This window comes from Paenibacillus paridis, from assembly GCF_006345825.1.
In the GTDB taxonomy this organism is placed as follows: Bacteria; Bacillota; Bacilli; order Paenibacillales; family Paenibacillaceae; genus Pristimantibacillus; species Pristimantibacillus paridis.
On sequence record NZ_VCIX01000083.1, the window covers coordinates 173,014 to 214,291 of the forward strand.

Here is a 41,278-nt window from a genome sequence, read left to right on the forward strand (position 1 = left end):
TGATTCTGCAGCAGCCCGGCGTTGTCGGTCTATCGATCGCAACACGTCCCGACTGCTTGCCCGATGACGTAGTTGATTATTTGGCAGAGCTGAACGAGCGCACCTATCTGTGGGTAGAGATGGGCTTGCAGACGGTGCACGAATCAACATCCGCGCTGATTAATCGAGCTCATGATACCGCCTGCTATGAGGATGCCGTTCGCCGCTTGCGCGCACGCGGCATTCGCGTCTGTGCGCATATTATTTACGGGCTGCCGCAGGAAACGCATGAAATGATGCTCGATACCGGCCGTGCCGTTGCCAAAATGGACGTCCAAGGAATCAAAATCCACCTGCTTCACTTGATGCGCAAAACGCCGATGGTTCGTCAATACGAAGCCGGGCTTCTGCAATTTCTGGAGAAGGATGAGTATGTCAGCTTAATCGTAGACACGCTCGAATTTTTGCCGCCGGAGATGATTGTTCACCGCCTGACCGGCGATGCGCCTCGCGACCTGCTGATCGGCCCCCTATGGAGCATGAGAAAATGGGAAGTGCTTAACGCCTTTGACGACGAGCTTAAGCGCCGCAATACATGGCAAGGCAAGCTCTGGAAGGCTGGGGCGTAATAAATGGGCATATGCGTAAAGACAGCCGTTTTCCAACAGCCCCCTTTGGCTTTAACCTATACTTGTTATCCGAATTGAGGTGAACTATGGGCTTCCTATCCATGCTCAGCATGGCCCACAAGTGGATTGCCGAGCGCACCGCGCCGGGCGATATCGTTATTGATGCGACCGCGGGCGGCGGCGTCGATACGCTGGCATTAGCAACGCTTGTCGGGCCTAAAGGCACCGTCTATGCCTTCGATATTCAACAGGAAGCGCTCGATCGGACGGAGGCACGCCTCTCTGCGCTTGAAGTGGACAAGCGACCCTCCGTCAAGCTGCTGCTCGAATCACATGCCAATATGGCTAAGGTTGTCGCTCCGGACGTTATCGGCAAAGCTTCGGCCGTCATGTTCAATCTCGGTTATTTGCCGGGCAGCAGCGATCTTACGATTATAACGGAGCCTGCCTCGACGATTGCCGCGCTGGATGCCGCCATGCTGCTGCTTAGGCCCGGCGGGATCGTCACCTGCGTATTATATCCGGGCCACAGCGGAGGCAGCGATGAAGCGGCCGCCGTAGAGAAATGGGCTGCCGGACTGCCGCAAGCCGCGGCGCAAACGGTGATCTATCGCCAATTGCAGCGGTCAGCCGCTCCCTACCTTGTGGCCATCGAGAAACGATAGGCTGCAGCCGAATGGGTTTTTGATCTAGTCGCGAATCCTCTATCCTTGTGAAGCCACAAAGGGTACAATCGTTTTAACTACATATTATAGACATGGGAGAGATATCAAATGACAGTAAAACCTTATCCATTACAATTTAAACCGGAAATGAAAGAACGCATATGGGGAGGACGTGCGCTGGAGGGCTTTGGACTTGAGCTGCCAGAAGGCTCCATTGGCGAGGGCTGGATGATCGGCGATCACCCGAATGGCACGACGAAGGTCATGAACGGCGAACTGGCTGGTACGGGACTTGACGAAATCCGCGAAACCTATGGCCGTATTTGGTTCGGCACGCAGGGCTTTTCCGAGAAAAACGGACGGTTTCCGCTTCTTATTAAATTGCTCGATTGCAATGACGATTTGTCCATTCAAGTCCATCCCACGGATGCTTATGAAGGCCTTCCCGAAGGAGAACTCGGCAAAACGGAAATGTGGTATATCTTGGACGCTAAGCCGGGAGCAAAAATCATCTATGGCCTAAAAGAAGGCGTTGACCGTGCGGCGATGGAAGCCGCAATTGCTGAGGGCCGCATTATGGATACACTTCAGGAAGTATCCGTAGCGGCTGGTGATGCGTTCTACATTCCGGCAGGAACGGTCCATGCGCTATGCTCCGGCGTTGTCGTTGCCGAGATTCAGCAAAACTCCGATACGACTTACCGTTTGCATGATTACGACCGTCCCGGCCTGGACGGACAGCTTCGCGAGCTTCACATTGAGGATTCACTGAATGTCATCGCCTATGAAGGCGCCGGCGCACAGCGAATGACAACGGATGGCGCCGTTGCAGGTGAGTGGCTGACGATCGCAACCTCCCCTTATTTCGTTGTTGAAAAAGGAATCGTAGCTGCGCCTTGGAAGCTCTCCACCTCGCTTGAAAGCTTTGTCATTCTCGTCGTTGCAGAAGGCGAAGGCCAGCTGAAATGGGCAGACGGCGAGCAGTCCATCAAAGCAGGCGAATGCTTCCTTCTACCCGCTAACCTTGGAGAATATGAGCTATCGGGCAGCTTCACGGTACTTCGCAGCGTAGTCCCTGCGTAAATCTGTAACGAGGTAAAGCTTACCTATCGAACAAGGTGAAACGGCTGTCGCCGTCCTATGGCGGCGATGCCCGATTCATCCCTATCTTTTAAATGAAGCAACAAAAGAACCTTCAGCACCGCGGTTACGCGGGATTGAAGGTTCTTTTTCATTCCAATATCACAACTTTGCCAGTTAATAATTGAACATGCCTTAGCCTTGAAGCACCTCGCGGCTAGCTTCTATCGTCAGCGTGAACGGACGAGGCTTCGGCTTTGTGCTGCCCGACTCCAGGGCATACAAGACAACGAGCAGCGTATGTTGCTCCCGCACAACCTCCCCGGTTGCAAGGAAGGTTGCGAGATCGAATGGAAGCTTCTCGATGACCGCGTGTTTCTGCAGCTCCTTCTCTCCAAAGCCAAGCGCGGCGAATGCTGGCGATACCTCTTCAGGACGCTCCGCCAAGCGGCGCATCCAGCCGCTCCAAATGGACTTGTCCATCGTAAATTCCCACCAGGTTTTACGCGGCTTGTAATTATGGTTAAGGAAATAATCATATTTCATAAGCCCCAGCACAATGTCTGAATCCAGGCGCGAGCCTGCAATGGCCAGCACTTCGTCAAACGTAAAGGAAACCTTCTCCGAATCCTCCTGCGGTGCAGGCAATGATCCGATTGCGTTCTTGCCCGAGCGCGGCAGCGATTCAAGAAATGCCCAGAGCCGCGAATAAAGATCCTCCAGTTGATGGCCGATCTTTTGCCAGCCGCTGCGCTCCCAGAAATCACCGAATGCCTGAAAGAAATCGAATGGCGACGGAAAGACGCGATCAACCAAATAAAGCAGGGTATGGTCCATCCGGTGCGCATTCCAATACTTCTCTAGTACATCCTCTACCCGTTTGATCCGAACGATATCGCCAAATGGCATCAAGTCGTTCCCTAGCATCTCGTACGGGGAGCGATCCATGTAAATATAGCCCCACTTATCCGCTTCTCGGCGAAGGCCCGTCCCTCTCAGCATTTTGAGAAATCCAAGCTGCAGCTCCTCTGGCCGAAGCTCAAAGACGTCATTGAACGTTCCACGGAACGTATCGTAGTTCTCCAGCGGAAGCCCGGCAATTAAATCGAGATGCTGGTCGATCTTTTGTGAATTTTTCACCTTCATGACCGTTCGCACTAGCTTCATCCAGTTTTGGCGCCGCTGAACCGCTTCATTCGTCGGATCATTTGTCGATTGTACGCCAATCTCGAAGCGGAAGATGCCGGCAGGCGCATTTTCTGCCAAATAGTCCAGCACCTCAGGCCTCATAATATCAGCCGTAATCTCAAATTGAAAAACACAGCCTTGATGATTTTTGATCAGAAACTCAAATATTTCAAGTGCATAATCCCGTTTGATGTTAAAGGTACGGTCAACGAATTTGATCAGCTTGGCACCTTTTTCAATCAGATACAAAATATCGGCCTTGGTCCGCTCCATATCATAGTAGCGCACGCCGACCTCAATACTGGATAGGCAAAACTGGCAGCTGAACGGACAGCCTCGGCTCGTTTCGAAATAGACCACCCGGCTCCCCAAATGAGGAATATCCTCCTCGAAGCGATGCGGTGAAGGCAGCTCGTTCAAATTCAGCTTCGGACGCGGCGGATTGATGAGCACCTCCACGCGGTCCTCGCGCTGCTTCCGGTAGGTCACTCCGAAGACCATGTGGTATTTGCCGTCACCCTCAATTTCTGTCAGCAAGTGATGAAAGGTCTCTTCGCCTTCGCCCACAACGATAAAATCAACCTCTTGGACGCGCTCCATCCAATAATCCATATCGTAGCTGACCTCGGGACCCCCAAGGATGATCTTAATTTCAGGCATAATTTTGCGCAGCATATTGATGACTGTAATGGTCTCCTCGATGTTCCAAATGTAACAGGAGAACCCTACAACATCAGGCTTTCGCGAGAAAATATCCGATACGATGTTCATAACCGGGTCTTTGATCGTATACTCTGCAATATCGATATCGAATCTGTCGCCGCTGAACGCCTTCAAGCAGCGCAGCGCAAGTGATGTGTGTATAAACTTGGCATTTAAGGTGGACAGTACCACTTTCATAGCATAACCTCTCTAACATAAGCATTTGCCTAGCCAGCAACGCAGCCATTTAGCCTCAGTCGCTTCTAGCAAGATGCCTTCTATTGTACAGAAAAAAAATGAAAAAAAGAAGAGGCATCCTTTGCCGGCGATCGCCGCTGCAGGATACCTCTTTGAATGACTAGCCTCTGAGCTTAATATACAGCTCGTTTTTCAGCTGCATATCGATGACCGGGTACCTTACCCGCCATTTATCGCTGCCAAGCGAGGTTACCTCGCCCGCAGCGAAGCCGCGTGGTTCAAAGCCATAATCGCGCTGGAACGAGATGACGACCTGGATTTTGTCATCAGGCAGCAGTTCGTGGAACTCATAGCCCAAATTAATCGTCCACATCCGCAGCTCTTGCGCTGTCGCCGGACCATAGTACATATAAAACAATGGATCGATATCAGCCGTTAGCACGAGCCAGCCGGCAGAGTCGCGTTTTGCCGACCAATTGGTCATTTTCGCTTCTCCCTCGGTCGTCGAAATTGCGGAATATTGATCCTTAAGCAGCTTCTCGATATCCGCCTCAGGCGCTCCAACCAACGTGTCCGGCAAGCTTGATGGCAAGAACTTGGCAGCGGCAATCGCTTCTTTCGTGACCTGGCTATTCAAGCTTGCTGCATGAATAACGGACACGGCAAAGTTGAGATCTGCATTCGTATTGGAATATCCAAGCGTAGTTATGCCTACCAGCTCTCCGTATTCATTAAACAATGCTCCTCCTGAACTTCCGTGATCGATGGGAGCGCTTGTTTGAATATAGCGAATGCTATTCTCATAGGCAATGTTGCTGACGAGACCATCCGAAACCGTATTTTGCAGTCCTAATGGGCTTCCGATTGCAACAACCTTACTGCCCTTATAAGAATTAAAGCCATAGCCCAGCTCTACGACAGGGAGATTAAGAGATGCTTCTGTTTTGACAATCGCCAGATCTGCATTTTCGTCGTAGCTGACCACACCCGTGATTTTCATCTCCTTGCCCCGCAGCGTAAGCGCGGTTGCAGAGGAAGCATCCGAGATGACATGGTAATTCGTAAGAATCAGATTATCGCCAATGACTACGCCGCTGCCTTGCGCACGATTAGTCATGATAAGCACGACGCTTGCATCAAACTTATCAACGATTTCTTTGCTTGTCATCGTAGGCAGATTTTTCTGCTGCTCTAGCCATTCCTGATATTCCGCTTCTTCTCCAGCCTCTACCGAAGTAATTCTGACTGCGTTAGCCTTGCTGTCCCACTTGACCGTGGCGTTCAAAGATTCGGAAATAAAACGAACCGGCACAAAGGTAACCCCTTTGCGAACGGCCGCAGCCGCGTCGAGCTTCACGGATTTGCCGTTGATGACCGCTTGCTTGCTTCCAACTTGAAGAGAAATCGTAATATTGCCTTTGCGGCCAATGATCGTTCCCGTCTTGCCCTCCCAAGTTACAGAAGCGCCCAATGCCGTGAAAATATCACGCATCGGAACAAAGGTAACGCCTTTCTCTGCATAAGCTGCCGCAGATAGAGACAGCTTCTTTCCATCAACGATAACCTGCAATTGCTGCGTTGCGGAGGCAACCGCCATATTCGTAGCACTCGCTGCCGCTACGGAACTGTCGCCAAACCCTTGTATGGGAGCAAACAGCAAGCCCGCTACAAGCAAGGGGCTAAGCAAAGACTTTACTAATTTTGTATTCACGCGATGGTTTCCTCCAGCCTCTTCCATTTTCACCAATTGGTTTTTCTACCAATTATCCTACCATTCCTCTTCATGCTTTGTCTATTAGAATGGATTTGATAGAGTACTGCAGCTCAGGCAAATTGAACATTAGAACTGATGGCTGCACTCGTGGTATAGTAGGAGCATTGAATCTAGGAGGTTTTTTAGCATGCACAGGGGGAAAAAGCGCGGCGCTCCTCAATCACAGGCGGATAAAAGCAAGTCTTATCCGGTTACCGAACCGATGGAGCTGCTCCCGTTTCTTATAAAAAACATATCAGGTGCTGGACGCAATGTCGTCAAGTCGATTCTGGCCCATGGCCAGGTGTCCGTGGGAGGAAAATCAACCACGGCCTACAATTACCCGCTCCAGCCCGGCCAAACCGTTACGGTTGGCAAAGACCGCCCGCAAGAGAAACTTCCGCTGGAAGGTCTATCGATCCTGTTCGAGGACGAGCATATTATCGTCATCAAGAAGGACTCGGGCCTGCTGTCGATCTCGTCAGACGCAGCGCCGGAGAATGAAATTACCGCATACCGCCAGCTGATGGCGCATGTGCGGCAAGAAAACGCGAAAAACCGGATTTTCGTAGTGCATAGACTAGACCGCGACACATCCGGTGTTATGATGTTTGCCAAGAGCGAAGCCGTTCAGCAGCAGCTCCAAAACAGCTGGCAGGATACGGTGCAGGAGCGAATCTATGTGGCTTTGGTAGAAGGTGCGGTTAAGAAGGAGAAAGGAACGATTAGCTCCTGGCTCAAGGAAAGCAAAACGCTCAAAATGTATTCCAGCTCCTACGCGAACGACGGATTGCATGCCGTGACGCATTATAAGGTGCTTCGCAGCAACAAAAACTTCTCCTTGCTCGAAATTAATCTCGAAACGGGACGAAAAAATCAGATCCGCGTTCATATGGAGGACATCGGACATCCGGTCGTCGGCGACAAAAAGTATGGCGCACGCACACGTATTATCGGCCGGCTTGGCCTGCATGCGCGCGTTCTCGCTTTTACTCATCCGATTACGGGCAAGCTGGTCCGGTTTGAAACCGACATTCCGAAGCTGTTCTTGAAGCCTTTCCATACTACCGAGTAAACAGGAGGTTGACGCGATGCCGCATCTATTATTTCGTGGTGTACCCGCAGATAAACTGCACGCCGTATCCTTACCGCTCGCTACCGAGCTTGCCGCCATCTGTGAGTGCGGTACCGATAATTTTACGATGGCCTGCCTTCACGCGACCAATGTCTTCGGCAGCGAAGCAGGAGACCCTGACTTCGCCTTCATTGAGGTAGGCTGGTTCGAGCGCGGACAGCAGGTGCGTAACCGCTTCGCTCAAGCAGTCACCGCGCATGTAGCCGAGCTAGGCATCCCTGAAATTGAAATCGTCTTCCATGCCTATCGCGAGGATAGTTACTATATTAACGGCGAGCCTGTGGCTGAATAATGGTTAAACAAGAAAGGCGCACCCGATGGGTGCGCCTTTCTTGTTTAATCTAACCGCTGTCTGTTTGACTTGTGCTTAGGATTTAGCTGGAATTTATCCTGCTAAACTGGCTTTATTCACTTCACAATTGAAATAGAGGGAATTTATCCCGTAAATTCAATCAATTCAAGCCAATTTCGGCTATTTTAATGGAATTAAAAGGAGAAATTCCAGCTAAATTCCTCAAAATCTTAAAACCGCTTAAAATTGCGAGATAAATTCCCGTTAAATCAAACGGTGCGAAATTTTCAGCAAATTTGGACAGCCAACAGTGAGAAGTCTAGCTAATGTAGAGCAACTACAACTGCTGCTACGACTTACAATAGCTATTGCTACTACCGCTACTTCAATTGTAACTAAACTGCTACTGCAGCCAACTTCATCTCCAATGTCATCCGTCTAGCAGTGGCGCGATAAAAAAACAATTGGAGAGTAAGCAGATCGGACCCTGACATACATAGAAGAAGCAATTACTAACATGTGAATTCGTTTAATTGTGCTGATTGCTCAAGCCTGCTGCCCCAATCCAATGTGATGATAGGTTTGGTCTGAACGATTAATGGTTTAAGCAGGTGCTCATGATCAAAAAACAAGACGAAGCCTTCCTTGTCATCCGCTTTCGTTAACCGGGCTTCGATAATATTTTCCAGCTCGAGATGAACCAGTATCGAGTTGTTCAAGTACAAACTAAGCTCGCTGCTGCCTATGGCCGGCTGCACGGTCAGCTCCAAACGGATTCCGTTTCGCTTTAATTCGAAGGAAGCTCCCGTATAGTACCAATTCAATTCATGATCCGCTCTCTCGGCTTCACACTCAAGTAAATACTCCCATTCGTAGAGCTCTGGACCTTGTCTTATCATTGTTTTTCCCACTCCACATCATCCGCGTTCAGCCACCCTGCTCCCCCAGTAAAATAAACGGATACCTCGTCCTGCATAGCTACTGTCACAGCAGGAAGCTGAGCATCCACGTATTCTTCTGCCATCGGTACCGCTTGCTCCACAGCTTGTACGCCGTTAACCGAAATTCCGATGCTGCCACCCTCGCCGCCTGCGCTAACCTTGGCTCTCAGGACGTATTGGCCGCTGTCCATGCTGATAAAGGTTTGAGCGGCGTTATGCTCCGCGCCTGGGTCCAAATAAAGCAGGTTCGAGCCGCTGAATGGCCGGTTGGTCCCTATGCCTGCACCACCTGAAAACACCCAATATCGCGAGCCCTCCTCCAATCCGCCGTTAAGGAAAGATTCGTGAGGCTGCTGCGTCGTTATCGTGCCATTGCTTTTGCCGCTAACTACCGTATAATGCTTAAAGCGCTTGATCGTATAGCCTGAGCTCTCGTCCGGAATGGCGTCGTTGTTTGAAAAAATATAAGCGGCATCCTCACTTGGCCTAAGCTGCGGAGTACCGAATTCATACCTCCCAAAGGAACGGACAAATTGGAACTGGCCGCCTGGATTGATATAATCAACCGTATCCAAAAAATGCTGAGGATTGATTTTCTCATAAAACAGGACATAGATATACGGCATCATGACTTGATCGGTCACGTATACCTTGCCTGCGGTCTCATCTGAAGCATACTGCACGGCCTCTCCAAAGGATTCGAAGAAAAGCGGGCTAATTTGCTTGGCATAAGCCGTAAAGTACTGGCTGCAAAAAAGGATAAAAAATACCGAAAATGCACTGATCACAACGACAAACGAATACTTGATCCGCTTATGCATCCACATGAGTCCCGCTGCCGCTGTAAATACGGTAGGATAAAAAATAATGTTGATCCGGTTAATATTAACGTCCGTGATCAGCGTCATCAGTACGGCCGTGCCAAACCAAATCGCAATGACAGCCGTTTCGACACGGAACGATTTGATTAATTGATATACGCCGTAAACCATGCCGATTGCAACAAGCGGAAGGCCGATGGGATACAAGAAGCCGTATCCCGGTATTGCATTCCACAGCAGACCGTCATTTTGCGTGAGGTACATTTTAGAAAAATGTTTAAAATTTTGCGCAAGCATCGATATGGCATCGCCTTCAAACGCAGTGGATACTTGCTCTACCCTAGGGACCGTAAGCTTCGGAATCGAAAACACGAAGGATAGGGTCGCCATGCCGAAACGGTTAATGACTAGAAATAAACCGATGGGCAGCGCAAGGATAAGGAAGGCCAAAGCGTTCCACAGCAGCACCCTTAGCGCGAACGTCTTCCTCACCACAAACAAGGTCAGCAGGGCTGCACCGAACACCGGCACAAAAAAGTAAGACGTGCCATAGGCGTAAAGCGAGATAGCGAGCGTTACCGTAAACGCGATCAGCCACTTGGGCTGACGGAACGCTTTCAACAAGAAAAAAACGGCGATCAGCACGAATGTGGGAAAAATATTAGATTCAAGCGCCCATCTCGACATCATGATATGCCAAGGGCAAATCACGATGAAAAAAGCTGCCGCAACCGCTGCTTGCTTTTTATTAAATAGCTGCAATGCAATTAAGTAAAATAACACCATGCCGATCAGACCTAGCAAAATACTGGCCATCCGTACCGATAGCGGAGTTAAACCAAATAAATAGATAAAAGGCATAGACAAATACGCATATAGTGCATTTTGGCCGCTTCCCCAAGCGATTAAGTGAATCGGCAGCTTAATGCCATTGCGATCCATACCAAAATGCAAAATCGAATAGGCTTCATAGCCGATAGATGCCTCATCCTGATTCAAGCCGCCCGGTATAGAGCCGGCGTACAAGACTCGCACCGCGGCTCCAATTAGAAACAGCAAAACAAGCATTCGATTTTGCTTTAACCATTCCAAACAACGAGTCATGCCTCCAGGTCACCGCTTCTTGTAGTAGATTTAGTTTGGCGTATCGGATACAGGTAAAAGAACACAAGGGCGATCAGCAAAGCGACAAATGGAATAAAGCTCAGCATGGAACGAATTCCCCATACCGCAGCCTCTGCCTGCACGGCATCCTTCTTGTAGCCTGTCGCCTCCAAAATCAAGCCAAGCACTACCGCCTGCAGCGATACGCCCCATTTGACAATAAAGCCGTTCATGCCAAAATACATGCCTTCCCTGCGCACCTTCGTCCGCTGCTCGTCCTCGTCGATAATTTCCGACAATAGCACGTCCAGAAGAACGAGAAGGCCCGCAAGGCCGATGCCGATAGCAGCGGCAGCCAAAGCCGCCGCCGCTACGCTTGACACGAATACAAACGGAACCATCGCCAAAGCGTAAATGCTGACCGCGATCAGCACCGTTTTGCGAGCGCCCCATTTTTGCACCAGCCGGCCCCATAAATAAACGCAAGGTATGGCAGCGATAAAGATCGCTCCGAGCAAAATCGTATTGCTTGCGTCCTCGGCACCAAGTACGTATTTGGTGAAGAACGGAATTGCCGCAGGCAGCATGGCAAACGTAAATTGCACGAAAAAACTGCCAATGACGAACAAAACAAACGCCTTATTTGAAAAGGTGAATTTTAACGACTCAACAAAGCCAATCTTCTCGCGATCTACGACGGTTTTCTCCTTGCTGGAAGATACCATGACGATAAAGAAGACCAATGCTATGCCTGCAAAAATCGCTCCCATGGGCCCCCAACCCAAGTTGCCGTATACAAGGGGCGGCAGCGCCACGCCAATAATCATGCCGACAATGCCGAACATTTGCCGCCAAGAGGATACGGTTGCCCGTTCCTTCATCGTGGTGAACATTTCCGGAAAGAGAGCCGAATAGTTCAGGACGACCATAACGAATAAAATATCATAAAGCAGCACAATCGTTAGAAAATACCAGAACACTTCCGTACCTGTGCCAAGCGGAAACCAAATGGCGGTAAACAAGGCTGCGAGCGGTACCATCCCGAACAACATATAGGGAATCCGCCTGCCAAAACGGGAGCTCGTACGATCCGAGATATGCCCGAACAACGGATTCAGCACCGCATTTACGATGCCGTGAATAACCATAGCTACGCTGATTAGGCCAGGCTCTACACCCAACACGTCAACATAATAAAAGACGATGTATGAGGCAAAAGCCTGCGCCATCAGGTTGACCGACAAATTTCCCGAGCTGTACGCTAATTTCGATTTGAAGCTTGCATTGGACATGGAATAACACGCTCCCGGTTACGATGAAAGTCTATAATCTAGCCATAACTCTCTCATCTTACCGTAGAAACCCTTTTTATTCCATAATTAACTTTTGAACCAATTACAGCGGCTTCACCATTCGGATATAGCGGCTGCCGCTGACCAAAATGGAACCATCCTCGATAAAGCCAAGCTTCCGGTACAGAGAGTGAGCTCTTGTGTTATAGGGCTCCACAATGAGTGACAATCTGCTGCAGCCCTCCTTCGCTCCTAATTTCTCAAACTCGCCGATTAATGCCTTAGCTACACCCTGCCCCTGATAACGCTCGGAAACGGAAATCGAGTCCAAGTAATAATCGCCCTCCTGGGCTTCAACGACGATACGCTCACCTGCACGTGCCCCTTTGTCCCTCCCCGGCCTTTCAAGGAAAGGGATGTCAAGCGCTTCTGCGCCTTCTCCTGGATAACTGACCAAAATGCCCGCAATGCCGTCCTCCCTCCGATCAACGATTACATGCTTATGGCTGATCCGGTTATCTTCCCGAGTATAAAAATCGGCTAAGATCTGTTCGGCTTCTGCGTCATCCTCCGTCCCGGCCAACGTATAGGCAATCGATCCGATTGCTGCTAGCAGCAGCGGAAGAAATTCCTGGACATCTTCTTTTCTAGCTGGTCCAATCATGATGGCTTCCCTCTTTCCGATAAGGTTCTGTTATAATCAATACATCTAATTCGTTGAAGGTGATAAAGTGAGCAATAACTATTATACATTTCCGATCGGCGTCCGGAACGGCGAGGTTCCGTTTGCCCCGCTTGCCGAGGCCAAAACAAGCATCCAGCTTGTCGGCAACAGCGAGAAGGACGCCGGATTTTTCCGCGGCTTGGAGCAGTATGGCATCTCGCTCAATCGACCGCAAATCGCTGCCGTCCGGCACAACGGCGGACCTGCGCTAACGTTAGCTGGGGCTGGATCGGGCAAAACCTCCGTTCTCGTATGCCGGACGGCTTACCTGCTTGCGATACACGGCGTGCAGCCCCAGCAGATTTTGCTGATGACCTTCTCCAAGAAAGCGGCAGACGAAATGCGCAGCCGCATCCGGTCTCTTCCTATGCTTAATCCGCAAGCGGCTAGCGGCGTAGAGGCTCGCACATTCCACTCGTTCTGCCTCCAACTGCTCCGAGGACGCGGCTACCGCCAGGGCATACTTGGCGAAACCGGACAAAAGCATATTTTTTTCAAACGGCTGATGCGCGAGCTGCTGCTTCAGAATGAATACGAGCCCGAAACGCTGCTGGCCCAGCTTTCTGCCATTAAGCTGCAGATGATCAATATTAGCGACCTTCCATCCTCCACAACGGAGGAGCGCGAGCTTAAGCTGCTCTTCACCCGTTACGAGAAATGGAAGCAGGACATGGACAAGCTGGACTACGATGACCTGCTTCTCGAGGCTTATAAGCTCTTAAAAGACGATAGCGAACTGCTGGCTTCGCTCCAACAGAGATTTCAATATGTGATGATCGACGAATTTCAAGACACGAACCAAGTTCAGTATGTGCTTGTGCAAATGCTTGCCGATAAACATCGCAATCTTATGGTTGTCGGCGATGATGACCAGACTATCTATTCCTTTAACGGGGCCAAAAATGATTATATCCTGAATTTCGAGCACCAATATCCGGGAGCAGCTACCTACGTTCTCGATATCAATTATCGCTCAACAAGCACCATTGTAGGACTTGGCAATGCCATCATTCAATATAATAAACTCCGCAAAGAGAAGACGCTGCTTGCAGTCAAGCCAAAAGGCTCAAATCCCTCTTATGCGCGTCTCAAAACGACGCAGGAGGAAGCCAAGCTTATTGCAGACACCATAACATTGCAAACCGAACAAGGCAAACGGTCTTACGGGGATTTTGCGGTACTTTTCCGCACAGCTAGCAGCAGCCGGGCGCTTGTCGAGCTGCTGCTAACCAGAGAACTGCCCTTCATCGACTTCGGAGATGGTCAGCTCTTCTATGACCAGTGGGCGATAAAACCGTTGCTCGCACATCTCAGGCTAGTGCAGGACCGGCGCAATTTCGACGCAATGGAGATTTTGCTGCCTTCGCTCTACGTCAACCGTGAGCAGGCCATGGCTTTTATCTGGAACCAGGATAAGCTACGCGCGAAGAAGTGGCCGCTCATCCATCTGCTTGAATTTCCACAGCTGAAAGAGTTTCAGAAGGACAAAATCAAAGAACGCATTAAGCTGATTAAAGCATTAGCTGATTTAAAGCCCGCTGCAGCTATTATGGAGCTTCGGCAAGCCTTTTATGACCAATACCTTGAAACCAGCAAGCGCCATGAAATGACGGAGCATAAAGAGGGCTTAAAGGAAGTGCTAGACGAATTCGAGGCTGCGGCTAGCGTTTACGATACGATTGAGGCTTTCCTCGCCTACATTGATGATATTACAGACAAGCATACAGCTGTTCAGCAGCTCCGCAAGCATGACCATCAACGGAGCTCCGTTTCGCTTATGTCGATCCACAAGTCCAAAGGGCTTGAGTTTCCGGTCGTATTCGTCATCGGCGCCTCGGAAGGCATATTGCCGCACAGCTCTGCGCTTGCAGCCGATAAACACAGCGACCGCAGCTCTATCCAGACCGGGGACGATGCCCTTGCGGAAGCGCTGGAGGAAGAGCGCAGACTCGCCTATGTTGCCGTAACGCGAGCACAGGAGGAGCTGTATGTCAGCTCCCCTGCGCTCTATCGCGGCAAGCCTGCCGAGCTGTCGCGATTTATTCGGTCCGCTTTTATGAACGGCCAAGAAGAGGATGCTCAATCCGAATCCGCTCTGGCCTGGCTGTGCACAAGCGACAGCTGCCAAGTATGGCAGCGTATCATTACGTATGAGGATTCGCAGGCAGAATCCCGATTATGCCCTTTATGCCAATCCAAAATGGAGCAGGGAACGAAGCTGCTTCCGAAAAAAAAGAGCTAAGGAGAGCAAAGTAACCTCATGAGTAACACATATGAACAGCTGTCTCCGTATCTTAAATTGGCAGATGCCGTCATCATCACCGATGAAGCGCATCATATCATAGCCGTAAATCCCGCTTACGAGAAAATTACAGGCTATGTTACAGAAGAAATCATCGGTAAAAGAGCTAGTATTTTAAGAACATCCTATACGCCGAAGGAGACGCACGACCAGATGAAGGCTGCTTTGAAACAGGGCTCCCCTTGGTCCGGCGTATTTACAAACCGTCGCAGGGACAGCAGCGTGTGGCATTCCTCGATTACAATCACGCCGCTGGAATCCACCGGAGCCGTTTACTATGTCGGCGTTTTCCGTGAGCTGGAGAAGCTGAAAAGCGGCTTTTATTTGCCGGAGGAACGAATCAGCTCCATTCAAAGCTCCATGCTGAAGGTGCTTGCGATCTCCTGTGAAATTCGCGACCCCGGCATCGAGCAACATCTCGTCCGTGTGCGGGATCTTACCGAGCGGCTCACGCATTTCCACAATGAACGGCTGCAGCTTGGCTGGCCGGAGGAGCTAGTAAACCGGATCGCGCATTCCAGCATCTTGCATGACATCGGCAAATCCGGCATTCCCGAAGGCATTTTATACAAGCCAGGGCCGCTCGCTTATTATGAGCGCAACATTGTCGAGATGCATACCCAAATCGGCGTAGACATTATTGACAAAATCTATGCCGAGCTTAATGATGATTTATTTAACCAAGAGCTGGAGCTAGGCAAAAATATTATTTTGTACCATCATGAAAAATGGGACGGCACCGGTTATCCTCACCAGCTCTCCGGAGACGGCATCCCCATCGAGGCTCGAATTGTTAGCGTCGTCGATGTATTTGATGCCTTAACCAGCACGCGTCCCTACAAAGAAAAATGGTCCGAAGAAAGAGCGCTTGCCTATCTATCCGAGCAGCGAGGGCAACACTTCGATCCTGAGCTTGTCGATTCGTTTCTTGCTCTTATCCAATAAAACCAAGAACCATTAGCAGCAATAGCGGCTAATGGTTCTTTTATTTGGATGCACGTTCTATGATGGCTTCGATGCGGGATATTCTCTCTGGGTCGCGTGGCATGCCGCTTCGAAGGTTAACCAGAAAAAAGCCCTCCACTTCCTTAAAACTCATATATTCCTCTGTTGGATGATCAGCCGCCAGATCCAAATATCCTCCCGAGAGCCCAATGCTTGCCATAGCTTTCATCGCGTCTTCCGGATAAGCAAAATCATGGACAAGCGCAATGGATAATTGCTTCGCTTTTCCTTTGGCAAACGTCACTGTTACAATTCCAGCCTTCGTGTCATAAGCTTGAGCCTCCGTTTGCTCGGTCATATCGACGTCACGTGAGCGTTCAACCGCCGGCTTATCAAACAGGCGGTCGAGAGTTTCCTCATCCTTATCCAAAAAGTCTCGGAATTGGATGAGCGGTGGAGGATCACTTGTCGGAGTGACGAATCCTTTACGCTCGGGAAGTTCTGTTGATGCCAAAGACAGCAGCGGAGCCTGCGGTTCATGATGCCCGTCCTTCGAGCAGGCGGATAATACGATCAAGATAGCCACAGCTACCCCTATTTTTTTCATGGTAATCTCCTATGACGGCAACCCAGAATAGATACAAAAAGAGACCTTCCCCTGAGTAGAAGTTTCTACCCGGTAGACGGCCTCTAATTGGCTTATTTCATAATAGTGAATGAGCCTTATAGTGCTGGAGCCGTAAACGAGCGACCAGCAAACTCGGCATCCAGCATATAGAAGGCATTGCTGTCTTTGTCGATCCGCTTTAACTTATGAATAATATTATCGAATAGCGCTTCTTCTTCTACCTGCTCATCAATGAACCATTTGAGGAAGTTGATTGTGGCATGCTCGCGATCGCTAATCGCCAAATCAGAAAGATTGTAGAAGCGTTTTGTATTTTGCTGTTCATGTCCATAGCCTTGCTCAAATGTATCCAAAATGGATGCATATTCGTTATTCGGCTCTCCAAGAGCGGATAGCGTGGCGCGACGGCCGCGGTCATTCAGGAATTTGTAAATTTTCATAGCATGGAAACGTTCTTCCTCCGCTTGCACGATGAAGAAATTAGCGAATCCGTCAAGACTTTCGCCGGAGCAATAAGCTGCCATGGCAAGATACACATGCGCTGAATAAAATTCAAAATTCATCTGTTCGTTTAATGCTTCTGCTAGTCCATCATTCATGCTCGTGCACCTCAGCTTTCCTAGATTGTACTTATTCTAACATAAAAATAAAGAACGGCAAATGCCGTTCTTGTAAATGTAACCATTTTATTTGATTATCCGATCATCTTCTTCAGTCGCTTATAAAGCTTCTCGGCCGACGGCGCGCTAACCGTCTTCGACTTAATGACGACAAAACACTCCAGCCTGCAGGTTTTGCAATCGCCAAGGCAATCGCTTTTCTTCTGCTTGATATCCGGATATCGATTTTTCATAGCCTTATAAATCGGTTCTGAGCCATTTTTCAAATTACGTTTGCAATACTTGATCTTCTTCATCCGATCCACCCCGCAGCGCAACGAAGGATTAACTACCTACTTGATGATAATGATTATCATCCCCGTTGTCAACTGCGATTTTTAAGAAGCTCCACGCCTTTGATCAATTGGCTGTCCTCACGTCCAAGCTTCTCGCGAAGCCGCTCCAGAAGCTGATAGCCCGTCTTGTCGTTAAAGCTGCCTGTCGCCTCCAGTTTTTCTGCCTTCTGGAACTCGCTTAGCGCCTCCGCCGTTTTTTCATCGAACATCCCCTCTTGGCCGTTTGGCGCGTAGCCAAGCTCCTTAAGCATTTGCTGAAGCGTCTTCACGTCCTCGCCGTAGCTTCCGACCTTCATATCTGTACCGATTGCAAGCGGCCTGAGCTGCGTAAAGGCAGGCAGGGCAACAGCAACGTCCGGCGATACCCCCTGCTTATTGATCCAGGTGCCATTAGGCGTCTTCCACTGCGCTTCCGTAAGGCTTAAAACAGAGCCATCCTTAAATTGATTAAAGGCCTGTACAACGCCTTTGCCATACGTTTTCTCGCCGACAACTACAGCTCCCGCAGACTCTTTCAGGGCAGCCGTCAGCACCTCGCTCGCGCTAGCCGATTGTCCATTCACGAGGACAACAATCGGGATCGTCCATTCCTTCTCTTGCTTAGACTTATACGTAATGGTCTGGCGTTCGTTTTTGTAAACAACGTTCAGAATAACTTTATTTTTCGGTATCAAAGTGCTTGCGATTTTGATTGTCGGCTGCAGCAAGCCTCCGGGATTGGAACGCATGTCCAGCAAAAGGCCTTTAAGCGGCTCTTTCTTCTGAAGCTCCTCAAGGGCAGCCGTAAATTCTTCAGCTGTCTTCTCCGCAAAACGGCTGATCGTCACATGGCCGATTCCGCCTTCAAGCAGCTCAGACGTAACCGTATGGATCGGTATCGCTTCGCGCTTTAGCGTCAAGGCAATCAGCTCGGTTTGACCTGGCCTTTGAATTTGAAGCGAGACTGAGGTTCCTTCTTCTCCTCTAATGAGTGCAATCAGCTCATCATACGATTTGCCGCTAAGCTTCTGACCATCTACCGAGATAATTGTATCGCCCATCAACAAGCCTCCACGCTCGGCTGGGGCGCCCTTCGTAATCGCGGAGATGACGAATTGCCCCTCCTCCTCGCGGGTTTCTACGCCGATACCGTAGATCTGACCTTCGTAAGATTGGGTGTAAGCATCCCCTTTCTTCTCCGTTAAATAACGGGAATAAGGGTCCTCCAATGATGCAACCATGCCCTCTGCCGCTCCGTTAATGAGCTTGCTAGCTTCGGCTCCGTTCAAATAATCCTTCATAATTTTGTTATAGGATACCGTAAATTGCTTAAATACCGGCTCTGTGAGCATCGGATAGCGATTTCCCATCCAAAAAACCCCAAGCGCGAAGCCAATCACGGTAAACAATACAGCACCCATCACGCAGAGAGTCACAAACCGTTGTTTTGCAGCCGCTGATGTAAAATCGTTCATCTGTTCATCTCCTACAAAGTTTTGTGAAGCAAAACTTACTTCGAAAGCATACGCTTAGTTTTACGAAGCAAAACTTACTTCGAAAGCATACGCTTAGTTTTACGAAGCAAAACTTACTTCGAAAGAACGCGCACGGTCTTGAATGTGCGGTTCTTTTTAGCTACAATCAACCTAATCTTAAATATAAAGAGCAAGAGAGGAGCTTCACCGCAAGCATGTACAAACTAATCGCTATTGATGTTGACGACACTTTATTAACCGATAACCTGACGGTAACCGAAGGTACGAAGCGCGCGATGGAGGCTGCGATCGCACAAGGCGTAACCGTTACGCTGGCAACTGGCCGCATGTTCGCTTCCGCCCAAAAAATCGCTAAACAAATTGAACTCAATGTTCCTATTATTACTTATCAAGGAGCCCTCGTCAAAACTCTGCTGGACGGACAAGTCCTGTATGAGAGAAACGTACCGGTCGATGCCGCCAAGGAGCTTCACGCCTACGTCGAAGCTAATGGCCTCCACCTGCAGCTGTATGTCAATGACGAGCTATACGGAACAGAAGACAACGACAAAATAAAAGCATACTCCAAGCTTTCCAATATTCCTTATAAAATAGAACCAGATTTTAATAAATTGCTCGATTTTCCAATGAATAAAATGCTCATTATCGATGACCCAGCAAAGCTGGATATCATTGCCGAGGAACTTAAGCTCCTGATTGGCGACCGGGTCCATATCACGAAATCAAAGGCGCATTATTTGGAATTCATGCATAAGGAAGGCACAAAAGGACATGCCCTCCGTTTTATGGCCGAGCATTTGGGCTGCAGCATGGATCAAACGATTGCGCTTGGCGATGCGTGGAATGACAATGAAATGATCCTTGCCGCAGGCCTTGGCGTTGCGATGGGCAACGCTATTCAGTCGCTCAAGGATATCGCCGATTATGTAACGCTGTCCAACAATGAAGAAGGCGTTCGACATGTCATCGAGAAGTTTGTGCTTGAAGCACCGACTGAATAGCCGAACCTCATCAATAACGAAACAAAACAGCCCCTTCGCCGGAAGCGAACGGGCTGTTGTTATAAACGAAGGAGCATACGCGAATGAATTGTCCATTATGCGGCGAGCCAAACCATTGCGGAATAAAAGCCGTCAAAGAAGATCAAGCGAATTGCTGGTGCTTTTACGAAAAATTCCCTCAAGAGCTTCTCCAGCAGCTTCCAGACGAGCAACGCAACAAGGCCTGCATCTGCAAGTCCTGTCTGGATGCCTTCCAAGCTTCACGTAAGTAGCCTTTGCAGTCAGATTCTGCTCATAAATGCATCTCATGAAATCAAAGAATCTGACTGCAAGCTAGCTAATGTTTGCACGCTCGGGAATGAAAAATGCCTTCTCAACATCAACAGCAGACAATGGTTTGCTGAAATAGTAACCTTGAATTTTTTGGCATGAGTTGTCCGTCAAAATATCCAGCTGGTCCTTCGTCTCAATGCCCTCCGCAATAACCTCCATATTCAAATGCTGAGCCATCGCAATGATGGTGGATACGATCGCTCGGTCATTGTTATTCTCGGTAATTTCCCGAATGAAAGAACGGTCGATCTTCACTTTGTGAATCGGGAACATCTTTAAATAGCTAAGCGAGCTGTATCCTGTACCAAAATCATCCAAGCTGATTCGTATGCCGTATTCATTCAACTGATTCAAAATGCTGCTCGACACCGTCGCGTCCATCATCATGCTCTCAGTGATCTCCAGCTCCAGATAAGCAGGCTCAAGTCCCGTCTCCTTCAAAATCGCCATAATATATTCTGCGAGCTTGGGCTGGTGGAATTGCTGTGAGGATAAGTTTACGGATATCGGGATTAACGGCCCGCCCTCGTCATGCCATTGCCGCATTTGCTGGCAAGCCTCCCGCAGCACCCAGGTACCCATCTCATAAATAATGCCGGTCTCCTCGGCGATCGGGATAAATAGCGCAGGCGACAACAGCCCTTTCGTCGGATGCTCCCATCGGACCAGTGCTTCGATGCCAACCATTGCCCGGTCCTCGGCCCGAATTTGCGGCTGATAGTGCAGCAGCAGCTCACCACGCTCAATGGCTTTCCTTAAATCGCTCTCCAGCTCAATCTTTTCCAGCAGCTTCTGATCCAGCTCCGTAGAGAAAAATTGATAGTCGTTTTTCCCTTTTTTCTTCACTTCGTACATGGCCGTGTCCGCATTTTTCAATAGCTGCACATCATCGAGCCCATGCACCGGATACAGCGCGATGCCAATGCTGGCCGATACATAGAAGTCGCTGTCTTTCAGACGGTAAGGGGCCTGAATGCAATGAATAATTTCGCTCGCAAGCCGCTCGACCGTTTCTTGGGAAAGGTAATTGCGGCATAACAGCGTAAATTCATCGCCACCCATTCGTGCAAGCATAACCTCATGCCCGTCTACTGCTTTCATGATGCGCCTGCTGACCTCTTGCAGAAACTGATCGCCGATCGTATGCCCAAGCGAGTCATTGATCATTTTGAAACGGTCGATGTCGAGTACCATAACCGCAAAAGGAGCCTCTTTGCTAAGATTCTCTTCGATGGCCTCGGCGATGCTCTGATTAAACAAGCGGCGATTCGGCAGGCCCGTCAGTTCATCGTGAAAGGCTAAATGATTTATTCTCAATTTCGCCTGTTTTTCTTCCGTAATGTCTTTGAAAATAATATAGCTTCCAACCACTTTCCCCTCGACGATTACAGGGACATTGGCTACGCTTAACTCAAGGCGCTCGCCGTCGTTTCGGATGATCGAGGTTTCGTGATTTATCGTTTCTCCTTGAAACGACCTCTGAAACATCTCCTTCACTCGGGCACGGTCCTCGCTGACAATGATCGCATCCAACTTGGAAACAGGTTGATTAATGACTTCCTTGCTGCTGTAGCCGGTAATTTGCAGTGCAATGGAATTATGGCTGATGACCCTATTTTGCAAATCCACGGACACGATGCCGTCTTGGCTATTTTCGTACAAGGATTTGTACCATTTCTCGTTTTGCTCAATCTCCGAGTCTTTCCGGGCAAGCCGTTTCGAAATATAAATGCCGAACAAGGACAAGCTTAACGTAAAAAAAATGCCGCCGGCAATAAAATAAGCCAACCATTGCTGATCCAAAATCACGCCGTAAAACAGAGCAGGCTTGCTGCTGTTATGGAAATTAGCCGCTGTCATACCCGTGTAATGCATCCCGGAAATTGCAGCGCCCATAATGGCTCCGCTTCCAATCTTTTTCCACACCTCTCCGCTCTGGTCGCCCTTGCGAAAATAAAAGGACAGCCACAAAGCCGCGATCGATGCGACAACCGCGATTAAAATCGAAAGCACAAAAACAAATGGGCTGTACGTAATATGAATGAGCATCGCTGCCATCCCGACGTAATGCATAACCGAAATGCCCGTCGCAAGAAGCAATCCGCCAACGAAGAGCTGCGCCTTCGTCAATTCGTAGCGGCCGACAACGTAAAGCGCTATGTAAGCTGCGCCGATAGCTGCAAAGACCGACAATAAAACGATGACTAAATCATATTTAATCGGTATCGGAAGCTTAAGAGCGAGCATGCCGACAAAATGCATCGACCATATTCCCATTCCCATGGACACTGCCCCAAAAAATAACCAGCCGATTCGTGTGCTTCCTCTGGAATTGCTTACTCTGCCGGCCAAATCCAGTGCTGTGTATGAGGCCATTACTGCAATGATATATGAGAAAAAAACTAATAAGCTGTCATAAGAACCGTGAACATGCTCCATTTCATCCCCTCTATTCTATGTAAAATGACTATCTGCCAGAGCACAACTTCATTATACATGAATGATCTAAAATTTTTTTGAAATTATAGAGAATATCACTATAAATAATATGAATTCTCGTCATAAATGCCTGCTTCGTAGGCGTTTCGGCATCATAGATATATAATTTAAGATAAATCTTATATTTTTTAATGCCTGTGGGATGAGATCACTGATGAATAAAAAAGAGCCACCCTTAAAGTCAATGACCTTGGGCGGCTCCTTGCTATTACACCTGCAAATCGATGATTACCGTTTTGTCTCATTTACTTCTTCACCAAAGCTTTTCGCAGCAGATATAGAAAAAAAGGCGCACCAAGCAGCGTAGTAACGCCACCCACCGGCAAGCTGGTCACGTGGTTCTCCATTCCTGGAAATGGCAGCCTGAGCGTCAGGCTTTGCCCGATCCAGTCCGAAGCGAGCAGAAGAAGTGCGGCAAGCAGCGCGCTTACCGGAAACAGATAGACCGGTCTCCTTCCGACAAGCAGCGATGCGATATGAGGGCCGATAAGCCCAATGAAGCCAATGGCACCAACTACCGATACGGATGCCGCTGTTAATGCGGTCGCTATAATGAGCAGAATAAAACGCGCGCGATTGACGGAGAGGCCTAGTCCCTGAGCTGTCGAATCCCCGAGCTGCAGCACTTCTGCCTCTCTGGTGTAGCGCATCGCAAGAAGCAGACCTACAGCAGCCCAAGGCCAAAGCATGGTCCAGCTGCTCCAGCCCCGGCCGTTAAGAGAGCCGAAGGTCCATAAGAAAATCGTCGACAGCCCTTGTTGGTTTTTGAGAAGGAGGAGCGAGGTAGCCGACTGCAAGATCGCAGTCAAAATGACACCAAGCAGAGCCAGCCGCGCGCCGTTGCCCTGCTGCCTAGCATTCATTGCATAAACAAGCATAACCGCGCTTAGGCCGCCAAGAAGAGCGATGAAAGGCAGCGGAATGAATTCAGTCCATGCATTCGGCGCATAGCTAATCCATAGCACTGCCATTAGTACTGCTCCCGAGGATGCCCCGATTAGTCCGGGCTCCACTAATGGATTACGCATGATGACTTGTAAAATGGCGCCCGCCGTTCCCAACATCATCCCGGCTGCAATTGCAACCAGCGCGCGTGGGAACCGCAAATTCCACACGATATGCCGGAATCCTTCATCAGCATCATGACGAAACAACGCACGAATGACTTCATCAGGTGTCAGCATGGTTTTGCCAAGTCCGATATGCAGCACGAACAAAATGGCAATGCCGACCAACGGCAAAAGAATGGAAAGCTGTCTTTTGCGAGCCCGCTTTTTTTGTATTTCCCCCTGGTTAAGCACGAGTGCCGCCTCCTTGCCCTTTGGCAAAAAAGGCTAAAAATAAACCGCCGCCAAGTATCGTCGTCCACACGCCCACTGGAATTTCCATCGGATAGAGAAGCAAGCGCGCAACCGTATCCGCCGCTGTGAGCAGCACTCCGCCGCATATGGCGGATAAAGGCAGCACCGAGCGCGCATCGAGCGAACGCAGCAAAGAGCGGGCCAGATGCGGTGCAATTAGGGCTATGTAGCCTATAGGACCGCACTGCGCTACCGTGATGGCGACCAGCGCCGTACACAACGCAAGCATCCACATTCGTGCGCGACGCACCTGAACGCCAAGTCCGGCTGCCGCTTCATCTCCAAGCTGCATAAGATTTAGCGTGCTAGTGAAGAAGAAGGCCAATGGCAATACGGTCACAAACCATGGCAGCAGCCGTAGTACGTGGTTCCAATTGCGGTTGGCCAATGAACCAAGCAAATACGTATAAAGAAGATTTACATCATTGCTCGTGCCCAGAGAGATCAAAATAATGAGCAGCCCGCTTAGAATGGCCGACACGGACATACCGATAAGCAGCAGGCCAACCGTCCCTCGGCTGCCTCTGGAGGCGATCAGCACGCTTAGGCCGCCTGCCAGACCTCCAATAAGAGCAACTGCGGGATGGAGCAGCACGGTAATCGGCAAATGCAGTACCGTAATAGCGGCCATTGCAAGCGACGCTCCTGATGAAATGCCTAACAGCTCGGGTCCAGCCAGCTTGTTGTTCATCGCTCCCTGCATGATTGCCCCCGCAGCCCCCAGCATGGTGCCAACCATAAAGCCTAGCAAAATTCGCGGGATTCGCATTTCCCAAACGATCGTGCGCCGAAGATCATCTCCTGTCCGGCAAAAAATAATAGACAGCAGCTCTTCCCAGGTCATCGCCGGCGAACCAAGCTTTAACTGCATGGCAGCAGCCGCTAAAAACAGCAGGCCAAATAAAAAAAAAGGAAGAAGCATGCTTCTTCTTCCGTTAACTAGCAATGGGATTTGTTCTTGCATGCTGTTGCTTCCTCCTAGAACAAATCAGGATACATATAGTCAAGCGATTCATCCAATAAAATACCTAATGAGCGGGTGCCCCGGCCATCGCCCCATACCGGAGAACGAACCTCGACAACCTTGCCCTCCTGAACCGCCTTGAGCTTGCTCCATAGCGGGAGCTCTGCCATTTGCTCGGACAACGGCTTCGTGCCTGGGCTGTAAGAATAGCTTTCGATGAAGATAACATCCGGATTTTGTTCCAGCAGCTTCTCCAACGAATACGTAATGCTGCCGTCTCCGTATGGATCCTCGGCTGGGTCGTTAACCCGCCAAGGATATGCCGTCACTTCCTTTAAAACCGTGCCGCCAAGGCCGCTGTCTGTGACAATCGCAAAATTGACGTCCGATCCGTACATAATCAGCGCTTTCTTGTCCTTTGGCGATTTCTGCTTGGCATTGTCCAGCTTGGCTAGGAACGCTTCTCCCGCCGCCTTAGCCTCAGCCGATTTACCGGTCAGCCTCCCAATAGCCTCCAATACGGCAATAGACTCCGTATAGCTCTTCGGATTTGCTAAATAAACAGGAGCAACACCATCGAGCCCTTCCCGAAGCGCATCATGAACCCCCATTAAACCGATAACGAGATCTGGCTTAGCCGTCACGATATCTTCCAGATTCGGCTCGAAGAAGCTGCCCCCAATCGAAGCAAAGGACTCTCCTTTGGCGCCGTAGAACTCCGGCTGTATCGCGATGGTACGGACACCACTCTCCGCAATAGCGACAGGCTCCAGCCCCAGCTCAGCCAATACATCCACGCAAAGCGATACGACGCAAGCAACTCTAGCCACCTGCACTGGAAATTCAAGTTTGGTTCCTGTAGCATCAACGACCGTTTGCGGCTCGAATTCCCCAGCAGATGTCTCCATAATTGCAGCATTCGTCGCCAGATCGCCCTGCTCCTCCGCAGGGTCAGCCCCCGTATTTGCACGGTTTCCACAGGCCGATACCAATAAGGCTGCAGCAAGCAGAAAAATAATGATCGATATTTTTTTGTTTTTCATTACGTTAACTCCCCTTTATTTCAATGTTCGAAAATAAGAATAAACTCTTTTGCGGCAACTCGCTGATCCGAGCAAGAAGCCCTTGCCTGTTACCTCCAGCATTTCCGATTACCTAGCTGCTGCCTGCTCATACGTCTCCGCGCAGCGCTGCATCAACAGGCAAAAAGAGCGGTTATGGCCGATAAAAAACGAAGATACATCATAACGATTGCGGGCCGGTTCATAGGTGACAAGCAAACGATGCTTAAATAAACCCATAGCAAAACGAACGAAATCCTCGGTTTGCCTGCACGAATGAAATGTAATATACGCATATAAGGAATGCTCGAATGGGTCATCCAGCACACTAACGCCCGCACATGAAAACTCTGTTGGGATATTCATGCGGCGAAGAAGAGAAAGCGCGGGATATAGCTCTGCATCTACGGCGAACGAATCCAGCAGCACCGAAAGCTTATCCTTTTTTTTCAGCTTCACACGTTCGGCCCAAGCTACCAGCTCCCGATCCCTCCGCATCCACATCGCATCTGAATGCTTGCTGATCATAAGCTCCTTATTGTCGTTCATGATGCTGTTGCCCATCATTTCCACTCCTTATTAACGTTTAAGAGAAATTGGGAATTGGGTCCTTCAGGTCGCGCCAGTTGCCGGCCATTTCCTCCGGTGTTAGCAGCGCCGTATCCAGCGACCCTGCAATCTTCTCACGGTCCATGCCTATGCCGATAAATACAAGCTTCGTGACCCGGTCGCCCCATTTCTCATCCCAATCCGCCGTTTTCTCGTATTCTCCTCCAAAGTAAGCAAAACGCTCTTCCTCCGATAAAGCAGCGACCCATAGACCTGCTGGCGAGAGCTGCCGCGACACGCCAGCCTGGCTGAATGTAACCGCCATATTATTGCGCGTAGCAATCCACATCAGACCTTTGGAGCGCACGACCGCCTTTGGCCATTTGGCGAGCCATTTCAGCAGCCGTTCCGGATGAAACGGTATTTTCCGCTTATAAGTGAATGTTGCGATGCCGTATTCTTCCGTTTCAGGCGTGTGCTCCTCCTTCTGAAGCTCTTTGATCCAGCCTGCGGATTGGCTTGCTTCTTCAAAATCGAACAAGCCTGTGTTCAAAATTTCTTTTGGATTAACGCCGCCTTTGCTCGCCCTTACCATCCTCGCCCTCGGCTGCAGCCCTTTCAGCGTCCTTTCGAGCCGATCCAGCTCGTCTTCGCTAACCATGTCGCATTTATTAATAATGAGCACGTCGCAAAATTCAACCTGCTCAATCAACAGATGGACAACTCCTCTAGTATCGCCCTCGCCTGCTTCCTGCCCGCGATCAAGCAGCGATTCTTTCGTGTTGTAATCGTTCCAGAAATTGACCGCGTCCACGACCGTAACCATCGTATCCAGCCGTGTCAGCCGGGATAAATCGATATTTTGCTCCTCATCTACGTATGTAAATGTTTGTGCAACCGGCACCGGCTCGCCGATGCCCGTGGATTCGATCAAAATGTAGTCAAAACGCTTCTCCAGCGCCAGACGCTCCACCTCCTGCAGCAAATCGTCCCGCAGCGTACAGCAGATGCAGCCGTTGGACATTTCTACAAGCGATTCCTCTGTCCGGCTTAGCCCGCCGCCATCGCGTATTAAATCAGCGTCAATGTTCACTTCACCTAAATCATTGACGATAACGGCAACTTTCAATCCTTCCCGATTGTTCAGCACATGGTTCAAAATCGTCGTTTTGCCGGCTCCCAAATAACCGCTAAGTACGGTAACCGGAATTTTTTGCTCTGCCGTTTGGTTTGTCATTTGCTTATCCACCTCTTTGCATAAGTTGAATTGCCCAGCGTTTTCATGCGATGCTTCACGTAGTTTATAGTAATTATTACGATTAAACATTAACATAACTTTCCCGCACCATCGTTGCTAAATTTATTATGATGATCGGACATCTTCCTGTGGCCTAACTATTCAAATGAGGTTTATATTCCTCTAGCGAAAACTGGATATGCCCAGCCGTGAGGCGGGAGCTCTCAATAATTGCTTTTCGTTTTGCCTTTAAAACGATTTGCTCCATATCGGCAAAGCTGCATCCCTTGAGCGAAGTGGAAGCTTTCAGCAGCGTATGTTCTTCCTGCTCAAAATCACCGATCAGCAGCTTAATATACTCGTGTCTCGTAGCATCATCGGGCATGCCATACATCATCTTCGTATCGAATCTGCGCCAAACCGCGTGATCCAGCTCCTCCTGCAAATTCGTTGCGGCCATAAACAAGCTGTCGCACTCAAATTCGTCTAGGCATTGCAGCAGCGTATTCACGACCCGCGCCATTTCCTTCACTTCGTCATTGTTTTCCCGCGTTCTGGCTATCGCATCAAACTCATCCAGAAAGAGAACGCAAGGCGACGCTTTGGCATATTCGAATATTTTGCGCACATTGCTAGCCGTCTCGCCAAGGTGGCTATGAATAATGGAGTCCAAGCGGACCAGCACGAGCGGAATATTAAGCTGCTGCGCCATATAAAAGGCCGTTAACGTCTTGCCCGTGCCTGGCGGTCCATACATGACGATTTTATTCGGAATCGGAACGTCATGTTCAGCGAATTTATCCTTCATCTCTAAAATGGTTAGAAATTCCTCGATGATTCTCCGGTTTTCCGGCTGAAATACGATGCGCTTCACCTTGCGCGCACAATCCTTTGGCGAATAGAAGGTCGCCATCTCTGAGCCCTTGGCTCTCGGAAGACGGTTATGATTGTTATTCTTGCTCATTGCGGATAAAACTCCTTTTTCTGAAGCATTTTACTAATAGTAATAATTACGTTTTAAGTATATCAGAAACATTACGATTTGCAATCTAATTTCAGCATTCCGTATTCTGATGTCCCTACTCGCAATCGTTTACTTTGTCTGATGCAAAAAAACAGGAGCGATCCCTTTGGCAGTTGAAACTGCTTGATGGGAAGCTCCTGTATCTTTTTTCAACTCGCTAACAGCATTGAAGCCATAGAAACGCGCTTTATTCTATTCAGCTCAAGAGACCGCTTTGCGCGATCGCTTGCACTCGCCCTTGCTGCATGATTTGTAAGTACCCGTAAAATCAAGCCGATGATCCGTCACCTTGAAGCCGAACTCCCGCTCGATCCGCTGCTCAATCTCATACAGCCAGTCATCTTTAATCTCGGTTAGAGAACCGCAATCCTCGCATATCAAATGATGATGCATATGCTCATGGCCCTCGCCGCGAAGATCGTAGCGGGCCACGCCGTCGCCGAAGTTCATTTTCTCCACGACATGCAGTTCTGCCAGCAGCTCCAGCGTTCGATAAACGGTTGCAAGCCCGATCTCCGAATATTGCTGCTTAACGAGCATAAACACGCCTTCTGCGCTCAAATGATCCATCTCATTCTCCAGCAGCACTCGCAATATAATTTCACGTTGGGTCGTGAGCTTGTATCCGTTCGCCATCAGATGCCGATTGATTCGGTCCATTTCTGTTGTAATATTTAACATTCAGGATACCTCCTTGTATTGAAAAGCCTGCTCATAAACAGGAAACATTTATGAAAAGGCTTACTTTTAGAATGATTATAATTTAATGGTAGTATACTTTTTCGAATTTAGCAAATACCATATTTTAATACGGCTCTCGCGCTGCGCCTTGACATTGATAACAGTTATCGATATGATGAAGGCAAGCTTTATTTCGTAAAAATTACTAATAAGGGACAGGTGAATATAATGAAAGACGGAATACACCCGGTTTACCATCAGGTTTTATTTTTTGACGTGAGCAGCGGCTACAAGTTTTTGACGGGCTCCACCAAATCGTCCAACGAAAAAATGGAATGGGAAGACGGCAACAGCTACCCTGTTATCCGCGTCGATACAAGCTCGGCTTCGCATCCGTTCTACACCGGCAAACAGCGCAACACGGACAAAGGCGGACGTGTGGACCGCTTCAACCAACGGATTCAGCAGAAGAAATAAACCGTCATTCAGCAAAGAAGCTCCAGGCAGTCAGCCGTGTAATACGGTGAGCTGCAAGGAGCTTTATTTCGTTCATCAAAGCTACAACACAGCAGAGATACCGCCATCGATATTGACCGAGGTCCCCGTCACGAAGGACGCCGCTTCCGATACTAGGAAGCCGATGACATTGGCCGCTTCCCGCGCGTTCCCGATCCGGCCGAGCGGAATGCCATGGCGAGGATCGGCAGCAAATTCCTCCCAGCTAAGCTCAGGTGCTTTGGATTGCCACATCCGCTCGATTTGGGCGCTGCGAATAAGCCCGATACAGACGGCATTTACCCGTATCTGGTCTGCAGCGAGGTCTTTGCTCATCGCTTTGGTGAGCGCTAGGCCTGCCGCGCGGCTAACCGAGGTAGGCAGCGAGGAAGCTCCTGGCGTTTTTCCGCCGATCGCCGTTACGTTTACGATTGCGCCGCCACCGGCTTCACGCATATAAGGCAAAGCTGCACGCGCAAAATGAACGGCGCCAAACAGCTTTAAGTCCAGATCCGCCGTCCAAGCATCTGTCTCAACCTGCTCGAAAGGACGGGCTGCCGACGTGCCTGCGTTATTGACCAGAATATGAATGACGCCAAAATGTGCCGCTGCCTCTTCAACGGCCCGAATGGCCTCTTCCGCCTTGGATACGTCCGCGCTGATCGCGAGCGCATCTTTGCCTGTCTGCTCTTTGATTTGATCTACTGCTCTTTGCAGCGCCTCTGCGTCTCTGGCTACAATCGCAATCTCAGCGCCTTCAGAAGCGAGCAGCAATGCCGTCGCCAGCCCAATTCCTTTGCTGCCACCTGTAATGATAGCAGCCTTCCCGCGAATCCCAAGTTCCATCTCCCGCTTCGCCTCCATCATTGCTTTTTGCTTATTTTTGAACGATGTCGATAATCCTCTGTACCTCTGCGTTGATATCAACCTCTATATTCGCAGGCAAATTGACGATAAATATGCCACCAAAGACTTGCTGGGATTTGCCTTTCCAATCCCGGATTTTATTTTTCAACAATTTCAGCTCCAAGGAAAAAATAACCTCTTTGCTTAGCAGCCAATTGTGTCTGGTGAACGTTGATTTCTCAATCGTTTCTATGTACATGGAAGCGTCCTTTATTGCCTTCACCCGTATAACGTCACCGTAAGCCACATTTTCGGTAAAAACAGGATTTTCCTCAATTCGATAAATGTCTTCATCCAGCTGAACGACGTCTAATACCTCAACCTCGCGGCCTGCGCCATCGAAACAGAGATGCAATGGAATAAAATCTTGAATATGATCCACCCTCTAGCCTAATTTCAAATGCATTGCTGAAGCTCTGAGCTGCGAAAGCCCTTCTTTCACATGCAAAATCGCTGCTGCCAAAATCATAGGAATAGTCCTTTCCGTTGAATCTAGCATATACGAATTGCCGTAAAAAAACCACCGCGTTCAGCAGCCAAACGCCTTGATCATAAAAAAGTTGGATGATGGAAACATTATTAGGCGAGGACAAAAAACGGGAGGTTGCTTTGAATTATATCTACAGCTCTTCACTGCTGCTTGCCGGCTTGCTAATCGTAAATATGGTGTACGCTTATCAAAGCAAGCACATCGATCCACATTTTTGGACTACGCTCAAATTTCAGCTTGTGGTACTGCCTTTGTTCCTTATTGCCAATTTGTGCATTGGTTACGGCATCAAAATTGGCTATAAGGCGCTCGGAAATCTTGGATACGTACTGCTGGCCTCCAAAGGGCTTGAACTGTTTGTTTCCCTGCTAATGGGGTTTATCTTTATGAGGGAAGCGCCAACCTGGCGCACATGGGCAGGCCTTGCCATCATCCTGGCCGGTTTTTTTGTCGCCAAAGGCAAATAAAGCTTGCAGGTGAAGGGCAGCACCGGGGTGCTGTCTTCCATTGCAAGCTCATTCGCTTTAGTTGCGCTACACTTTTTTATTTGGTTGATATATCAAAGGTCAAAGGCACGATGCTCAATCATTTTGGTTTTGTCTGCCTTTTTTCTTTTCCTTATCCATATTTTTTTCCTTTTCTCTGTCCTTTTTTCTATCCTTTTCCCTTTGCTGTTCCTTTTCCCTTTCCTTTTTCCGCTCTTCCCTGTCCTTCTTTTTTTGCTTTCGCTCCTCTTCCTTGCTTTGTTTATGCTTATCTTTCTTATCCGATGCTCCCTCGTCTTTTGGTGCCTTGTTATCTTTGCTGTTCAAATTCGGAAGCTTTCCGGATGCCTTCGGAAACGTAAGAACAGGCTCATCTCTTAAAGCGCCCGCCATAAGCGATTGAAATACGGCTGCTGCCGCTTTGGAGCTCGTCGACAAATAATGGCTGCTATCGCTCTGGTCATAGCCAAGCCATACGGCCCCGACAAGCTGCGGCGTGTAACCGACGAACCAGTTGTCCTTGGCTCCATATCCCGTCGTCCCGACCATTTGAGTCGTCCCCGACTTGCCCGCAAGCGGCCGTCCCTTAAGTTCAGCTGAAGTGCCTGTCCCATCCGTAACTACGCCTTCGAGCATGGCCGTCATCGTACGCGCCACCTCAGGCTCTGTCACCTTCGTGCTTCCCGTATTCTGCGAAAACTCCGCTAGAATAGCACCGTCTGCAGACTCGATACGCGTAATGGCATGTGCTCGCATACGGACGCCATCATTTGCAAATACGCCAAATGCTTCAGCCATTTGGAGGGGAGATACCCCTTCCTGAAGACCGCCAAGCGCAAGCCCCAGCGAGCGGTCCCCCTCCGTCAGAGGAATGCCGAAGCGCTCTGCGGCATCCGTTCCTTGTTTAATGCCCATCTCATTCAATAGCTTTACAGCAGGGACATTATACGAATGAATGAGCGCTTCATAAAGTGATACCTTTCCGTGAAAGGACCCGTCCGCGTTTTGCGGCTCATAGCCGTTAATATTAATCGGTTCGTCAACCAGCTCGTCGCTTGGCTTGTAGCCCTGCTCCAAGGCAGGCGCATAAACGACGATCGGCTTGATCGTTGACCCCGGTTGCCGCTTCAACTGAGAAGCACGGTTAAAGCCGCGAAACGGCTGATCCCCCCTACCGCCTACGAGCGCCCGAATTCCGCCATCGCGGGGATCAATCAAGACAGCGCTGCTCTGAATCAATTGATCCGGCTTACTTTCCGGGAAAAGCGATTCCTGCGCGTACACCTGCTCCGCCGTTTGCTGCATGTTTATATTCAGTGCCGTATAAATACGCAGCCCGCCTTGGATCACTTCATTTTCCGATAATCCATATTGACCGACCGCTTCACGTATAATCTGATCTACATAGTAAGGGTAGCTCATATGATCAATTCTGTTTGGCTTAGCGCTGAGCAGGTGCACCGACTCGTTAAGCGCAGCAGTGTAGCTGTCCTCGCTAATGATGGCTTGCTCCTTCATCAGTTGAAGGACCACATTCCGCCTCGCAGTCGCTTCTTTTATATGTTTATAGGGAGAAAGCGCTGAGGGAGCTTTAATAAGGCCAGCCAGCAAGGCCGATTCAGCCACCGTCAACTGCTTGGCTTCCTTGCCAAAATAAATGCTTGCCGCCCGCGAAATCCCCCACGCCCCCTCGCCATAATAAATTTGATTGAGGTACATCCCCATGATTTCCTGCTTATCGTAATTCTCTTCTATTTTCTTCGCCAAAAGCACCTCATTCCACTTCCTAGACCAGGTGCGCTCCTGCGATAGAAATACATTTTTGGCAAGCTGCTGCGTAATCGTGCTGCCGCCTTGTACCGTGCCGCCTGATGTGAAATTCGCCATAAAAGCACGCCCGATGGCGCGCATATCCATTCCGCTATGCTCAAAATACCGTTTGTCCTCCACGGCTACAACTGCATCCACCATGGACTGCGGGATATCTTCATACGCTATTTCGTCAATATCATTGAAGGAGATGCGCGTGGCTTCTGTTCCGCTTTGATCATACAATATCGTTGCAGCAGGCAGCGGCACCTCCAATTGACCGATATCCTGCGCGTTCACGAGCTGACGAAACGTTATCCAGCCGCCTAGCAGCGCGATTGCAATGAATGACAATAACAACAACAGAATGCTTTTACCCTTTATTCTTCTTTTTTTTGCTTGCTTTTTCATGTTCGTTCCCCCGTGTCTGTGTTTCCTTCGCATTAAACTATTCGCAGTTAAAACCAATTTTCAGTACACTTTACCCATCCGTTCTGCACGCACAAAAAAAATGCCGAGAAGCAAATTCCTGCTCCCCAGCATTTTTTAGACCTATTTTATAATCCTCAAACATCATTTGCCCGATTATGATCGTATCTCAACACTATTTGGTCAAGCTCGCATTTCGGTTTGTGAAAGCTTATCGAAAGCTTCCGTAAGCAGCAAAGTGAAATCGTCCCGTTTGGTCAGAAACTGCTCATATTGCCCCTGTGCAATGTCATCATCTGGATTAGCCTCCAAATAGATTTCCAGCTCTGCGATCGTTTGATTGATTTCATACAAAACATCCCTGCTGCCATTGTTTTTGTCTGCGCTTCTCTTTATTGTTTTCCAAGCTTCGTTCAATGCGTATGCCTCCTGCTGCCCTATTCTATTGTTTTGCATAAATGGCGTACCTGCAACAATAGGGCTTCGTTATCTAAGATATTCAGGAGACAATGAAATAGAACCCTTCACCATCAAAAAAGGCACGCTGGATTCCGTTCACGATGCTTCTTTCATACAATCGGAAGTCGAGCCGGGCCCCTCGCTGCATTACTATTCGCTCGGGTAAGAAATGAAAAAGCTCCGCGACTGCGGAGCTTTTTCATCCATTTCATTATCCTGTTAAGCGAGCGGTTACATCTAGCAATCTCAAGGTTTGCACTTTCACCGCCTCCAAAACAACCCTATCAAATTGCCCATCCTCTGCAACGGTTGCGCTCGCACCATACGGATTGCCGCCTGCCTTAAAAAGTATGGGATCGGTGTAGCCTGGTGCGACGATGATGGCTCCCCAATGATAAAACGTCGTATAAAGCGATAAGATCGTCGCTTCCTGTCCCCCATGCGGGTTTTGTGCTGAAGTAAACGCCGATACGGCCTTGTCGGCAAGCTTGCCTTTGGACCACAACCCGCCTGTCGAATCAATGAACTGCCGCAGCTGGGCAGCCGCATTACCGAACCGGGTAGGCGTTCCGAACAAGATCGCATCCGCCCATTCCAAGTCCTCTGTAGTCGCAACCTTAATATCCGAGGCAGCCTCATGATGTTTTTTCCAGGCTGGGTTGGAAGCAATGGCTTCCTCAGGCGCACTCTCCTTCACCCTGAGCAGCCGAACCTCCGCTCCCTGCTTCACAGCAGCTTCTTGAGCGGCTTTTGCCAATTCATAGTTAGTCCCTGTTGCACTGTAGTATACGATAGCTAATTTCACCATAGGTCGTATTCCTCCTTACCGGCTAAGCGGTGTGCATTTTAGACTAGCTAATACCCTCTTTTCGCCAGCATTAATCAAAATATTTCCCGAGAAATGATGTTTCAAGCCAGGTTTTAGCTATTTTCGTCAGCAGCTCCTTATCCGAACATGCTCTTTATTTTTTGCCAAACGGATTGTTCTTCTTCTTCTTCAAGTGTTCCCCATTGCAATTGAAACAGAATCGGAGGAATAAATGCAGGGTCCAGCCAGGAATAGGTTCCGTCATTACACAAATTGCCAATAAGGATGCCTTTCTTTTTCGAATGTTTTAAGGCCCAGTGCCCGCTGTAGACGATCATATCCTTTTTCTCAATAAGCGATATTGCTTTACTGTAGCTGAACGAATTTTTAAGAGATGCATTGATCGACTGAACCTGTCGTTCATAGTTTAGTTCCCGCTGCTGCCAGCTGCATTCGGAGTCCCATAACTCAATAATTTGGGTACCTGAGAGGTCTTTGATACCTTCAGCAAGCCTGTCTGAAATATATAAGTCATCCGAAGCTTGATCCCCTTCCTCTGAGAGCAGCTTGAATATCGAGTATTGGCTGATTTTATCCGGATATACAGTTAAGGCCTCGATCCTTGAGATTTTCCCGGAAGGCAATCTGCTTAATTTACTATTAACATAATCAAGCCCATCAACGACCTGCAATAGATTGAGCAGATAATAGGGACCGTCTGGTGAAAAAACAGGCAAAAATTGAAGCTCCTCTTTGGGAATCAGCTGTTCTAATTGGTTTTTCCCTTTTTCCGAAACCGCATAAAGCTTCCAATGGATGCCGACAAAATCAGGAACCGCACCCTCGTAATTCGTTTCCAGTTCAAGAGATATCCAGTTCTCGATTAACTGTTTGTTCAACCTTCCCCGTAGCCTTTCGTGAGTCTGCTCATCTTTAAAGGTGTAGGATTTAAAATTAGGGTCCGTATAAAGACCGTGTATCTTCATGAAATACTCCCTTGGCCTATAGACAAAATGCCTATTTATTTGATCTTTCACCCTTCGACATTTCCCTGCATTTTCCTCCTTATTCCACTAAGCAGCTAGAAAATTATCGGACGGGTTGATTCATCCTTTATTATTCAGGGTAATGGAGACTAACCAATTCATTCAAAGGAGTGGTTCAAATGGTTACCAGACAAAATAACGTTGAGATTGAAGAACGCCATGTGGAGAAAAAATCGGATTCCAGCTTGGTTGCCTCTACATTCATCAAATATGCTGCCTACATTATTATCTTTTTCGGAGCATTGTATTTCTTGGTACGCTACGTATTCCCGATGTTCTAATCGCACGAAACAAGGGCTATCCCCCGCGGTTGATGACCGTTTGGGATAGCCCTTTCTTTCACTTATCATGTAAAACCGAATAGGTAAAAGGATAACATGAACTAACATTTTCACGTCTTGTTCGATGCGCCAGTAGGTCATCCTTATGACCATGAGAGTATCACCATTATGGACGAGAAAAGGTCATGCGTATGGCCGCGAGAAGATAAATTTCCAATAATTATGTCTCCTTTTAAATAGCGGGAAAACATCCTGTTAATTATGATGATTCCGGAGATTGATCCATTTTAGCTGGAATTTCTCCTGTTAATACGAGCATTCTCTTCGCTGTGGGTGCTGAATCCCGAAATTATAGGGAGCTATTCCCGTTAAATGTTTCAGAGCAAGCTGTGCAAAGAAATTAACAGTACATTTTCCAGGTAATTCGCTGCTACATGCCCATCTTCCCTTCTCTGTTCTTCCCTCAGTAAGTTCATGCTCGTAACAAGCCTAGTATTACTACACTCAAACACACCTTACATTGTAATTCAAAAACTTCAATGGAATATTCCACCACTTTTTCTCATTCTGCGGAATAAGTCGACTCAAATCCAAGATAAAAAACTCCTCAGTCCATGTTGCGGACCGGGAGTTATTGTTGCTGCTAGACTTATTGCACGTGAATCAACCGTTCTATCCGCTAATCGCTATGCTGGCAGAGCGTCGGCTAGTGATCATATATAGAGTTGAAGCGGTGGCACAGAAGATGCCTAAGATGAGATAAAGCAGCTGCGGGCCCAAATGATCGACGATAACGCCTCCGAAAGCATTGCCAACAATACCGCCTAACCCCCAAGTAACTGCTGCGAACAGCGTCTGCATAGTGGCTTTAGTCCGGTCGCTGGAATAGCTCTCAACCACCTCTACAGCCGTTCCTGCTACAAAGGCGAAGGCAATCCCGTCAAGCAGCTGCAAGCCCAGCGTTAAATAGACGTCGGCAAAAACAAACAGCAGAACATATTTGAGCGCATAAATGGCAGCAGCGGCACTAAGCACACGGTAACGGCCAATTTTCCGGCTGAGCTTAGCCGAAATCAAGAACATCGGAACTTCGATAATCGCCGCAATTGCAAACGCGCTGCCCAGCAAGCTTTTGTCAAAACCAAGTTCCTTGAAATAAATTGGCAAAAATGAAAAGTTGATCGCTACGGACATAAAGGTCATCATGCTAATGCCGACAAAAATTAAAAATGGACGGTTCCGAATCACCTCGCTGACCTGCTCCAATACCGTCGTCTTGCGAAAGGCCGGCTTCGTGCTTGGCAGCAGGAGGATAACCAGCGTTAGGCATAGATTGATTGCCAGATAGTAAAAGAAGATCGAATCATAGCCGTATTTTTCATAAAGAAACCCCGATGCGAAGGCGCCAATAGCATAACTAAGCGCCCCCCACAGCCTGATGCTGCCGAAAGAAAAGCCCTCTCGCTTACCGATCTCAACGGCAAAGGAGTCACTAAGCGGGGCCATTGAGGACTGAAACCATGCGAAGAAAAGAGAAAGCATAATAATTGCAGGCAACCCGTCAAAGAAATAAAAACCGATCCCGGCCACGGGCGCCGCCACAGCCGATACGAGTAAGATCAACCGGGGATTGCTCATCCGATCATTCAAAATCCCCATCACAGGCTGCGAAACAACACTGACGAATGCCCATAAGGAAAGAATTAAGCCCACGACGGTGTTGCTAAAGCCTTTGTCGCTAAAAAAGAGGCTCGTATAAGGCGTATAGACGGAAATGGCCAAATACATCAAAAAATAATAACCTGCTAATCTTCTCACGCCGAATCTCCTTTGTGTCAGCCTTCATTGTGCGTTCAGTTTATCGTATCTTGAGCCATTATAATCGTGATGCCAGCCTTTTGTAAAAGCAATTTCGTTTATTGTAGCCCGAAGTTAACACGTATTTGCAGTGCGATATGGTAAAATGCGAATAGAGAAGCGCTGAAATGATAAAGGAGGGTTTCTGCCATGGGGCGGTTAATCGATCAATATATCCGTAATGCCGAGGAGAGAGAATGGGCTTATAAAATAGATGCTTTGGCGGCAGGATTTGCCGAGCGGGCGGCTGCGCATGACCTGCAGGGCTCTTTTCCGCACGAAAACTTTGCCGAGCTGCAAGCAGCTGGTTATTTAAAGCTGACAGTGCCAAAGGAATTCGGTGGCGATGAAGCCTCGCTGCATGAGCTAGTTGGCCTGCAAGAGCGCTTAGCCTACGGTGACGGCTCGACGGCGCTGGCCGTGGGCTGGCACATCGGTCAGGTCCTTCATTTGCGCACCACCCGGAAATGGCCGGAACAGCAATTTGAGAAGCTGTGTCAGGCCATCGTTCAGGAAGGGGCCATGATTAATACATTGGCCAGCGAAGCTGGATCCGGAAGCCCCAGTCGGGGAGGCAAACCGGAAACGGCTGCCATACGGGAGGACGGAGGATATCGCATTACAGGTCGCAAAACGTTCAGCACGCTGTCTCCCATCCTAGACCGCTTTGTTGTGACCGCCTATATCCCGGAGGAAGAGACGGTCGCTGATTTTCTTGTTTATAAAAATGAACAAGTAAGCATTGCCGAGACTTGGGACACTCTTGGCATGCGGGGCACAGGCAGCCATGACGTCATTCTGGACAATGTCTTCACCGCAGAGGAAAATCGCCTCACCGGCAAAGGAACCGACGACGGCGGCGGCTGGCTGCTGCATATCCCTGCCTGCTACCTCGGAATTGCACTGGCTGCGCGGGACTTTGTCATCCATTATGCGAAGACGTACCGTCCCAATCATTTGCAAGGCCCCCTTGCCGAGCTCCCTGCTATCCAGCAATCCATCGGTCAGATGGAGGCTGAGCTTCGCGTAGCCCGCAGCCTTCTGTATGAAGCTGCTGACCGCTGGGATGCGGAGGCAGACAACCGTCCGAATCTCAGGCCTGAGCTCGGATTAGCCAAATACATCGCAACCAACCATGCGATAAAGGTCGTAGACATCGCGATGCGTATCGTCGGCGGCGCAAGCTTATCCCGAAAGCTTCCACTGGAAAGATATTACCGCGACGTGCGTGCAGGCCTGCATAATCCGCCTATGGATAACATGGTGCTGCAGACACTCGCCTCGGAAGCCTTAAAGGAACAATAAACCGTATTTATTGACTAACCCTCTCGGGCAGCTAAAACAAATCATCCTTCGTTCCGCCTACAGGCGTGTTTGCAGCGATAAAATATTCAGCTTGCCCGAAACGGGCCAGTACTTTCCTATCTGGCTCCCAAACCCACTTGTCCATTTCCGTCTGGCAGCGATGTGCTCGGAAAGCGGCAAGCTTGGCTTCCAAATGGTGACGAATGTCGATTTTGACAATATCCTTTTTGGCATAACCAAACGACTCGGGCGCTTCCATCGCATCGCCGAAGCTAATGTAATAAAGTGAGCTCGGCTGACTTGCGCGCCGGAAAGCATCGGTCGTCGCTTTGCCGATTGCGCAGTGATCAGGATGACCGCCGAAAACTTCATGGAAGGTTAGTACAACATCGGGTCGAATCTCTTCCATTAACGCCGCAATTCGATTGACTAACAGCTCATAATCGTAAAATTCAACCATTTTATCGCGTATATCAAAAAAAATCAGCCGCTCGATACCGAGCGCTTCACAGGCTTTGTTCAGCTCTTGTTCCCGAATCGCAGGCATCGTTTCCCGGTTTACATACGGGGGATTGCCCATTCTGCGTCCCATTTCGCCTCGGGTAGCGCTGACAAGCGTAATCTCCACTCCCATCGCGGCATATTTGGCGAGCGTCCCGCCGCAAATAAAGGATTCGTCGTCCGGATGTGCAAATACGGCCAATAGTTTTCTTTTCGATTTGTCATCTCTTATTTTCATTCTGGAAACGGCTCCTTCCCCAAATGCAAAGCGACATTCATCCTGCCCAGATCATCATATCCTGCCAGCAGCAGCCTGCCTTCCGCTGTCTCTTCAAAATGCGTAAGGGCTTCCATGCGAAGCCAGCCTTGCCCGTCAAACTTGAGCGCGATTCGGTACGGGCCCTCTCCAGCAATGAAAGCCTCTTCCAGCTGTACCTTAAAGTTACGGACAAACAGGTAAGAGGTCGCTTCACTATGCACATAAAGCTCCTGCGCTATAAAAGCTCGAAACGCTGCATCCAGCCCAAGCTTGGTTATTTTTATCATGCCGCTTCATTCCCCTTTTGTTTAAATAAATAGAAGCTTCTATATTTTAGCATGACCATCAGCTAAATCTCCATAGAAGGCATATTTGCTATGTAATATTATGGTGGTAACTTGCCTATGCATAAGCTCAAAAAAAAAGCTCTTCAGACCGATAGCCTGAAGAGCTTTTTTTCTATTTTCGACCTAGCTAAAACGAACTTAAGCTAATAACGAACTGAGTTGCTTTCATTATCTATAGAATGGTTACGATTTAGATGGAATTCCTCCACTAGCGTTGCATTAAACCTGTCCTAGTCTTGTAGGTATCTAAGTTTGTTCAATAATTCACAAACTTTCAAGTTTC

At 48.9% G+C, this 41,278-nt stretch carries 40 protein-coding genes (1 of these 40 cut by a window edge); 13 read left to right on the forward strand and 27 right to left on the reverse strand.

Annotated elements, in window-relative coordinates:
* The 3 genes from mnmL to FJQ58_RS12580 all read left to right on the forward strand — a co-directional run.
* Positions 1-608, forward strand: the 3' portion of a protein-coding gene (mnmL, locus tag FJQ58_RS12570) for a tRNA modification radical SAM protein MnmL/YtqA (RefSeq protein ID WP_139993857.1). It extends 349 nt beyond the left edge of the window; 608 of the gene's 957 nt are visible here — the last part of the coding sequence; the start codon falls outside the window, past its left edge; its stop codon occupies positions 606-608.
* An 86-nt stretch (positions 609-694) separates the two neighbouring features.
* Positions 695-1,273 carry a tRNA 5-(aminomethyl)-2-thiouridylate-methyltransferase MnmM gene (gene mnmM / locus FJQ58_RS12575; protein ID WP_139993859.1) on the forward strand — a complete coding sequence of 193 codons (579 nt, stop codon included), beginning with the start codon at positions 695-697 and terminating at the stop codon, positions 1,271-1,273.
* Positions 1,274-1,381: 108 nt separating this feature from the next.
* Positions 1,382-2,356: a type I phosphomannose isomerase catalytic subunit gene (locus tag FJQ58_RS12580; protein ID WP_139993862.1), complete on the forward strand. Its 975-nt coding sequence runs from the start codon at positions 1,382-1,384 to the stop codon at positions 2,354-2,356.
* Positions 2,357-2,548: 192 nt separating this feature from the next.
* Here FJQ58_RS12580 and FJQ58_RS12585 read toward each other — a convergent pair whose 3' ends face one another.
* Positions 2,549-4,441, reverse strand: coding sequence for a B12-binding domain-containing radical SAM protein (locus FJQ58_RS12585; RefSeq protein WP_139993864.1), 1,893 nt, complete (start codon positions 4,439-4,441; stop codon positions 2,549-2,551).
* A gap of 160 nt (positions 4,442-4,601) precedes the next feature.
* Positions 4,602-6,152, reverse strand: a complete 1,551-nt coding sequence (locus tag FJQ58_RS12590; protein WP_162341470.1) for a stalk domain-containing protein — start codon at positions 6,150-6,152, stop codon at positions 4,602-4,604.
* Between the two features lie 190 nt (positions 6,153-6,342).
* Between FJQ58_RS12590 and FJQ58_RS12595 the strand changes: the two genes are divergently transcribed.
* Positions 6,343-7,269, forward strand: coding sequence for an RluA family pseudouridine synthase (locus tag FJQ58_RS12595; protein ID WP_139993868.1), 927 nt, complete (start codon positions 6,343-6,345; stop codon positions 7,267-7,269).
* Positions 7,270-7,285: 16 nt separating this feature from the next.
* Complete coding sequence (locus FJQ58_RS12600) at positions 7,286-7,621, forward strand: DUF1904 family protein (protein WP_139993870.1); 336 nt, start codon at positions 7,286-7,288, stop codon at positions 7,619-7,621.
* Between the two features lie 512 nt (positions 7,622-8,133).
* On the opposite strand, the gene FJQ58_RS12605 is transcribed toward FJQ58_RS12600, so the two are convergent.
* The 4 genes from FJQ58_RS12605 to FJQ58_RS12620 all read right to left on the reverse strand — a co-directional run bounded on the left by FJQ58_RS12605 (position 8,134) and on the right by FJQ58_RS12620 (position 12,443).
* Positions 8,134-8,520 carry a hypothetical protein gene (locus tag FJQ58_RS12605; protein WP_139993872.1) on the reverse strand — a complete coding sequence of 129 codons (387 nt, stop codon included), beginning with the start codon at positions 8,518-8,520 and terminating at the stop codon, positions 8,134-8,136.
* Positions 8,517-10,475 (reverse strand): glycosyltransferase family 39 protein, encoded by a 1,959-nt coding sequence (locus tag FJQ58_RS12610; protein ID WP_162341472.1) that lies wholly within the window; start codon positions 10,473-10,475, stop codon positions 8,517-8,519. Before FJQ58_RS12610 ends, FJQ58_RS12605 begins: the two co-directional genes overlap by 4 nt.
* Before the next feature lie 8 nt (positions 10,476-10,483).
* Entirely contained in the window at positions 10,484-11,779 is a 1,296-nt protein-coding gene (locus tag FJQ58_RS12615) for an MFS transporter (protein ID WP_139993876.1), read from the reverse strand.
* Between the two features lie 103 nt (positions 11,780-11,882).
* Positions 11,883-12,443: a GNAT family N-acetyltransferase gene (locus tag FJQ58_RS12620; protein WP_139993878.1), complete on the reverse strand. Its 561-nt coding sequence runs from the start codon at positions 12,441-12,443 to the stop codon at positions 11,883-11,885.
* Positions 12,444-12,510: 67 nt separating this feature from the next.
* Between FJQ58_RS12620 and FJQ58_RS12625 the strand changes: the two genes are divergently transcribed.
* Complete coding sequence (locus FJQ58_RS12625) at positions 12,511-14,745, forward strand: UvrD-helicase domain-containing protein (protein ID WP_139993880.1); 2,235 nt, start codon at positions 12,511-12,513, stop codon at positions 14,743-14,745.
* Positions 14,746-14,763: 18 nt separating this feature from the next.
* On the forward strand, positions 14,764-15,750 hold the full coding sequence (locus FJQ58_RS12630) for an HD domain-containing phosphohydrolase (RefSeq protein WP_139993882.1): 987 nt from the start codon (positions 14,764-14,766) through the stop codon (positions 15,748-15,750).
* A gap of 40 nt (positions 15,751-15,790) precedes the next feature.
* On the opposite strand, the gene FJQ58_RS12635 is transcribed toward FJQ58_RS12630, so the two are convergent.
* From FJQ58_RS12635 to FJQ58_RS12650, 4 genes are all read right to left on the reverse strand, one after another.
* Complete coding sequence (locus FJQ58_RS12635; protein WP_139993884.1) at positions 15,791-16,357, reverse strand: hypothetical protein; 567 nt, start codon at positions 16,355-16,357, stop codon at positions 15,791-15,793.
* Positions 16,358-16,473: 116 nt separating this feature from the next.
* Positions 16,474-16,977 carry a ferritin gene (locus tag FJQ58_RS12640; RefSeq protein ID WP_139993886.1) on the reverse strand — a complete coding sequence of 168 codons (504 nt, stop codon included), beginning with the start codon at positions 16,975-16,977 and terminating at the stop codon, positions 16,474-16,476.
* 95 nt (positions 16,978-17,072) lie between these two features.
* On the reverse strand, positions 17,073-17,294 hold the full coding sequence (locus FJQ58_RS12645) for a DUF1450 domain-containing protein (protein WP_139993888.1): 222 nt from the start codon (positions 17,292-17,294) through the stop codon (positions 17,073-17,075).
* A 68-nt stretch (positions 17,295-17,362) separates the two neighbouring features.
* Complete coding sequence (locus FJQ58_RS12650) at positions 17,363-18,787, reverse strand: S41 family peptidase (protein WP_139993890.1); 1,425 nt, start codon at positions 18,785-18,787, stop codon at positions 17,363-17,365.
* Positions 18,788-19,002: 215 nt separating this feature from the next.
* Between FJQ58_RS12650 and FJQ58_RS12655 the strand changes: the two genes are divergently transcribed.
* Both FJQ58_RS12655 and FJQ58_RS12660 read left to right on the forward strand, forming a co-directional pair.
* Positions 19,003-19,809 carry a Cof-type HAD-IIB family hydrolase gene (locus FJQ58_RS12655; protein WP_139993892.1) on the forward strand — a complete coding sequence of 269 codons (807 nt, stop codon included), beginning with the start codon at positions 19,003-19,005 and terminating at the stop codon, positions 19,807-19,809.
* A gap of 83 nt (positions 19,810-19,892) precedes the next feature.
* The gene (locus tag FJQ58_RS12660; protein WP_139993894.1) at positions 19,893-20,081 is read left to right on the forward strand and encodes a cysteine-rich CWC family protein; all 189 of its coding nucleotides are present in this window, start codon (positions 19,893-19,895) and stop codon (positions 20,079-20,081) included.
* Positions 20,082-20,142: 61 nt separating this feature from the next.
* On the opposite strand, the gene FJQ58_RS12665 is transcribed toward FJQ58_RS12660, so the two are convergent.
* From FJQ58_RS12665 to fur, 8 genes are all read right to left on the reverse strand, one after another.
* On the reverse strand, positions 20,143-22,581 hold the full coding sequence (locus FJQ58_RS12665; RefSeq protein ID WP_139993895.1) for a bifunctional diguanylate cyclase/phosphodiesterase: 2,439 nt from the start codon (positions 22,579-22,581) through the stop codon (positions 20,143-20,145).
* Positions 22,582-22,886: 305 nt separating this feature from the next.
* The gene (locus FJQ58_RS12670) at positions 22,887-23,942 is read right to left on the reverse strand and encodes a FecCD family ABC transporter permease (RefSeq protein ID WP_238404021.1); all 1,056 of its coding nucleotides are present in this window, start codon (positions 23,940-23,942) and stop codon (positions 22,887-22,889) included.
* Positions 23,935-24,966, reverse strand: a complete 1,032-nt coding sequence (locus tag FJQ58_RS12675) for a FecCD family ABC transporter permease (RefSeq protein WP_139993897.1) — start codon at positions 24,964-24,966, stop codon at positions 23,935-23,937. Before FJQ58_RS12675 ends, FJQ58_RS12670 begins: the two co-directional genes overlap by 8 nt.
* Positions 24,967-24,980: 14 nt before the next feature.
* Complete coding sequence (locus tag FJQ58_RS12680) at positions 24,981-26,009, reverse strand: ABC transporter substrate-binding protein (protein WP_139993899.1); 1,029 nt, start codon at positions 26,007-26,009, stop codon at positions 24,981-24,983.
* Positions 26,010-26,117: 108 nt separating this feature from the next.
* Positions 26,118-26,591, reverse strand: coding sequence for a hypothetical protein (locus tag FJQ58_RS12685; RefSeq protein WP_139993901.1), 474 nt, complete (start codon positions 26,589-26,591; stop codon positions 26,118-26,120).
* A gap of 22 nt (positions 26,592-26,613) precedes the next feature.
* Positions 26,614-27,813, reverse strand: coding sequence for a GTP-binding protein (locus tag FJQ58_RS12690; RefSeq protein ID WP_139993903.1), 1,200 nt, complete (start codon positions 27,811-27,813; stop codon positions 26,614-26,616).
* A gap of 154 nt (positions 27,814-27,967) precedes the next feature.
* Entirely contained in the window at positions 27,968-28,777 is an 810-nt protein-coding gene (locus FJQ58_RS12695) for an AAA family ATPase (protein WP_139993905.1), read from the reverse strand.
* 261 nt (positions 28,778-29,038) lie between these two features.
* The gene (gene fur, locus FJQ58_RS12700) at positions 29,039-29,518 is read right to left on the reverse strand and encodes a ferric iron uptake transcriptional regulator (RefSeq protein WP_139993907.1); all 480 of its coding nucleotides are present in this window, start codon (positions 29,516-29,518) and stop codon (positions 29,039-29,041) included.
* 228 nt (positions 29,519-29,746) lie between these two features.
* Between fur and FJQ58_RS12705 the strand changes: the two genes are divergently transcribed.
* The gene (locus tag FJQ58_RS12705; RefSeq protein WP_053377646.1) at positions 29,747-29,995 is read left to right on the forward strand and encodes a type B 50S ribosomal protein L31; all 249 of its coding nucleotides are present in this window, start codon (positions 29,747-29,749) and stop codon (positions 29,993-29,995) included.
* 81 nt (positions 29,996-30,076) lie between these two features.
* Here FJQ58_RS12705 and FJQ58_RS12710 read toward each other — a convergent pair whose 3' ends face one another.
* Positions 30,077-30,859, reverse strand: a complete 783-nt coding sequence (locus FJQ58_RS12710) for an SDR family NAD(P)-dependent oxidoreductase (protein ID WP_139993909.1) — start codon at positions 30,857-30,859, stop codon at positions 30,077-30,079.
* Positions 30,860-30,890: 31 nt separating this feature from the next.
* Complete coding sequence (locus tag FJQ58_RS12715) at positions 30,891-31,301, reverse strand: DUF4265 domain-containing protein (RefSeq protein ID WP_139993911.1); 411 nt, start codon at positions 31,299-31,301, stop codon at positions 30,891-30,893.
* Positions 31,302-31,486: 185 nt separating this feature from the next.
* On the opposite strand from FJQ58_RS12715, the gene FJQ58_RS12720 reads away from it, so the two are divergent.
* Positions 31,487-31,876, forward strand: coding sequence for a hypothetical protein (locus tag FJQ58_RS12720; RefSeq protein ID WP_238404022.1), 390 nt, complete (start codon positions 31,487-31,489; stop codon positions 31,874-31,876).
* A gap of 114 nt (positions 31,877-31,990) precedes the next feature.
* On the opposite strand, the gene FJQ58_RS12725 is transcribed toward FJQ58_RS12720, so the two are convergent.
* The 4 genes from FJQ58_RS12725 to FJQ58_RS12740 all read right to left on the reverse strand — a co-directional run bounded on the left by FJQ58_RS12725 (position 31,991) and on the right by FJQ58_RS12740 (position 36,385).
* A complete protein-coding gene (locus FJQ58_RS12725) occupies positions 31,991-34,114 on the reverse strand; it encodes a transglycosylase domain-containing protein (protein WP_139993913.1) in 2,124 nt (707 codons plus the stop codon).
* Positions 34,115-34,315: 201 nt separating this feature from the next.
* Complete coding sequence (locus tag FJQ58_RS12730) at positions 34,316-34,549, reverse strand: hypothetical protein (protein ID WP_139993915.1); 234 nt, start codon at positions 34,547-34,549, stop codon at positions 34,316-34,318.
* Between the two features lie 253 nt (positions 34,550-34,802).
* A complete protein-coding gene (wrbA, locus tag FJQ58_RS12735) occupies positions 34,803-35,399 on the reverse strand; it encodes an NAD(P)H:quinone oxidoreductase (RefSeq protein WP_139993917.1) in 597 nt (198 codons plus the stop codon).
* 137 nt (positions 35,400-35,536) lie between these two features.
* Positions 35,537-36,385, reverse strand: coding sequence for an imm11 family protein (locus FJQ58_RS12740; protein WP_139993919.1), 849 nt, complete (start codon positions 36,383-36,385; stop codon positions 35,537-35,539).
* 179 nt (positions 36,386-36,564) lie between these two features.
* Between FJQ58_RS12740 and FJQ58_RS32565 the strand changes: the two genes are divergently transcribed.
* Positions 36,565-36,726 carry a hypothetical protein gene (locus FJQ58_RS32565; protein ID WP_202915258.1) on the forward strand — a complete coding sequence of 54 codons (162 nt, stop codon included), beginning with the start codon at positions 36,565-36,567 and terminating at the stop codon, positions 36,724-36,726.
* A gap of 672 nt (positions 36,727-37,398) precedes the next feature.
* Here FJQ58_RS32565 and FJQ58_RS12745 read toward each other — a convergent pair.
* On the reverse strand, positions 37,399-38,544 hold the full coding sequence (locus FJQ58_RS12745; RefSeq protein WP_139993921.1) for an MFS transporter: 1,146 nt from the start codon (positions 38,542-38,544) through the stop codon (positions 37,399-37,401).
* A gap of 189 nt (positions 38,545-38,733) precedes the next feature.
* Here FJQ58_RS12745 and FJQ58_RS12750 point away from each other — a divergent pair, with 189 nt between their 5' ends.
* The gene (locus FJQ58_RS12750; RefSeq protein WP_139993923.1) at positions 38,734-39,888 is read left to right on the forward strand and encodes an acyl-CoA dehydrogenase family protein; all 1,155 of its coding nucleotides are present in this window, start codon (positions 38,734-38,736) and stop codon (positions 39,886-39,888) included.
* Between the two features lie 31 nt (positions 39,889-39,919).
* Here FJQ58_RS12750 and FJQ58_RS12755 read toward each other — a convergent pair whose 3' ends face one another.
* Positions 39,920-40,627 (reverse strand): PIG-L family deacetylase, encoded by a 708-nt coding sequence (locus FJQ58_RS12755; protein ID WP_139993925.1) that lies wholly within the window; start codon positions 40,625-40,627, stop codon positions 39,920-39,922.
* On the reverse strand, positions 40,624-40,935 hold the full coding sequence (locus FJQ58_RS12760) for a DUF1806 family protein (RefSeq protein ID WP_139993927.1): 312 nt from the start codon (positions 40,933-40,935) through the stop codon (positions 40,624-40,626). The genes FJQ58_RS12755 and FJQ58_RS12760 overlap by 4 nt, the downstream gene beginning before the upstream one ends.
* Positions 40,936-41,278 lie beyond the last annotated feature (343 nt).

Bases quoted from the DNA above. Each gene is read 5' to 3' on its own strand.
- mnmM (WP_139993859.1), top strand. From the start codon at position 695: ATGGGCTTCCTATCCATGCTCAGCATGGCCCACAAGTGGATTGCCGAG.
- FJQ58_RS12580 (WP_139993862.1), top strand. From the start codon at position 1,382: ATGACAGTAAAACCTTATCCATTACAATTTAAACCGGAAATGAAAGAA.
- FJQ58_RS12585 (WP_139993864.1), bottom strand. From the start codon at position 4,441: ATGAAAGTGGTACTGTCCACCTTAAATGCCAAGTTTATACACACATCA.
- FJQ58_RS12595 (WP_139993868.1), top strand. From the start codon at position 6,343: ATGCACAGGGGGAAAAAGCGCGGCGCTCCTCAATCACAGGCGGATAAA.
- FJQ58_RS12600 (WP_139993870.1), top strand. From the start codon at position 7,286: ATGCCGCATCTATTATTTCGTGGTGTACCCGCAGATAAACTGCACGCC.
- FJQ58_RS12605 (WP_139993872.1), bottom strand. From the start codon at position 8,520: ATGATAAGACAAGGTCCAGAGCTCTACGAATGGGAGTATTTACTTGAG.
- FJQ58_RS12615 (WP_139993876.1), bottom strand. From the start codon at position 11,779: ATGTCCAATGCAAGCTTCAAATCGAAATTAGCGTACAGCTCGGGAAAT.
- FJQ58_RS12620 (WP_139993878.1), bottom strand. From the start codon at position 12,443: ATGATTGGACCAGCTAGAAAAGAAGATGTCCAGGAATTTCTTCCGCTG.
- FJQ58_RS12630 (WP_139993882.1), top strand. From the start codon at position 14,764: ATGAGTAACACATATGAACAGCTGTCTCCGTATCTTAAATTGGCAGAT.
- FJQ58_RS12635 (WP_139993884.1), bottom strand. From the start codon at position 16,357: ATGAAAAAAATAGGGGTAGCTGTGGCTATCTTGATCGTATTATCCGCC.
- FJQ58_RS12640 (WP_139993886.1), bottom strand. From the start codon at position 16,977: ATGAATGATGGACTAGCAGAAGCATTAAACGAACAGATGAATTTTGAA.
- FJQ58_RS12645 (WP_139993888.1), bottom strand. From the start codon at position 17,294: ATGAAGAAGATCAAGTATTGCAAACGTAATTTGAAAAATGGCTCAGAA.
- FJQ58_RS12650 (WP_139993890.1), bottom strand. From the start codon at position 18,787: ATGAACGATTTTACATCAGCGGCTGCAAAACAACGGTTTGTGACTCTC.
- FJQ58_RS12655 (WP_139993892.1), top strand. From the start codon at position 19,003: ATGTACAAACTAATCGCTATTGATGTTGACGACACTTTATTAACCGAT.
- FJQ58_RS12660 (WP_139993894.1), top strand. From the start codon at position 19,893: ATGAATTGTCCATTATGCGGCGAGCCAAACCATTGCGGAATAAAAGCC.
- FJQ58_RS12665 (WP_139993895.1), bottom strand. From the start codon at position 22,581: ATGGAGCATGTTCACGGTTCTTATGACAGCTTATTAGTTTTTTTCTCA.
- FJQ58_RS12675 (WP_139993897.1), bottom strand. From the start codon at position 24,966: ATGCAAGAACAAATCCCATTGCTAGTTAACGGAAGAAGAAGCATGCTT.
- FJQ58_RS12680 (WP_139993899.1), bottom strand. From the start codon at position 26,009: ATGAAAAACAAAAAAATATCGATCATTATTTTTCTGCTTGCTGCAGCC.
- FJQ58_RS12685 (WP_139993901.1), bottom strand. From the start codon at position 26,591: ATGGGCAACAGCATCATGAACGACAATAAGGAGCTTATGATCAGCAAG.
- FJQ58_RS12690 (WP_139993903.1), bottom strand. From the start codon at position 27,813: ATGACAAACCAAACGGCAGAGCAAAAAATTCCGGTTACCGTACTTAGC.
- FJQ58_RS12695 (WP_139993905.1), bottom strand. From the start codon at position 28,777: ATGAGCAAGAATAACAATCATAACCGTCTTCCGAGAGCCAAGGGCTCA.
- fur (WP_139993907.1), bottom strand. From the start codon at position 29,518: ATGTTAAATATTACAACAGAAATGGACCGAATCAATCGGCATCTGATG.
- FJQ58_RS12705 (WP_053377646.1), top strand. From the start codon at position 29,747: ATGAAAGACGGAATACACCCGGTTTACCATCAGGTTTTATTTTTTGAC.
- FJQ58_RS12710 (WP_139993909.1), bottom strand. From the start codon at position 30,859: ATGGAACTTGGGATTCGCGGGAAGGCTGCTATCATTACAGGTGGCAGC.
- FJQ58_RS12720 (WP_238404022.1), top strand. From the start codon at position 31,487: ATGGAAACATTATTAGGCGAGGACAAAAAACGGGAGGTTGCTTTGAAT.
- FJQ58_RS12725 (WP_139993913.1), bottom strand. From the start codon at position 34,114: ATGAAAAAGCAAGCAAAAAAAAGAAGAATAAAGGGTAAAAGCATTCTG.
- wrbA (WP_139993917.1), bottom strand. From the start codon at position 35,399: ATGGTGAAATTAGCTATCGTATACTACAGTGCAACAGGGACTAACTAT.
- FJQ58_RS12740 (WP_139993919.1), bottom strand. From the start codon at position 36,385: ATGAAGATACACGGTCTTTATACGGACCCTAATTTTAAATCCTACACC.
- FJQ58_RS32565 (WP_202915258.1), top strand. From the start codon at position 36,565: ATGGTTACCAGACAAAATAACGTTGAGATTGAAGAACGCCATGTGGAG.
- FJQ58_RS12750 (WP_139993923.1), top strand. From the start codon at position 38,734: ATGGGGCGGTTAATCGATCAATATATCCGTAATGCCGAGGAGAGAGAA.
- FJQ58_RS12755 (WP_139993925.1), bottom strand. From the start codon at position 40,627: ATGAAAATAAGAGATGACAAATCGAAAAGAAAACTATTGGCCGTATTT.
- FJQ58_RS12760 (WP_139993927.1), bottom strand. From the start codon at position 40,935: ATGATAAAAATAACCAAGCTTGGGCTGGATGCAGCGTTTCGAGCTTTT.